The following is a 46843-nucleotide window of genomic DNA, read 5'->3' as shown; positions in this document are numbered from 1 at the left end:
CCTCATTCGGAGTCTGGATGTATCGAGCACACGAAGACCGTAGCTGAACGAGCATTTAGCAACACGCCCTAGCTCCAGGTCTAGTCCGCGCGGGCGTCCCCGCCGGGGCAGCCACGTCCAGTGCAGTTCGGTGCCGCCGCGCAGCGTCACGGTCAGGGTGTGCCCGTCGGACGACGTCGCCCGGGCGAGGGCGCGCGGGCCGGCCGCGGCCACGGCGTCGTCCTCGGAAGGAACCTCCACCGCGATCGTCACGCTGCGGGGCGGGGCGGAAGGGGCAGGCGCACCCACGTGCACCCCCCGCTCGATGCCGTCGATGATCGCGGCGAGCGCGGGCAGGGCAGTCTCGTCCCCAGCGAGCACGACGTCCTGGTCCGCCGCACGCCGTTCGTCCCACGCGGCCCACCAGGGGGACCCGCCCGAGGGCACGAGCAGCTGCACGTGCTCACCCTCGCGCACGGTGTCACCCCACGCGGCCCCGGGGCCCATCCCATGCTCGGGGTCGTCGTGGAGCACCACGTCGATGGCCAGCTCCGGGACCGTGTGCCCGGCCAGCTCCACCTCGGCCGCATCGCGCACCGTGTACGTGCGCAGCCAACCCCGGCGTTCGGGCGGGGCGGCCATGAACTCGCGTCGCCACCGGGTCATGTCGCTCACGTCCACCGCCACGGTGGCCCCGGGGGTGGGTGGGATCAGTACTTTGAGGTAGGCGTCCGTGCGGGGGCCCGGTCCCTGGTCACCCCACGGCATGATCCGCAGTTCCTGCCCCGCCACACGAACGCGCACGAGGTGTTCGCTGAGCTTCGTGCGTCCCGTGACGGTGGCCGTCACACATGCGAGTTCCGTCATGGCAGTACCTCCTCGGGTGATCTTGGAGTGCTCGGCGGGGTGTTCGCCGGTCCCGTCCACGGGATCACGAGCCGGGCGTCCGTGGGGGCGTCGTGGAGCACCCGCGCGGACATGTCGAAGACGTCGCTGACCACCTCATCGGTCATGACCTGCTCGGCCGAACCGGTCGCGGTGACCGCCCCGTCCTTGAGTGCCACGAGCACGTCCGCGTACCGCGCCGCGAGCGAGAGTTCATGCAGCACCATGACCAGGGTGATCCCTCGGGAGCGCTGCAGTGCGGTGAGGATGTCCAGGATCTCGGCCTGGCGCGCGATGTCCAGATACGTCGTGGGTTCGTCGAGCAACAGTACGTCCGTGTGCTGCGCGAGCGCGAGGGCGATCCACACGCGTTGGCGTTGACCGCCGGACAAGTCCCCCACGCGGCGTTCGAGCAGCTCCCCCAACCCGGTGAGTTCGACCGCTTCCGCCACGGCGTGGTCGTCCTGGGCACGCCACCGTCCGAAGGCGCCACGGTACGGGTGCCGTCCGCGCGCCACGAGCTCCTGCACGGTCACGCCCTCGGGTGCCACGGGGTCCTGTGGGAGGAAACCCACGGTGCGCGCGAACCGGGTGCGGTGCCACCGACTCACGTCCGCCCCGCCCACGAGGATCTCTCCGGCGGACGGGGTGAGCTGGCGCGCGCACGCCTTGAGCAGCGTGGACTTCCCGCAACCGTTGGCCCCCACGAGCGCGGTCACGGCCCCCGCGGGGAACGTCACGTTCACGTCCCGCAGCACCGGCGTCTCGCCGTAGCCCACGGTCAGCCCCCGCACCGCGAGCTCGGACGACGACGCCGCGTCCTCGCCTTGCTCGGTCCCCCCGGCCCGGTTCGGATCGGTCATGGACGTCATGCTTCCGCCTTTCCTCGCCCGATCAACAACCACAGCAGCACGGGCGCGCCGGCCGCCGCGGTGACCACGCCCACGGGCAGGGCCAGCCCGGGGATCGTCTCCGCGGCAACGTAGTCTGAGACCACCATGAGCACCGCGCCCACGAGCGCGGCGTGCCGGGCGTGACCCGCACCGCCGCCCAGCCCCCTCGCAATGGGTGCGGCCATGAACGACACGAACGCCACGGGCCCCACGGCGGAGGCCGCCACGGCCACGAGCACCACGGCGAGCCCGAGGGCCGCGAGCCGCGTGGCCCGCACGTGCACCCCGAGCCCGGCGGCCAGGGGATCCCCCGCGCCGAGCGTGTCCACCGCGGGCGCCAAAACCGCGCACACGGGCAGCAGGATCGCGAGGCAGATCCCCACCTGCGCGATGTCCACCCACCGGGCAGCGTTGAGTGAACCCGTGAGCCACTGCATCGCGTCCTGGGCGGCGTAGATGTCCGCGCGGGTCAGCACCGCGTTGATCGCCGCGGCGGTCAGTGCTCCCGCCGCGACGCCGGTCAGCACGAGTTTGCCGATGTTGGCCCGCGTACCCCCGGCGGCCAGGACCACCGCGAGCATCAGGCCGAAACCACCCGCGAGGGAACTGAGTGTCACCGCGGCACCGGAGAGCCCCCCCAGCGTGATGGCCGCGACCGCGCCGAGCCCGGCCCCGGAGGAGACACCCATGATGTCCGGGGAGGCCAGGGGATTGCGCAGCACGCGCTGGAACAGGTGACCGGCGATCCCGAAGGCGATCCCCGTGAGGATCCCGAGCACCGTGCGCGGCAGAGTGATGTCCCACACGATGTACGCGGCGGGGCCGGAGTAGTCGTGGGTGAGCACGGCGACCAGGTCGGGCACGGCCACGACGTACTTGCCCAGTGCGATCCGCGCGAAGGAGGCGAGGACCAGGACGAGCACGAGCAGCGCCGTGACCCGGCGGGTGCGGCGTCGGAAGCGGGAGCGTCCCGCGCGCACGGTGGCCACGGTCGCGGGGGCGGGCAGCGACGTCGTCCTGGGAAAAGGGGAAACGGCGGGACTCACGCGGCCACCACTCCCCTGCGTCGGATCACGACCACGAGCGCGGGGGCGCCGATCACCACGAGCGCGATCCCCACCTGGATCTCCCGGTCCGGGACGAGCACGCGCGCCACGACGTCCGCGAGCAGGACGATGAACGGGCCCGCGAGCAGGCACGCCGGGACGACCCTGCGGTAGGAGATGCCCACCAGCGAACGCACCGCGTGGGGTACGAGCAGCCCGCAGAACACTAGCGGGCCCACGAGTGCGGTGGAGGTACCCGAGAGCAGCACCACGGCCAGGCCCGCGAGGCCGCGCACGAGCGCCGGGTTCACCCCGAGTCCGCGACCCAGAGCTTCGCCCAGGGTCAGGGTGTCCAGGGAACGGGCCAGCGTCCACCCGAGCAGCAGGGCCACGAGAATCACGGGGCTCGCGAGCACCAGGAACGTGCCGTCCGGCCGGGTCAGTTCACCGACCTGCCAGCGCCGGAAAGTGTCGAACGTGGCCTGGTTGCTCAACAGCACCGCGCTCGTCAGCGCCGTGAGACCCGCGGAGACCGCCGCCCCCGTGAGGGCCAGGGTCACCGGACGCGCCCCGCCCCGGGCCGCGGAGGCCAGCGCGTACACGGCGGCCACGGCCACGGCGGAGCCCAGCGCCGCGAGCCACAACTGGCGCGTGACGCCGGTCAGACCCAGGAACGCGCCGCCTGCCACGACCGCGAACGCGGCCCCGGCCGTCAGCCCCAGGATGCCCGGATCGCCCAGGGGGTTGCGCGTGGCACCCTGTAGCAACGCCCCGGCCACGGCGAGCGCGGCCCCGGTGAGCAGGCCCGCCCCGGTGCGCCACACGCGGGATTCGACCACGGCGCCGTCGAGCGCGGGAACCCCGGGGACGGCCCCCGGGTCACCCGAGAACACGTGCGGGACCACGTGCCACGTGACACCCAGCCCGATGGGCCGGGACCCGTACGAGATCGAGAGGAACACGGCCACGAGCAGCAGTGCCGCCATGGCGAGCCAGGACATACCCCGACCCCGCGTGCGCCCGCGCGGGGCGGACGGCGCAGCGTCGGGACGGGCGAACGTGGAACTGCCGGGCACGAAGGGTCAGGCCCCCAGCGTGGTCTTGATCGCCGGGATGTGGGCGTCGAGCGCGTGGGGCATGGACAGCGGAGAGGACGAGTACCCGGAGAGCACGTCCTGCTTGTCCGTGAGGAACATCCCCCGCCCGTTCGCGATCGCGGGGATGGTCTTGAGGATCGGGTCCGTGCGGAACTTCTCGGCCTGGGCGTCGTCCTCCGCGGCCGCCACGAACAGGTCGCTCGTGAGCTCGTCGGCGCGTTCGCGGGGCCATTCGCGCCAGAACTGATCCTCCGTGATGTTGTCCTTGACCGCGTCCGCGAGATTCATGCCCAGCTCTATGAAGAAGCGGGGGCGTCCGTCCGCGGGGCCGTAGAACCCCAGGCTCTGGGAGACGTCACCGTAGATGAAGGTCTTGCCCTTGGCCGCGCCGAGTTCGTCGGAGCGCCGGGAGACGAGTTCTTCGGTGCGGCTCACGAGTTCGTCACCGGCCGCGGAACGGCCCAGGGCCCTGGCCGTGACACGCTGCATGTCCTGCCACGAGTTGACCCACGGGCCCGTGGGGTACGCGACCACCGGGGCGATCTTTGTGAGGCGGTCGTACTCCTCCCGGGTGACCCCGGAGTTCACCGCGACGATCAGGTCCGGGCTCAGCTCGGCGATGTCCGTGAAGTTCACACCGTCCGACTCGTCCATGGCCTTGGGCGTCTTCCCGCCCAGTTCTGAGACCTTGGCGTCGAACCAGTCGGTGGACCCGTTCGCGTTGCCGCCCCAGGCCACCTTGGTCATGCCCACCGGCACCACGCCGAGCGCGGCCACGAAGTCCTGCGTGTTGCTCGCGCCCACGCACACGACCCGCTGCGGCGCGGCCTCGACCTTCGTGGTGCCCAGGGCGTGTGTCACCTCCACGGGGAACGTGTCCGTGGGGCTCGACGACGCCGTGGCACCGGGGGTCTGCGCCTGCCCGTCTCCGTCCCGCGCGCCCGTGGAACACGCCGCGAGCCCCATGAGGGAGGCCACGGCCAGGCCGGAGCCCAGCAGGGTGCGACGGTTGAACTGCCGGGACGCGTTCCCGGACCGGTGAGGGGACATGGACACTCCTGGGTCATTGAATTTGATAAGGCAAGCCTAACCTAATTCATGCTCCCGTTCGGCCGCAACCGCTCCGTGCGCGCTCTCGCGGGTGCGGCCGGACCGAGCAGAGCCAGGGCGTTCCGCTGACCGGCCATGGGGCGCCGGGCGGATGGGCAGGACCGGCCCACCAAGGGCAACCGGCCGCCGGTGCTCCGAGGCACCGGCGGCCGGTCACCGCAACGCACGCTGTCAGTTGTTCGTGCGGATCATCTTGTGCGGCGCAGCCTGGGCCACGGGCTTGACCGTAATCGTGTCCAGGTCCACGTGATGCGGCAGCTCCACGGCGAAGGCGCAGACCTCGGCCACGTCCTGGCCCGAGAGCGGTTTCTCCACGCCCGCGTAGATCTTGTCCGCGGCCGCCTGGTCACCACCCAGGCGCATGAGCGAGAACTCGGGAGTGTGCACCAGACCGGGCGCCACCTCCACCACGCGCACGTTGTGCTCAGCCTCCTCGAGGCGCAGCGCCTCGGTCATGGCGCGTTCGGCGTACTTGGCGGCGTTGTAGCCCGCTCCGCCCTCGTAGGCGCGCTGGGCGGCGATCGAGGTCAGGTTCAGCACCGTGCCCTCACCGTTGGCCCGCAACGTGGGCAGGAACGCGCGGACCACCCGCAGGGTGCCCATGACGTTGACGTCGTACATCCACTGCCAGTCCTCGTCCTTGGCGTCGGCCACCGTGTCCGTGCCGCGTGCTCCGCCGGAGATGTTGAGGATCGCGTCCACGGTGCCCTGCTCGCCGAGCACCCGATCGCGCAGCGCATCCACCTGCGCCTGGTCGGTAATGTCGGTGGGCGCGGCACTCGCGCCGGTCTCCCGGGCCAATTCCTCGAGACGCTCCGCGCGACGGGCGACGGCGTACACCGTCCACCCGCTCTCGCGCAGGCGGCGCACCGTGGCCTCGCCGATGCCCGTGGAGGCACCGGTGACCACGGCCACCTTGCCGTTGCCGAGCGGCTTGGGATCCTTGTAGGTGGGAGGTGTGTTCTGAGTCATGTTTCCACCGTAGCGCGCGGAATTATGACTTAGAACAATCCGGATCGGCTCGATTAGGACATTTCAGAAACCACTGCGGTGATCGCGCAACCAGCCCAGGAGCACAACGGCGTTGTTGTGCTCCTCGTCCTTCGCGTCATAAAGCAGGGTCGCGGAGTCTACGTCCCGCAGCACGCTCCTGAGCTGCGCGACCTCCCCGGAGGCGTCCTCGTCGAGTTCCTCGCCGTAGCGCTGCGCGAAGCGGTCGAACTTCTCGGGGTCGTGACCGAACCACTTGCGCAACTCGTCGCTCGGGGCGACCCCCTTAAACCAGTGGTCCAGGGCTGCATGGTCCTTTCTGACCCCGCGCGGCCACAAGCGATCGACCAGGATCCGAGCGCCGTCGTCTCGCGCGGCGTCCTCGCGAATGCGGTGGATGTGCAAACGTGCCATGCCCCCACGCTACGACGGTCCGTGCCCGCGTGCATGAGAGACTGGAGCACATGGCACAGAACCTCGAGGGTACAGACACGCCCGAAATCATCGACAGCGCTGCGTCCCCCACCGCGGTGAACGTCCCCGACAAGCCGGCCATGGAGGGCCTGGAGGAGAAGTACTCCGCGCAGTGGCGCGAGAACGGCACGTACGCGTTCCGCGAGGACACCACGCGCGAGGACGTCTACTCGATCGACACTCCCCCGCCCACGGCCTCCGGCTCCCTGCACGTGGGACACATGTTCTCCTACACGCAGACGGACGTGATCGCCCGCTATCAGCGGATGTCCGGCAAGAACGTGTTCTACCCGCTGGGCTGGGACGACAACGGCCTGCCCACCGAGCGCCGCGTGCAGAACTACTACGGCGTGCGCTGCGAGCCCGGCAAGCCGTACATCGAGGGCTACCAGCCTCCGGAGAAGCCGGCCAAGAACCAGCGCGACTGGGACGTGGTGTCCCGCCAGAACTTCATCGAGCTGTGCGAGGAACTCGCGGTCGAGGACGAGAAGGTCTTCGAGCACCTGTTCTCCACCCTGGGTCTGTCCGTGGACTGGACCCGCACGTACCGCACGATCGACGCGCACTCGCGCAAGGTCTCCCAGCTCGCATTCCTCAAGGACTACGAGGCCGGTAACGCGTACATGGCCGAGGCCCCCACCATGTGGGACGTCACGTTTCGCACCGCCGTGGCCCAGGCCGAGCTCGAGGACCGCGAACGCGAAGGTGCCTACCACCGCGTGGCGTTCCACCGACCGGACGGCGAGAAGGTCTTCATCGAGACCACCCGCCCCGAGCTGCTGCCCGCGTGCGTGGCGCTGGTGGCCCACCCGGACGACGAGCGCTACCAGGCGCTGTTCGGCACCACCGTGCGTTCCCCGCTGTTCGACGTCGAGGTCGAGGTCAAGGCCCACCCGCTCGCCAAGCCGGACAAGGGCTCGGGTATCGCCATGATCTGTACGTTCGGTGACCTCACCGACGTCACGTGGTGGCGCGAGCTCGATCTGCCCACGCGCGCCCTGATCGGCCGCGACGGCCGCTTCGCCTCGGAGCAGCCCGCATGGATCGCCGACGGCGCCCCGGCCGAGAACTACGCGCAGCTCGCCGGCAAGACCGTGTTCTCCGCGCAGAAGACCGTGGTCGAACTGCTCGCCGCCTCCGGTGACATGGAAGGCGAGCCCAAGAAGATCACCCACCCCGTGAACTTCTACGAGAAGGGCGACAAGCCCCTCGAGGTGGTCACCTCCCGCCAGTGGTACATCCGCAACGGCGGTCGGGACGCCGAGCGCCGCGACGCCCTGATCGACCGGGGCCGTGAGATCTCGTGGCACCCCTCGTTCATGCGCGCGCGCTACGAGAACTGGATCGAGGGTCTCAACGGGGATTGGCTGATCTCCCGTCAGCGCTTCTTCGGCGTGCCGTTCCCGGTGTGGTACCCGCTGGACGAGTCCGGTGAACCGGATTACGACCACCCCGTGCTCCCCGCCCAAGACCAGTTGCCCGTGGATCCCACCACGGACGTGGCCCCCGGCTACACCGAGGACCAGCGCGATCAGCCCGGTGGGTTCATGGCGGACCCGGACGTCCTGGACACCTGGGCAACCTCTTCCCTGACCCCGCAGATCGCAACCGGCTGGGCCGTGGACGAGACCTTGCACGCCAACACGTTCCCCATGGACCTGCGCCCGCAGGGTCACGACATCATCCGCACGTGGCTGTTCTCGACCGTGGTGCGCGCCGAGACGCTGGCGCAGACCGTGCCGTGGAAGCACACGGCACTGTCCGGGTGGATCCTGGACCCGGACCGCAAGAAGATGTCCAAGTCCAAGGGCAACGTGGTAATCCCCACCGAGGTGCTCGAGAAGTACGGCTCGGACGCGGTGCGCTACTGGGCGGCGTCGGCCCGCCTGGGCGCGGACACCGCCTACGACGAGGGCCAAATGAAGATCGGCCGTCGCCTGGCGATCAAACTGCTCAACGCATCCAAGTTCGTGCTGGCCCAGGGCGTGACCGAGGCCTCCGTGCTGGGCTCCGGGACGGACGGTTCCGTGGTGACCAACGGTCTGGACCGCTCCCTGTTGGCCCAGCTCGCGGACGTCGTGGAGCGCGCGAGCACCGCGTTCCAGGAGTACGAGTACGCGCGCGCCCTGCAGTTGATCGAGTCCTTCTTCTGGACCTTCACGGACGACTACGTGGAGCTCGTGAAGGACCGCGCATACGGTTCCCGCGGGGAGGCCGCGCAGGCCTCGGTGCACGCGGCCCTCGCGACGACGCTCGACACCCTGCTGCGCTTGTTCGCCCCGTTCATCCCATTCGCCACGGAAGAGGTGTGGTCGTGGTGGCGCTCCGGTTCGGTGCACCGCGCGGCCTGGCCCGTGACCGACGGGTTCGCCGAGCCCGCTCACGCGGGTGATCCCGAGGTGCTCACCGTGGTGGGCGAGGCGCTGTCCGGGCTGCGCAAGGCGAAGTCCGAGGCCAAGGTCAAGCAGCGCACCGCGGTCACCTCCGCGGTGATCTCGGGCCCGGCCGCTCAGCTTGAGCAGTTGCGCGCCGGGCTGGAGGACCTCCAGGCCGCCGGTAACGCCGCAGACCTCACGCTCACCGGCGCCGAGGGTGAGCTGGCCGTGAGTGACGTCCAGCTCGAGGAAGCACCACAGGCCTGAGTCGACATGGAGGGGCCCGTCCTGCGTCGTGCGGGATCGGGCCCCTCGGCACATCACGAACGCCGTCGCCCCCGCGGAGCCGTCCTTGCCCGGTCCGATGGACGGCACCGGCACACCGGGCCCTCTGCGCTGCACCCAGCGCATGAACGAACCCCGCCACGTGCGTGACGGGGTTCGTTCATGCCTGCAGCGGTCGGGCGCACGGTCCGGCGCACGCGCCGCCGCGGGACGTCAGCTGAAGTCGGGGCCCTTCTCGCGCCCGCGCTTGAGCTCGTAAAAGCCGGGGTAGGACGCCAGCGCCAGGGCGCCGTCCCAGACCTTGCCGGCCTCCTCGCCCTTGGGCGCCGGGGTGAACACGGGACCGAAGAAGCCCACGCCGTTGACGGCGATGCACGGGGTGCCGATGTCCTGACCCGCCACGGCACGGGCCTCGTCCGTGGACGCTCGGATGGCGTCGTCGTACTCGGTGGAGTTCTTGGCCGCAGCGAGGTCTGCCGGCAGACCGACCTCTGTGAGGGACTCGGTGATGATCGCCTCGAGGTCCTGCATGCCACCGGGGTGACGACGGGAGCCCATGGCGTCGTAGAGCTTCTTGTAGTACTCGCCGCCGTGCTGCTCGGCCGCGGCCTGGATCACGCGCACGAGCCACATGGACTCGTCGTGGCCGTGGTGGTGGTTCTCGGGGTTGTCCTCGTTGAGGATGCCCAGCGAGATGATCTTCCAGTCCACGTCCACGTCCCGGATGCGCACGACCTCCTCCATCCAGCGGGAGGTCATCCAGGCCCACGGGCACAGGGGATCGAACCAGAAATCGACGTGTTGCTTCTCGGCCATGAGGTGTCCTTTCGCGCGTTCGGTTCTTTCGCTCACGCCGACTTGTGGCGACGCCGCTCGGCGTCGATCATCTCGTGCGTGAAAATCTCGGGGTCGGCCAGTTTGGCCACGGCGTCCTTGGTGACGAGCACCGCGGCGACGTCGTCGCGGCCCGGCAGTTCGAACATGACCGGCATGAGGATGTCCTCGAGGATCGCGCGCAGACCGCGCGCGCCGGTGCCGCGTTCGATGGCCAGTTCCGCGATGGCCTCGAGGGCCTGCGGGTCGAAGGTGAGTTCCACACCGTCGAGCTGGAAGAGTTTGCGGTACTGCTTGACCAGCGCGTTCTTGGGTTCGGTGAGGATGCGCACCATGTCCGCGACGGACAGTTTGGACAGCGTGGCCACCACGGGCAGCCGCCCGATGAACTCGGGGATCAGTCCGAACTTGAGCAGGTCCTCGGGCTGGACCTGACCCGTGAGATCCACGTCCGCGGTGTCCCGGATGGGCGCACCGAAACCGATGCCCTTCTTGCCCGTGCGCTGCTGCACGATCTCCTCGAGACCCGCGAACGCTCCCGCCACGATGAACAACACGTTGGTGGTGTCCAGGTGCAGGAACTCCTGCTGCGGGTGCTTGCGGCCACCCTGGGGCGGCACGGAGGCCACCGTGCCCTCGAGGATCTTCAGGAGCGCTTGCTGGACCCCTTCGCCCGATACGTCCCGCGTGATCGAGGGGTTCTCAGATTTACGAGAAATCTTGTCGATCTCGTCAATGTAAATAATCCCCTGCTCCGCTTTCTTGATATCGAAATCAGCGGCTTGGATGAGCTTGAGAAGAATGTTCTCAACGTCTTCCCCCACGTATCCGGCTTCGGTCAGGGAGGTGGCGTCCGCGACCGCGAACGGCACGTCCAGTTTCTTGGCGAGGGACTGCGCGAGGTAGGTCTTCCCGGACCCCGTGGGTCCCACCAACAGGATGTTGGACTTGGCCACCTCGATGGCCTCCTCGTCCCCCTCGGAGCCCGCAATGGTGAGCGTGTGCCCGGAGACGCCCGCGCGGATGCGCTTGTAGTGGTTGTACACGGCCACGGCCAGCGCACGCTTGGCGGGCTCCTGGCCGATCACGTACTCCCGCAGGTGATCGTAGATCTGCTGCGGGCGGGGCAGCTCCGTCTGGTCCGTCTCCGTGACCTCGGTGAGCTCCTCCTCGATGATCTCGTTGCACAGCTCGATGCACTCGTCACAAATGTAGACCCGCGGGCCCGCGATGAGCTTGCGCACCTGCTTCTGGCTTTTGCCGCAGAAGGAGCATTTGAGCAGGTCAACGCTCTCCCCGATGCGCGCCATGTATCAGCCTCACAGTTCGTCTTGACGGATGCTGGGTCCACTCTAAGCGAGCTTCTCACGGCCCGCCCAATCATGCCGAGGCGCGTGACGGCCACGCCGCATATCCGTGCACCGTGGCCGTCGGTCCCCTCGTCACCCCCGGAAGCTGCGCCTCCGGGTCGCCGCTCAGGCCTGCGTGACCGTGGAGGGCTTGTTGATCTTGCGGGAGTCCAGCACCTGGTCGATGATGCCGTACTCCTGGGCCTCCTTGGCCGTGAGGATCTTGTCGCGTTCGATGTCGCGGTTGATCTCCTCCGCAGCCCTGTTGGTGTGCAGCGCCATGGTCTCCTCCAACCACGTGCGCATGCGCATGATCTCGTTGGCCTGGATCTCGATGTCCGAGGCCTGACCGCCGCCCTGGCCCTCCATGGCGGGCTGGTGGATCAGCACGCGCGCGTTGGGCAGCGCGAGGCGCTTACCGGGAGTACCGCCCGCGAGCAGCACGGACGCCGCGGAGGCCGCCTGGCCCAGGCACACGGTCTGGATCTCGGGGCGGATGTACTGCATGGTGTCGTAGATGGCCGTCATGGCCGTGAACGAACCGCCCGGGGAGTTGATGTACATGGTGATGTCCCGGCCCGGGTCCTGGGACTCGAGCACGAGCAGCTGCGCCATGATGTCGTCCGCGGAGGTGTCATCCACCTGGACGCCCAGGAAGATGATCCGGTCCTCGAACAGCTTGGTGTACGGGTTCTGGCGGCGGTAGCCGTACGGGGTGCGTTCCTCGAAGTCCGGGATCACGTAGCGGCTGGTGGGCAACTGCGGTGCAGTGGCGTGAGGCAAGTTCATTGGTCCGTCCTGAAAGTCTATGGGTGGTTCTGGCAGCTCGCGCGCTGCTTACTGGGAGTCCTTCATGGTTCCGCCGCCACCGGTCACGTTGCCGGCAGACTGGGCGATCTGGTCGAAGAATCCGTACTCCAGGGCGCGCTGAGCGTCGAACCAGTTGTCACGGTCGTTGTCGCGCAGGATGGTCTCGAGCGTCTGACCGGTCTGCTCCGCGGTCAGTTCCGCGAGCCGCTGCTTCATGGACAGGATCAGCTCGGCCTGCACGCGGATGTCGGACGCGGTGCCGCCCATGCCGCCCGAGGGCTGGTGCATGAGGATGCGCGCGTTGGGGGTCGCATAGCGCTTGCCCTTGGTCCCGGAGGACAGCAGGAACTGGCCCATGGACGCGGCGAGGCCCGTGGCGACCGTGACGACGTCGTTGGGGATCAACTGCATGGTGTCGTAGATCGCCATGCCCGCCGTGACGGAACCGCCCGGGGAGTTGATGTAGAGGTAGATGTCCGCCTCGGGGTCCTCGGCGGAGAGCAACAGCATCTGCGAGCAGATGAGGTTGGCGTTGGTGTCCCGCACCTCGGAACCCAACCAAATGATGCGTTCCTTGAGCAGTCGGTTGTAGACGTAGTCGTCCTGACCACCCGGAGCCATGTCCTCCATACGCGGAGTGGCCGGTGCGGCACCGTACGGCTGAATGGGAGTGGAGGTCATGAATGCCCTCTTTCTGCTGGACGGGTCCGGGTCGAACGAGCGCCGCCGAACCGAACCCATGAACACGTTCTGTCTCAGCAGCGTAGTGCGCCGTCTCCCCGTGCACGCCCGGTGTTCCGCGGTGTTCGCTTCTGGCGCATGGTGGCACGCGGACAGCGAAACGCCACGACGTCCCCTCGGTGGGGGGCTCGTCGTGGCGTTGCGCGGAGGCCGTTGGCACCCGGTTCACCCGGGTGCCAACGGGTGACTCACTTGGTCTCGGCGGCCTCGTCGGTGGCAGCTTCGTCCGCGGCGGTCTCCTCGGAGACGGCCGGAGCGGAGTCGGCCTCGGCACCCTGCTCGGCGGCGGCGTCGTCCGCGGAGCCCACGAACTTGGACAGGTCCACGGCTTTGCCGTTGGAGTCGGTGACGGTGGCGTACTCGAGAACCTTGGCCAGGGCCTTGCGGCGGCGCACCTCACCGACCATCATCCCGGCCTGGCCGGAGCCGTCCAGCATCTGTGCGAACTGGTTGGGGTCCATGCCGTACTGCTGGGACATGTTAACGATGTAGTCGATCAGCTCGGACTGCTCCACGCCGACCTCTTCGGCCTCGGCCACGGCGTCCAGGATGATCTCGTTGCGGAACGCGGTCGCGGCGTTCTCACGGACCTCGGCACGGTGCTCCTCGGTGTCGTGACCGGGTTCGGCGGAGGCCTGGGCCTGCGGCGAGTCGAAGTGCTGGGTGACCTGCTCCTCGATGACGTTCTCGGGGACCGGGACCTCGATGAGCTCCACGAGCTTCTCGAGCACCTTGTCACGGGCCTCGATGCCCTGCTCGACGGCGACGGACTCGGCGGCCTGCTTCTTCAGGTCCTCCTTGAGCTCATCGACGGTGTCGAACTCGGAGGCCAGCTGGGCGAACTCGTCGTCCACCTCGGGCAGTTCGCGTTCCTTCACGGCCGTGACCTTGACCTTGACCGTGGCCTCGGCACCGGAGTGCTCGCCACCGGCGAGCGTGGTCTCGAACGTGGCGTCCTCACCGGCGGACAGGCCGGTCACGGCCTCGTCGATGCCCTCGAGCATGGTGCCGGAGCCCACCTCGTAGGACAGGTCGTTGGCGGCGTCCACTTCCTCGCCGTCCACGAGCGCCTGCAGGTCGAGGGTCACGTGGTCACCCTCGGCCGCGGGGCGATCCACGGTCTTGAGGGTGCCGAAGCGACCGCGCAGCTCGTCCAGGGCCTTCTGCTCGTCCTCGGCGGAGGCCTCACGGGCGTCCACCTCGATCTTCAGACCCTTGTAGTCGGGCAGCTCGATCTCGGGACGGATGGCCACGGAGATCTCCACCTGGCTGTCGGCCTCGCGGTCGTCACCCTCCGGCTTGGAGAGCACCTCGACCTGGGGCTGCGACAGCGGGGTCAGCTCGTGCTCGGCGAGGGCCTGCTGATAGAAGTCGTTGAGCCCCTCGTTCAGGGCGTTCTCCACCACGAAGTCAAAGCCCACGCGCTGGTCGATGAGCTTGGAGGGCACCTTGCCCTTGCGGAAGCCGGGGATCTGGATCTGCTCGGCCAGTTCCTTGTAGGTCTTCTGGACGAACGGCTTCAGATCCGCGTAAGCGATGTCAATGGTGATCTTCGCCTCGGTGGGGTTGAGTTTCTCGACGGCGCTCTTCACTTCCGCTGTCACTCCTGGGGTCGATGGGTACTTGCTACAACGGACCGGGGTCGGTCCGGTCGGTCAACGAGCGCCGCAACGCGACGCGCTGCAACGCTCAGACGTCGGGGTGACAGGACTCGAACCTGCGATCTCCTGCTCCCAAAGCAGGCGCGCTAGCCACTGCGCTACACCCCGTGATCACGTGCCCGACACGCGCTCCGTTTCGTCTCCGCCCGTGGGCGGAACGAGGTCGACGGCTCGCCCGCGGGCGAGCCGACATCACGACAGTCTATCGTGTCGCGGCCCCGCACCCGGCAACCGGGTGGTAGAACCCGGTGATTGGCACGGTTTCTGGGGCTCGTGTACTCTTTCAACGTCCCCGGGGATGTAGCTCAATGGTAGAGCCCCAGTCTTCCAAACTGGCTACGCGGGTTCGATTCCCGTCATCCCCTCAGCGATCCCCGAAACCCTGCCGTGCCCGTGTGCGCCGCGGGGTTTCGTCGTTTCCGCGACCCTTCTCCCAACCCCCCGGAAGACTCTCGCAGTACGACGCCGCGTCGAACCGGACCGGGCACACGGTGGGTGCGAGGCCGCATCACGCCTGGCAGCTCGGGCACCAGTAGAGCCCCCGCCCGTTGAGGTCGCGCTTGAGCACGGTGGTCCCGCACCGCAGGCACGGCTGCCCGTGGCGGTGGTAGACGTAGTTCGCGTGCTCGGGCCATGCCTCGGTGTCCGGGATGTCGGGGCGGTCCGCCGAATCCGTGGTGATGATCCGGCCCACGCGCACCCCCACGGCCATGAGCGTCACGTTCTCCTCCCACAGCCCGAGCAAGTCCTCGCGGGTCAGCGAAGCTCCGGGCGTCATGGGGTTCACACCCCGGCGGAACAGGGACTCCGCCCGGAAGATGTTGCCGATCCCCGACACCACGTTCTGCTCCATGAGCAGCACGCCGATCGCCCGCTTGCTCTTGGCCGCGGCACGCAGGAACGGTTCCGGATCGGCCTGCGGGTCCAGGGGGTCCGGTCCCAGCTTGGCCTCCGCGGCCCGCGCTTCCTCCGGTGTCTCCACCGTGCACAGGGCCGGCCCGCGCAGATCCGCCCACCCGTGCTCGCCGACCAACCGGGCCCGCACGGCACCGACCGGGGGCTCGGGAACGACCCGTCCGGCGTCGTCGTACGCCACTGCCGATTCCTCCGCGGAGCCGGACTCGCGCTCCCCCACGCGGCGCGGGGCGCCGATCGAGGACGCCGCCGCGAACTGCTCGTCCCCCGCGAAACTCCACGCGCCGTAGATGCCGAGGTGCGAACGCATGACCACGACGTCGTCCGGGTCACAGGGCGCCGCGAAGTCCAGGTAGAGGTGCTTGCCGTGGGCGCGGGCGCACGTCAGGACGCGCCCGTCCAGCACGGCGGCACCCGCGGCGAAGCGGCCCTGGGGACTCGTGACGCGCAACCGCTGGCCCACGAACAGGTCCCCGAGCTGACGCCCGAGGCGGTGAATCGAGTGGCCCTCGGGCACGCCCGACGCCCCCGCTCAGTCCTGCGTGTACGGGCGGACCGGGACCTCGTAGAGGTGGCCCACGATGTCCCCGGTGTGCTCGAACTCGGCGAGCTGCTCGATTCGGCGCACGTGCCGGGACTCCCCCGAGAACGGCTCGGCGAGGAAGATCCGCACGAGCTCCAGGGCCTCGTCGTTGCCGTGCTGGCGCCCGCCGATCGCGATCACCTGGGCGTCGTTGTGCTGCCGGGCCAACCGGGCGGTGTCCTCGTTCCACACGAGGGCCGCGCGGATCCCCCGGACCAGGTTGGCCGCCATCTGCTCGCCGTTACCGGAACCACCCAGCACGATGCCGAGCGAGTCGAGACCGTTCTCGCGGTCCTCGCGGACCCCCTGGGCAGCACTGATGCAGAACGCGGGGTAGTCGTCCGCGGCGTCGTAGACCGCGGGGCCGTGGTCGATCATCTCGTAACCGTCCTCGCTCAGCCGCTGCATGAGGAAGTGGGACAGCTCGAGGCCAGCGTGGTCGGTGGCAATGTGCACGCGCATGGGACGTCAGCAACTCCTGGACGGGGTGGCCGCGGGGCAACCGGCACGTCTGCTCCGCGACGGGAAAGGGTCGCCTCCACCTTAGCCGCCGATTCCACCGGCGCGGGCGCTCCCCCGGCTCGCGCCCGGGCAACGATCGGACCGGCGGAGGGGCCGTGCCGTCGCGGTATGCGTGCGAGGAAGAACGCGGGCCCGAGTCGGCGGCGTGGGGCCCGCGGCGGGACTTGCGACGGCTGCCATAATGGCAAGATGCCCCGCGCGGGCATCGAATTGTCGTCGAGGAGAGGAACGCCGCTGTGCCCGGAACGAACCTGACCCGAGCGGAGGCCGCCGAGCGCGCGCGGATCATCTCGGTCGAGTCCTACCACGTGGATCTGGACCTCACGGGGGACCCCGAGACCTTCCGGGCGCGCACCACGGTGACGTTCGATGCCGAAGCGGGAGCGCACACATTCATCGACGCGATCACCGCGTCCGTGGATTCCGTGACCCTCAACGGCACTTTCCTGGACCCCGCGAAGGTCAGCAACGGCGAGCGCATCGACCTGCCCGATCTCGCCGAGCACAACGAGCTCGTGGTGGACTCCCGGATGTACTACATGAACACGGGTGAGGGCCTGCACCGGTTCGTGGATCCCGTGGACGATCAGGTGTACCTCTACACCCAGTTCGAGGTCGCGGACACCCGCCGGATGTTCCCGGTCTTCGAACAGCCCGATCTCAAGGCCACGTTCCAGTTTGCGGTCACCGCACCCGCCGACTGGGACGTGGTGTCCAACCAGCCCACCCCGGAACCCTTCCCAGTGGCGGACGGCGTGGCCCGGTGGGAGTTCTCCCCCACCCCCGTGATCTCGTGCTACATCACCGCGTTGATCGCGGGCCCCTACGTCAAGACCACGGACAGCCTGGTCTCCTCGGACGGACGCACCATCGAGCTGGGCCTGTTCGCGCGCCGCTCCCTGTTCGAGTACGTGGACGCCGAGGAGATGTTCGAGGTCACCAAGCAGGGCTTCGAGTTCTTCGAGTCCCAGTTCGGGGTGCCCTACCCCTTCGAGAAGTACGACCAGCTCTTCGTGCCGCAGTTCAACGCCGGCGCCATGGAGAACGCGGGCGCGGTGACCTTCGTGGAGTCCTACGTCTTCCGCTCCAAGCCGGCGCAGGCCCGCGTGGAGCGCCGCGCGATCACCGTGCTGCACGAGCTCGCGCACATGTGGTTCGGGGACCTCGTGACCATGCGCTGGTGGAACGACCTGTGGCTGAATGAGTCCTTCGCCGAGTACATGTCCACGCTCGCGTGCGCGCAGAACACCCGGTACACCAACGCGTGGACCACGTTCGCGGCCGGGGAGAAGTCCTGGGGCTACGAACAGGACCAGCTGCCCACCACCCACCCCATCAAGGCCGAGATCCCGGACCTCGAGGCGGTGCTCGTGAACTTCGACGGCATCACCTACGCCAAGGGTGCCTCGGTGCTCAAGCAGCTCGTGGCCTGGGTGGGCCAGGAGGAGTTCATGGCGGGGCTCAACCGCTACTTCGGCAAGCACGCGTGGTCCAACACGGAGCTCTCGGACCTCATGGTCGAACTCGAGGCGGCCAGCGGTCGCGACCTGACCGACTGGTCCGCGCGCTGGCTCGAGACCGCGGGCGTGAACACCCTGGTGCCGCAGGTCGAGGCCGATGACGATGGCGTCATCACGTCCTTCCGGATCGAGCAGCTGGGCCAGGACGGCCATCCCACCCTGCGGCCCCACCGCGTGGCCGTGGGCTTCTACGACCACCGTGAGGACACCGGACTGCTGAGCCGCACGTTCCGCGTGGAGCTGGACGTGGACGGCGAGTTCACCGACGTCCCGCAGCTCGTGGGTCGCGAACTCCCGGACCTGGTGCTGCTCAACGACGACGACCTCGCCTACGCCAAGATCCGCCTGGACGAGTGCTCCCTGGCCACGGCCACCACCCACCTCGGAGACTTCGAGGAGTCGTTGCCCCGCTCGCTCGTGTGGGCCGCGGCGTGGGACTCCGTGCACGACGGCGTGAGCCCGGCGCGCGACTACGTGGACCTCGTGCTCTCCAACGTGGGCCACGAGACCGACTCCACGGCCGTGCAGGTGCAGCTGCGCCAGCTGGACGTGGCCCTGGACCGCTACCTCGCCCCCGAGCACGCGGACGAGGTCCGGGCCCGGGCCGCGGACACCCTGTGGGATCTCACGGCCGCCGCGGAGGCGGGCTCCGACCACCAGTGGCAGTTCTTCCGGGCCTTCCTGCGCCGGGCGTGCACCGAGGCGCATTTCGATCGCATCGAGGGTTTCTTCGACGGGGGCGTCCCCGAGGGGATCGAACTGGACACGGACACCCGCTGGGCCGTGCTGACCGCGCTCGTCGCGGCCGGCCGCAAGGGCGCCGAGGACGTCGACCGTGCGCTGGCCGAGGACAACACCGAGACCGGTGCGATCGCCGCGGCCACCGCGCGCGCCGCGATCCCCACCCCGGAGGCCAAGGCCGAGGCGTGGCGGCTCGTCGTGACCGAGGGCGCGCTGCCCAACTCTCAGCAGCAAGCGGCCATCGCCGGGTTCTTCCGCGTGCACGACGACGCCCTAGTCACCCCGTACTCCTCTCGCTACTTCGACGCCGTCACGGGTGTGTGGACCAAGCGTACGCACGAACTCGCGCAGCAGATCGCCGTGGGACTGTTCCCCCGCGCCGTCGGGCAGGACACGGTCGACGCCGCCCAGGCGTTCCTCGACCGGCTGGACCCGACCCTGTCCGGGTTGCGGCGGATCGTGTTGGAACGCCAGGACGCCGCGCGCCGCGCAGTGCGCGCCCAGGCCGTGGACGCCGCGGCGGTGCAGGACACCACGGCCCACACCCCGGAGGCCGACCGATGAGTGGGACGCAGGACTCTTCCCAGCCACTCGACCCGCAGGCCGCTGCTCCGGCGGGGCGGCGCACCTTCACGCTGGGTGCGGTGGGTTCCCGGTCGGCCGCCGGCTCGGTGACCCAGCCCCCGCAACAGGTGGGGGACGCGCGGGGCGTGGCCGAAGCGGCGTCGTCGGACTCGTTCTACGCCCAGGTGGGCGGGCACGAGACGTTCGCCAAGCTCACCCGGGAGTTCTACGCGCGCGTGGCGCAGGACCCCGATTTCAAGGCGCTGTACCCCGAGGAGGACCTGGGACCCGCGGAGGAGCGGCTGCGGATGTTCCTGGAGCAGTACTGGGGCGGACCCACCACGTACTCCGAGCAGCGCGGGCACCCCAGACTGCGGATGCGCCACGCCCCGTTCCCCGTGGACACGTGGGCGCGCGAGACGTGGCTGACGCACATGCGCGCGGCCATGGACACCCTGGAGCTGTCCCCGCTACACGACGGCATCATGTGGGACTACTTCGACCGCGCTGCCCACGCGATGGTCAACCGCCCCGGCTGAGGCGTTCTCCTCGCGTGCCGGGGCCCGGTCCCGGCACCGCCTTACCGGGCGGGGCCGGGTCTCAGCGGGAGACCTTGACGAGCACGTGACCCGCACCCGTGCTCAGGCGCACCCACTGGCCTGAGGCCTCGGCCGCGACGTGCACGTCCGATTCGGACGCCGGGATGAACCCCAGGACGTCCAGGGCGAACGCGGCGCCGTCGGGGATCTCCGGGCCCTCCAGGGGACCCCAACCGGACCCGGCACCCCACACCCGCGCGCGGACCTTCTGGACCACGGCGGCGCCGGAGTTGGTGGGCACGGAATCGGACACGGTCCGGATACCGCGGTGCGCCACGTCGCGAACGCGGTGGGCGGGCACGGACCCCAGGGAGCGCCACCCCGTACGGGGGGCCACGATCCCCGCCCAGGAGGCCGAGACCTCTTGCGGCGGGGCGCTGATCCACACCGGGGCGTCGTCGTCGGACCCGCGAGCGCCCGTCTCGCGCGCGAGCCGGTCCGTGATGGCGGCCGCGGCCACGGTGACGTCCAGGTCGCAGGACTGCGCGAGCCCCATGGTGCGCAGCCCCAGCACCACGGGGGCGGTATCCAGCAGGCCCGCGGGGTGGATCACGGAGACCCACGCGGCGAGCACGCGGTCCAGACCCTGCAGCCGCACCGCGGCCTGGGGGTCCACGGAACGGGCGCGGCTCACGTAGGTGGCCAGGTCAGCGGCGTCCTGGCGGTCGAGCAGGGTGAAGCCCGCGACGCCGGGCTCTCGGGGGGCGCTCACTGCGCGTGGGAATACTCGACGTCGTCCTCCAGGGAACCCAGCACGGCGCGGTGGTCCTCGGAGAGCTTCACGCTGCGGCCGGTCCCCGGGTCCATCACCACGATCACGGATTCGCCCTCCGCGTACACGTGGGAGCCGTCCTCCTCCTGCAGCCGGTAGGAGATGGTGAACGAAGACCCCCCGATGCGCGAGATCCACGTGCGCACGAACACCGGATCCATGCGGAAGAACAGCTGCTCTTTGTAGTCCACGCTCTGGTGGGCCACCACGGTGCGCAGCTCCCCCACGGACTCGCGGAACGTGGTGTCCTCCGGGATACCGTGGTCCGGGTCCTTTGTGACGGGCGATGCGGTGAGCCGCACACGGGCGTCCTCGAAGTAGCGCAGCATGGTCACGTTGTTGATGTGCCCGTACTGGTCCTGGTCGAAGAATCGCATCTGCACGGGGACGTTAAGAGAAGTCATGGTTCCATCACACCACATCCACCCGCCGGTTTAGAGTGGATCCATGACTATGGACCCGACGCAAGACCCTGTGGGCGCCCTCATCCGGATGCTCGATCTGGCCGACGGCGGCGGCGCACGCACCACGGAGGACATCTTCGTGGGCCGCACCATCACCACCCCCCGCGCCCGCGTCTACGGCGGGCAGGTGCTCGCGCAGGCCTCGATGGCCGCGATGCGCACCGTGGACCCGGACCGCGCGATCCACTCGCTGCACGCCTACTTCCTGCGCGGCGGGGACATCGAGCTGCCCATCACGTTCGGGGTGGAGCGCGTGCGCGACGGCCGGTCCTTCTCCGCGCGCCGGATCCACGCCTACCAGGAGGGCAAGACCATCCTGTCGATGATCGCGTCCTTCCAGGAGCCCGCCCAGGGGCTCGAGCACCAGGATGAGATGCCACAGGACGTGCCGGACCCCGAGTCCCTGCCCTCCCTGCGGGAGACCTTCGGCGCCCTGAACATCCCCGAGGCGCGTGCTCAGGCCTTCGAGCGCCCGTTCGACATGCGCTACATCACCGAGCCGCTGTTCCTGCCGTGGCAGGGCCCGCACGACTCCTACAACGCGGTGTGGGTCAAGGCGCTCGCACCGCTGCCGGACGACCCTGCGATCCACCGCGCGGCCCTCGCGTACGTCTCCGACTACACGATGATGGAGCCCATCCTGCGCCGTCACGGCCGGTCCTGGGGCGAGCGCGGCATGAACGTGGCCTCCCTGGACCACGCGATGTGGTGGCACCGCTACGCTCGCGCGGACGAGTGGATCCTCTACACCCAGACCTCCCCCAACGCATCCTCGGCCCGGGGTCTGGCCATCGGCAAGATGTTCACGCGGGACGGCACGTTGATCGCCACCACGGTGCAGGAGGGCATGATGCGCCTGCCCGAGTTCCACTGAGCGGGGCCCTCACGCGCGGCGTGCCAGTAGCGGGTGCGACCGGCACACGATCACGCCCGCCACGGACACCGCGAGTCCGAACACGAGTGACGCGCCGTAGCCGGCCATGCCGGCCAGGAACAGGGCCGCCCACGCACCGACGCTCCCGCCGAGCATGCCGATGGAGCTCAGGAGCGTGAAGTCGGCGCCGGCGCACCCGGGACGCGCAAGGTCCAGGTTCACCGCGTAGATGCCCGTGTTCATCACGGTGTAGCCCGCGAGCACGCCGCACGCTCCCACCACGCCCAGCGGCACCTGCAGCCACTGGTCCACGCCCGCACCGGGCCACACGACGGAGGCCAGACACGCCCCACCGAGCAATTGGATCCCGGCGCCGAGCAACAGCGTGACGCCGCGCCCGCGCCGTCGGCACAACCGGCCGCCCAGGAGTGCCGCGGCCAGGGCGGGCGCCGCCGCGATCATGGAGGTGACTGCGCCGATGAAGGCCAGTGACCACCCCGCGTCCACGAGTGCCGGGGTCACGAGGGACCACACGGCTGCGGAGCCGAACGTCACCAGGGGGACACCACCGAGCGCCCAGGCCTTGGCCCCCGGTACGGCCAGCATGCCGAACATCCCGGAGAGCCCGCGGGGTTGCGCGTTCGACGCCGCGCGCTCCGGTTCCCGATGCCGCAGCACGGGGACCATCGCGGCCGCGGTGCACAGTGCGAGCGCGATCACCGCGGTCCGCCATCCCCATGCGTCGTAGATCAGCAAGGCCAATCCGCCGCCGATCACGGTCCCGATGTAGCTCGCCCCCACCTGGACCCCCGCACCGAGATCGTGCTGGGAGCGATCGAGACCCCTTACGGACAGCGCGTCCGCCGCGATGTCCTGCGTCGCGGAGAAGAGCACGAACGCCGCGGCCAGGATCACGAGGACCCTCAGACCGTCCTGCGGGTCGGCGAACACCGCCATGGTCAGCAGGGCGAGCACCATGAGGGGTTGCAGCACGAGCAACCACGACCTGTAGTGCCCGCGCGCCCGGCCCGGCGCCCACCGATCGATCAGGGGTGCCCACAGGAACTTCACGGGCCACACGAGGGCGAGCAGCTGCAGGGCGCCCAGGGTCCCCAGGTCCGTGCCGCCGTCGCGCAGGATGCCCACCAGGCCGGTGGACAGGAACGCCGCCCCGATGAACTGCGTGGTGTATAGCGCCCACAGCAGCCCCCAGAACCCACGGTTCGTGCGGATCCCCGCGGGCGCGGACAGGGTCATGGTGCTCACACGTTCCTCCAGTAGGCGGTGGCGTCGATGTGTGTGCGGGGCACGCCGTAGCGGGTGCGCAGGGCCGAGGTCAGCAGGCGGTTCTGCTGCGCCTCCACAGCGATCCAGTACCGGTCCCCCGGTGCGGGCGGATGCGTCTCCCAGTGCGCGAGCACGGCCGCGGCCACGTCCTCCCCCGCGCCGATGTGGTGCACCGTGTGCACCTGGTGGCGCTTCGCTGCGGCCAGGGGCAGGTCGGCGTCGCGCGGGTCGCGGTACTCGAACCACACCTCGACGTCGCGGGTTCCCAACAGCGGGAGCATGGAGTTCAGGGCGGGCAAGCTCGCAGGGTCGCCCACGAGCACCGTGCGTCCCGGGAAATCGGCATCGAGCCCCGGAGCGGGTTCGGACCCGTGACCACGGCGCGGTGTCCTGCGCGGCGGCCAGGGCGGGGTGCTGCCGAGCAGCGACGCCCGGATGGTGTCGCCGGGTGCGCACGTGCGAGCCCAGTCGGAGGAAGCGCCGTCGTGCAGGGCGAACTCCATGTCGAAGACGCCCTCGTCCGGGCGTGGGTCGACCACCGTGAACGCCCGCTGGTGGTCCTTGCCGCGGGACGTGAACCACAACCGCAACCACATGGTCGGGAACGGCGTGTGGCGCGCGAGGAACCCCTCGTGCCGCACGGTGATGCGCGTGTAGGCGGGGCCGACGTCGCGGCGACTCACCACCGTGAGCACGGTCTCGGAAGCCCCGAGGGCTCGGACGGCCAGACGTTCCCAGTGGGGCACGGGCGTTCTCCTCGTTCGGCGGGCGGGTCACGGAGCACCAGCCCGGAAGGAACCGGCAGGTCGCGAGGCAGTTCTGCGTGTTCCGGGGTGGATCGGGCGGTGCACAATTGCTGAATGTTAGGTTAGCCTAACCTATCAGTAATTAGTTACCACCGTGTAGCTTATTGCATCCGAGTGCCCCCGAACGAAAGCCGAACCGTTCCATGAGTTCATCCCTGCTCCACGCGGACACCGTCACGGACCTCATGCGCGATGTCACCGCAGCCGCGGCCGCCGGTGCGGCGCGCCTGGCCGGCGCGCGACAACCCCACGAACCCGCGAGCCACGACGAGATCGACCGGGCACTGTCGCGGATCGACCTGGACACCCCGCTGCACGACTTCGGCGCTGCGGTGGACGAGCTCGACCGTACGTGGTTGCGCCACGCGGTGTGGTTCCATCACCCCCGGACGCTCGCGCACCTCAATTGCCCGGTGGCGGTGCCCGCGGTCGCCGCGGAGACCCTGGCCGCCACCGTCAACGTCTCGATGGACACGTGGGACCAGTCCAAGGCGGCGGCCGTGATGGAACGTTCGCTGCTGACGTGGACGGCGCGGCGCATCGGCTTCCCCGCCGCCGCGGACGGCATGTTCACCCCGGGCGGGACGACCTCCAACCTGCAGGCGCTCATGCTCGCCCGCGACGAATGCCTCGAACGCTCCGCGCGCACCCCGCACGCGGCCCCGCGGCCGGTGCGAGCGGCGTCGTTGCGCATCCTCGCGAGCGCGGAGAGTCACTTCTCGGTCAGCACGGCCGCCCGGATCCTGGGACTCGACGACGACTGCGTGGTCCCGGTCCCGGTCGACGCCGCGGGGGCACTGTCCGTGCCGACGCTGCGTCGAGTGCTGGCGGACCTCGCGACCCAGTCGCTGACCCCCATGGCCGTGGTGGCCACCGCGGGCACCACGGACCGCGGCGCGATCGACCCGCTCGAGGACGTCGCGCAGGTGTGTGCGCAGCACGGGGTCTGGTTCCACGTGGACGCGGCCTACGGCGGCGCGCTGCTGGTCTCCCCCACCCGCCGCGACCGGCTCGCCGGGATCGACCGCGCTGACTCCGTAACCGTGGACTTCCACAAGGCGTGGTTCCAGCCCATCGGGTGCTCCGCCGTGATCGTGCGGGACGGCCACACGCTGCGCCACTGCGCGCATCACGCCGCGTACCTCAACCCGGCGGACACCCCCGAACCCAATCAGGTGGACCGCTCCCTGCAGACCACGCGCCGCTTCGAGGCGCTCAAGCTGTGGGTCACGCTGCGCACGATGGGCCCGGACGCGATCGGCGCGATGTTCGACGCCGTCATCGACCTCGCGGCGCGTGTGGCCCACGAGCTGCGCTCGGACCCGCGCTTCGAGCTCGTGTGCGACCCGTCCCTGAGCACCGTGCTGTTCCGCTGGACACCTCCGGATGCGGGGAACGACGACGCCGCGGGGGCCCCGCTTGCCGCGCATGCCTCTTCCACGGGGCACGCCTCCTCCACCACGGGGAACGGCCCGGACGCGGTCGATGAGACCGCGGACCGCTGGGTGCGCCCGATCCGCCGCGCGGTATGGGACACCGGCCGCGCCACCGTGGCGGAGACCGAGGTGGCCGGGCGTCCCTGCCTGAAATTCACCCTGCTCAACCCGCAGACGACCCTCGACGACGTCCGGGAGGTCCTGGACCTCATCCACGAGACCGCCCTGTCCCTCACCGCCCACGATCGCACCGGAAAGGCCCGCGCATGACCCCCCGCACGACCGCATCCCACCCCGACCGTCGGCACGGAACCGAACCGGCACACGACGACTCCAGGCCCGCGGACCAGGGATCGACGCCGTCGGACGCCACGTCGACTCCCACTGACGCCCCGGGCACCGTTCAGCGTGGCACCCCGGACGACCCCCTGGACCTGCTGTGCGTGGGGGTGGGCCCGTTCGGACTCGGACTCGCATGCCTCACCGACCCTCTGCCGGACGTCCGCGCCGCCTTCCTGGACGCGGCCCCCGGTTTCAACTGGCATCCCGGGTTGATGTTCGACGACGCCACGCTGCAGGTCCCGTTCCTCGCGGACCTCGTGACCATGGCGGATCCCACCTCGCGGTTCTCGTTCCTGCAGTGGCTCAAGGAGACCGGCGAGCTGTACCCGTTCTACGTCCGTGAGTCCTTCTTCCCGCTGCGGCGGGACTACAACGCCTACTGCCGGTGGGCCGCGCAACGAGTCCGCGGGGTGTACTGGGGACACCGGGTCACCCAGGTCACCCGCCCGACGGGTGAGGGTCCGTGGCGCGTCACGGCCCGGGCCCGCGGCGTCGAGCACTCGTGGTGGGCGCGCCACCTGGTCGTGGGCACGGGGACGGTCCCCCGCACGCCGGGCGAACTGTCCGGCGTCCCGGACACCACGGTGCACGCAAGTGAGTACCTGTCCCGCCGGGAGACCCTGGTGAGTGAGGAGCACGTGACCGTGATCGGCTCGGGCCAGTCGGCCGCGGAGGTGTTCCTGGACCTGCTGCACACCCCGGGCGGGCCGGCCGTGGACTGGTTCACCCGTTCACCACGGTTCTACCCCATGGAGTACTCCAAGCTCAGCCTCGAACTGACGTCGCCCGACTACCTCGACCACTTCCGGTCCCTCCCGGAGGCCGAGCGGGACCGGCTCAACGCGTCCCAACCCCAGTTGCACCGCGGCATCTCGGACGCGACGATCGACGCGATCCACGAGGCCCTGTACGTGCGCCGCAACGACCCGGACGCGCCGCCCGTGCGCCTCGTCGCGGCCACCGAACTCGTGGACGCGTGGCACGAGGCCGGGCGCACCGTCCTGCGCTGGCGCAATTCGGAGAACCACCACGTGCGCGAGACCGTGACCGATGCCGTCGTCGCGGCCACGGGCTACCTGTCCGCGGCCCCGGACTGGCTCGCACCGGTCCGGGACCAGCTCTCGCTAGACACCTCAGGGCGGCTCAGCCCCGACCGGTACCACCGGGCCAGCCCGGACGGGACCGTGCACGTACTCAACCACGGCGAGCACACGCATGCGCTCACGGCACCCGACCTGGGGATGGGACCGCTGCGCAACGCGCACGTGCTCGCGCACGTCACGGGCCGCACACCGTACATCACCGAGGACCACACGACGTTCCAGAGTTTCGGTCACGTCCCCCAGCGTCATGTCGCCCCCGCCGTGGGGCCCGACGGCGCGTTCGAGACCCGCGCTCTCGGGCGCGCGTTCACGCTGCGGCCGGTGGATCCGGACGGGGACGCGGCGCTGTTGCACGCGTGGTTGAGTTCCCCGCGTGCGCACGCGTGGGGCTTCGTGGGCGCGGACGAGCAGACGATTTCCCGGGAGTACCACAGGATGACCGCGGCGGACGGAGAGGACGCCTGGATCGTCAGCGAACACGACCGCCCGCTCGCGCTGCTCGAGACGTACGACCCCGCCCGCAGCCCCCTGGCCACCGTGTGGCCGGTCCGCGACGGCGACGCCGGTCTGCACCTGTTCGTGGCCCCCACGTCCCGTCCGGTTCCGGGGACCACGCGAGCCGTGATGGCGGCGGCGCTGAACCTGCTGTGGTCGGACCCCGCGGTGCAGCGCGTTATCGTGGAACCCGACGTCCGCAACGAGCAGATCCGCGCGATCAACCGCTGGGCCGGCTTCCGTGAGGTGGGCGAGTGCCACCTGGCGGAGAAGACCGCGTCCGTGAGCGTCGTCGTCCGCGGGGACGGACCGCAGGACCACGTACGGACCGCGGACACGGAAGCCTCCGTGGCCGAGTGCGCGGGGGTGACCCGATGAGCGCCCTCGTCGAAACCCGCATCCCCGATGAACAGCGGGACGTCGCCCCGACGCCCGAGCCCCGGCTGGACCGCCGGGCCGCACGGCGACTGCAGCGGGACGTGCTCGCCAAGATGTTCTCCGAGTTCAGTCACGAACGGCTGCTGCATCCCGCCCCGCACGGCGACGGTTGGACCGTGGCCGACGCCGCCGGGCGCCCGAGTTGGTACTTCGAGGCCACCCGGCACCCGCTCGAGCACTGGGAGGTGGACCCCGCTTCGGTGCGGCGCATCATCCCCGGGGACGCCGGCGAGGAACCGGACGCCCAGCAGGCCGTGCTGGACCTCAAGGACGTCCTGGGACTCACCGACGAGATGCTCCCGCTGTACCTCGAGGACCTGTCCGCAACCATGTACTCGATGGCGCGTCGTCGTGCCGTACCCGCACCGACCGCCGCGGAACTGGCGACCGCGGACCTCGCCGAGGTGGAACGTTTCCTGGACCGGGGACATCCCGGATTCGTCGCGAGCTCGGGCCGGGTGGGCATGGGTGCGTCCGAACAGACGTCATGGGCTCCCGAGGCGGCATACCCCGCCCGGTTGACGTGGCTCGCCGCGCGCCGCAGTCTGTGCACCGTGTCCCTGGGGCAGCACGTGAACGAACGTGACCATGAGGACCGGCACCTCACCGCCGGTGAGCGCGACCGTTTCCGCGCGGCGGTGACCGAGACCGGCGAGGACCCGGACGAGTACACGTTCCTCCCGGTGCACCCGTGGCAGTGGGAGCACCGCATCCTACCCGGGATGCTCCCGGACGTGCTGCGGCGCCACCTGATCCTGGTGGGCCGCAGTGAGCACGAGTGGCGCGCACAACAGTCCGTGCGCACGTTCCTGGACGTGAGCGACCCGGCGCGGGATTACGCCAAGACCGCGCTCGGGGTGCACAGCATGGGGTTCCTGCGCGGGCTCTCACCCGCCTACATGCGCACGATGCCCGCCGTGAGCGACTGGCTGCACGGGATCACCCGGGAGGATCCGTTCCTGCGCTCATGCGGGATCCGGGTGCTGCGCGAGCACGCCGCGGTGGGTTACACAGGGGACGCCCACCACCGCAGCGGTGTGGCCTCCGACCACACCAAACAGTTGGCTGCGCTGTGGCGTGAGTCCCCGGTGCCGATGCTCGAGCCCGGGGAGCACGCCGCCAGCCTGGCCGGGGTATTGCACCGGGACTGCGCCGGGCGGCCCCTCGCGGAAGCGTGGATCGAGCGCTCGGGAGTCACCGCGAGGGACTGGGCGCGCGCCCTGCTCGACGTGTACCTGGTCCCGGTCGCGCACCTCTTGCTGTCCCAGGACATCGCGCTCATGCCCCACAGCGAAAACGTGATCCTGCGCCTGCGCGACGGGTTCCCGGTCGGTGCGTTCTGGAAGGACATCGGGGAGGAAGTCGCGGTGCTCAGCGACCGACCCCTGCCCGAGGGGATCGAACGCATCCGTTCCGTGGTGGAGCCGGAGCAGCGGGAGCTGTCCATCCACACGGACGTGGTCGACGGCGTCCTGCGGCACCTCGCGGTGCTCCTGCACACCTCCGGTGTGCTCCCCGAACAGGAGTTCTGGGCGCTCGGGGCCAAGGTCCTGGACGAGCACCGCGAGCGCTTCCCCGAACACTGGCGCGAGCTGGACCTGTTCCGGGAGACCTTCGCCCACTCGTGCCTGAACCGGCTGCAACTGCGCAACCCGCAGCGCATGGTGGATCTGGCCGACCAGTCGGCGTCCCTGACCTACGCCGGTCGGTTGAACAATCCGCTGGCCGCATTCCGCTCCCCTGATGCGGGCCCCGCGTCGTGAGCGCACGGTGTTCCGGCGGCGGATCCGCGGGAGCGCGCACCGACGGTGCTGAGCCGGGGCGTGCCTCTCGCGGGTCACGGAGTGTCATGCTCTCTGCCCCCGCGCGGACCGGTTCTGAGCAGTCTGATGCCGGGCGGCCCGGCCCTGAACGGTCCGGCCCCGGCTGGCGGTTGTGGCGCGATCCCTTCGGTGTGCCCCACGTGCAGGCGGACGATCTCACCGCGCTGGCACACGGCCACGGCTACGTGACCGGTGTGGACAGGGCCTGGCACGTGGAGGTGCTGCGTCACCGCGCCGAGGGGCGCTCGGCGGAGCTCGTGGGACCGGACGGGCTCGACGGCGATCACCTCACCCTGGCCGCGGATGTCCCCGGCACGGCCAGACGGTGGTGGGACGCGGCGTCGGCGCGGGACCGGGAGTTCTTCGCCGCGTACGCGCGCGGGATCAGCGAGGCACTGGCCGAGACCTGGTCAGGGACCCCCGAGGCGCGCGAGCTCGGTCTCGCCGAGCGGACCGTGCGGCCGTGGGACCCCTGGACCCCGATGGCCGTGCACCTCGATGCGCACCTGCTCACGGGGAGTCTCCCCGAGCAGCTGTGGCGACGCCGCGTGCGGCGCGAACTCGGCGACGCCTGGGTCCCCGTGCTCGATGCCGAATCCCCCGCGGCGGCCGGATCCAATGCGTGGCTCGTTCCGGGCGAGCTGTCCGCGAGCGGCGCACCGCTGCTCGCGGCGGACCCGCACCGCGTCGCGGAGGAATCGGGGCCCTATCAGCCCGTGTGCCTCTCCACGCCGGACGTCCGGGTGCGGGGTCTCGCGCTCGTGGGGTTGCCGGGGGTCCCGCACTTCGGGCGCACCGAAAGCGCCGCGTGGGCCATTACGGCCGCCATGACGACGACGGAACACATCGCGGACCTAGCTGTCGAGAACCGTGACGGCGCGTGGTACGTCGCGACCACGGGTGAACGGCTCGAGCACCGCTCGGTGGTGCTGCGGGCGCGCGGCAGCGTCGAACGGTCCTGTTTGCTCCGCTCGTGCGCGGCGGGGTTCGTGCTGCCGGGCACTCCCGCGGCGGAAGCAGTGCTCGACGCCGCCGTGCCCGGCACCGCGACCACCGTCACCGTGGTGTCCCCCGCGCCCACGGCGGACCCTGCGCGGGCGTTCTCGGCATGTCGTGAGCTGCTCTCGGCGCGCACAGCGGGCAACGTCATGGAGGCGGTGTCCGGGTGGGCCGTGCCGTGCAACGACGTGGTGGCCGCGGACCGCGACGGCTCTTGCCGGCACACGGTCACGGGGTCGTTCCTGGGGGCCGCCGAACCGTCCCGACCGCTGCACGGGATCACCGTGCGCGCCAATCAGCGCCCCTCGGACCCCTGCGCTTCGGCCGCGCGGCTCGCGTGCGCGCCCCCGCACCGGGCCCGGCGGGCAACGCACCGGCTCGACGCCGCCGTGGCCGAACACGGTGCCGTGTGTCATGAGGACCTGTTGGCGGCCCAGCTGGACACCGCCGCTCCGCACTGGCCCCCGCTGTTGAGGGAGCTGTTCGCGGACGCGTCTCCGACTGCCGTGTCGGACCCGGTCGCCACCGTGGCGCGGGTGGGTTCCACGGGGCCGGTGCGGACGGCGCCTGAGCCGGACGTGGCGTCGGGACCCATGGGGGCGCCGTCGAGACCTGCGAATGAGCCGTCGGCGACCGGTGCGGCATCGCAACCGAAGGGGGAGTCCCGAACGACGAATGCATCGGCGGAGGCGGCCGACTCCGTCCGTGCGGCGCTGCTCGACTGGGACGGGTCGATGGCGGTGGGGTCCTGGACAGCGTCGTTGTTCGCCGTGTGGCGGGACGCGTTCGTTCACGAGCTCATGCGGACCACCCCGCTATCGGTGCTCTCGGGACCCACAGGCATGCCGACCGTGTGGGACCCGTTCCTGCACGGGCCCGGACGAGTGGGACTCGCGGTGGAGAACATCGTGCGTCACGGCCCTGACCTGGGAGTGGACGTCCGCTGGTGCGCCAGGACGGCCCTCGAACGGGTCGCCCACGAGCACCCGGGTACGGCGCTCCCGCCGTGGGGCGCACTGCATGTGTACACCCCGTGGCGCAGTGACCCGGCCCTGACCGCGGCGGACCCCGTTCCCGTGGGCGGGGACGCGGACTGCCTGCTCGCGGCGGGGACACTACCGGGCACGGGACCCGCGTGCGTGCGTGTCCCCGCTGCGCGGGTGCTGTGGGATCTGGCCGACCCCGCGGCGTCGTGGTGGATCACACCCGACCCCGTGACCCGGGGCGAGTGCACGGAACCGCCGCTGCACCGGTGGTCGCGCGGGGAGATGGATCACGCTCTGCCATGGGTTCCGGCTGGTTCCGTGGGGAGGTCCGGCGCGATGGGTCCGGCCGGTCCGGCCGGCTCGACCAGCTCGTCCGGTGGATCCATCGACCTGGGCGCACTGCCACCGCTACCGGATCAGTCCGCGCCGGGCCCGCGCGTGACGCTGAGGCCAGTGGATGCGGGGCGGGACGCGGCCGTGATCCACGAATGGGTCCGTGCGCCGCGAGCCCGCTTCTGGGGCATGACGGGGTGGACCCGCGAGCGGGTGCGCGAGGTGTACGAGTACCTGGATGCCTCGCCCACGCATCATGCGTGGCTCCTGGAACTCGACGGCACCCCCATGGGTATCTTCCAGAGCTACGAACCCCACGCCGATCCGGTGGGCGCGACGTATCGGGTGGAACCCGGGGACCTGGGGGTGCATGTCCTGCTGGCGCCCCTGCGCACCCGCCGCCCGGGACTCACCGCGGCACTCGGGCGCCTCATCATCGCGCAGCTCGCACGCTGCGGCACCCGACGAATCGTGGCGGAACCGGACGTGTCCAACGACCGGGCCGTGGCCCGACTCATCGCCACGGGTTTCGAGCTCGGCCCGACCATCCGGTTACCGGGGAAGACCGGGCAGTTGGCGTTCCTTCGCGTTGACGGGCTCACCGAGTCCCGCTGAGCACGACCGGCGGTCGATTCGGGGCTGGCGTTGCGAGCCGCCGCATCCTTGTGGGCTGACCGGGCGGTCGCACGAGCCTGGCTTCTTGGGTTTCACCCGGGGCAGAGCGGTCCACGGACACCGCGGTCCGGCCCGCTCCCGAACCGACGCCGCCCCCGGTCACCGCGCGTGCGGTGGCCGGGGGCGCCGGGCCGATGCGGGCACAGGACCCGCGGTGGCGCGAATGTCAGTCGCGCGTGAGACGACGGTGCGTGAGGCGCTTGGGGCGGGCAGCGTCGGCGCCGAGGCGCTCCACCTTGTTCTCCTCGTACGCGTCGAAGTTGCCCTCGAACCAGTACCAGCGGTCGGGGTTCTCCTCGGTGCCCTCCCACGCGAGGATGTGGGTGGCCACCCGGTCCAGGAACCACCGGTCGTGGGAGACGACCACGGCGCAGCCCGGGAACTCGAGAAGTGCGTTCTCCAAGGAGCCCAGCGTCTCCACGTCGAGGTCGTTGGTGGGCTCGTCCAGCAGCAGCAGGTTGCCGCCCTGCTTCAGCGTCAGCGCCAGGTTCAGGCGGTTGCGCTCACCACCGGAGAGCACGCCGGCCTTCTTCTGCTGGTCCGGGCCCTTGAAGCCGAACGCGGACACGTACGCGCGCGAGGGCATCTCGACCTTGCCCACGTTGATGTAGTCCAGCCCGTCCGAGACGACCTCCCACAGGGTCTTCTCCGGGTCCAGGTTCTCGCGGTTCTGGTCCACGTAGGAGATCTGCACGGAATCGCCGATCTTCAGCTCGCCGCCGTCGAGCGGTTCGAGACCCACGATGGTCTTGAACAGGGTGGACTTGCCCACGCCGTTGGGACCGATCACACCCACGATGCCGTTGCGCGGCAGCGAGAACGAGAGCCCGTCGATCAGGGAACGGTCCCCGAAGCCCTTCTTGAGGTTGCTGGCCTCGATGACCTGGTTGCCCAGGCGGGGCCCCGGCGGGATCTGGATCTCCTCGAAGTCCAGCTTCCGGGTCTTTTCGGCTTCGGCCGCCATCTCCTCGTAACGCGCCAGACGGGACTTGGACTTGGTCTGGCGGCCCTTGGCGTTGGAACGGACCCATTCGAGTTCGTCCTTGAGACGCTTGGCCTGCTTGGCGTCCTTCTTGCCCTGGATCTCCATGCGCTTGGCCTTGGTGTCCAGGTAGGTGGAGTAGTTGCCCTCGTAGGGGTAGAGGCGGCCGCGGTCCACCTCGCAAATCCATTCGGCCACGTGGTCCAGGAAGTACCGGTCGTGGGTCACGGCCAGCACCGCACCGGGGTAGGAGGCCAGGTGCTGCTCGAGCCACAGCACGGACTCGGCATCCAGGTGGTTGGTGGGTTCGTCCAGCAGCAGCAGGTCCGGCTTCTCGAGCAGCAGCTTGCACAGCGCCACACGACGGCGCTCACCACCGGAGAGCACCTTCACATCCGCGTCCGGCGGCGGGCACCGCAGCGCGTCCATGGCCTGCTCGAGCTGGGAGTCGAGATCCCACGCGTTGGCGGCGTCGATCTCTTCCTGCAGCTTGCCCATCTCTTCCATCAGGGCGTCGAAGTCGGCGTCCGGCTCGGCCATCTCGGCGGAGATCTCGTTGAAGCGGTCGAGCTTGGCCTTGATCTCGCCGACGCCCTCCTCCACGTTGCCCAGGACGGTCTTGTCCTCGTTCAACGGGGGTTCCTGCAAAAGGATGCCCACGGAGTAGCCGGGGCTCAGGCGCGCCTCGCCGTTGGAGGGCTGGTCCAGCCCCGCCATGATCTTCAGAATCGTCGACTTACCTGCGCCGTTCGGACCCACCACGCCGATCTTGGCGCCGGGGAAGAACGACATGGTGACGTCATCGAGGATGACCTTGTCGCCCACTTTCTTGCGGGCTTTGTTCATGGTGTAGATAAATTCCGCCATACCCTCCAGGCTACCGCGCCGCCGCACTCGCGCGAGCCACGGAGCGAGGTCGTTCCCTCACCTCCCGGCGTCGCCGCGCCGCGGTCCCCCGGCCGTGCGGTCCCGGTTCCGGAATCGCTCCCTGGTACGACGACACCGCCTGCCCCCTACTAGTCAGCCACCCGTGGTTGCCCCCTCCAGGTCGGAGGTTTCACGCGTCCGGTCGGCGCCGTCACGGGACTCGTCTTCGGCGTCCTCGTCCATCCCCTCCGTGACACCCAGGGCGTCCCCGACCGCGGCACTGGCGTCGGGAGCGGCCGGGGTCAGGCCGTCGAACGTGTGGTCTTGCTCCCCCACCGCGATCACCGCCCCGGAAGTGAGATCCACGAACCCCTCGTCGGACAGTCCCATCGACCGAGCGGAGCGGTACCGATCGTGCCCGGCGATCCCTGCGTTCTCGTTCGAGTCCTCCCCGGCGCCGTCGATGCCGGTATCGTCAGACCCCTGTCCGGCACCCGGCGCGGCACTTGCCGTACCGGCGCCCGGATTCCGCCCGCCCGAGCGGGCAAAGCTGGCCGTGCCGAAGCTCAGGTCATGACCCACGGCCGCCGCATCCACCTGCACGATCGTGCGCGGGCCGGAATCCGACTGCCACTCGTTGATGCTGAGCTTGCCGGTGACCACCACGGGTTGACCGCAGTGCACGCTCGCCATGACGTGCATGGCCAGGGCGCGGAAGCACCGGATCGAGTACCAGTTGGTGCCGGAGTCGTGCCACGTCTGGGTGGTGGCGTCGAAACGGCGGGACGTGGTGGCCAGGCGGAAGCGCGCGGCCATCGTGCCGTCGTCGAAGAGGTGCGACTGCGGGTCCTTGCCCACGAATCCGCGCAGTGTCACGTGTTCGCTCATGGGGTGCTCCTTCATTCGGTCACCCGCGGCCCGAAGGCCGGCGGGTAGGGGTGAACCCCGCATCGGGGTGAACCCAGCGTGACGCGCGGGACGCGGCGTCGGCGGTCCGTTCAAGGAGGTGTGGAGAGCCCGATGCCCGGCCGGGCGACGTCGGCCATCTGTGCAGCCCGGACCGCACGGGGTGGTGGAGCAACCCACGTGCGCGAGCGGCTCGGAGGCGTTGCTAAACTGAGTCGTCGCTTCAGCGACCCGCCTCAGTAGCTCAGTGGATAGAGCAGGAGCCTTCTAATCTCTTGGTCGGGGGTTCGACTCCCTCCTGGGGCACCACTCACCAGGCCCGTTCCACCGAAAATCCCGTGGAGCAAAAGTAGCCCAGGGGCACCCCGGGCTACTTTTGCTCAGTTGAAGCGGGCGGGTTTACCACAACAGGCAGCGCCGGGCTGACTGGCCCACTCCACGCAGGACCGGGACACCCCGAGGGGCGGGTGCATTCCCCGCCGCGGGGTGCGAGGATGGCGGGACATCCCACATCTGAAAGGACCGACCATGAACGAGTCCACCCAATCCCCCGCCTCGAATGCCGAGAGCCCCCTGACTCCCCTGATGAAAACGGTCGAGGGCAGCAGTGCCCTGGACCCCTTGGTGGGCTCGGCCGATTCCGTGGCCACCGCCGTGGCCGGGAATCCGACCGTTCGCGACCTCCTGCAGGGCAAGCAGGTGGGCCACGCGCTGCACCCGCTGCTCATCGAGGTGCCCATGGGCACGTGGATGAGCGCGCTCGTGCTCGACCTCATGGGTGGCCGTGACTCCGCCCGTGCCGCGCGGGTGCTCACGGGCGTGGGTGTCCTCTCGGCGGTGCCATCGGCTCTGACCGGATGGGCCGAGTACCACGGGCTGCAGAACCGGGACAAACGTGTGGCCGTGATCCACGCCGGGTCCAACGGCCTGGCCACGGGTCTGCAACTCGCCTCGTGGGTGGCCCGCCGCACCGGACGCCACGGGCTGGGGCGCGTCCTCGCCCTGGGCGGCATGTCCGCCGCCGGCCTGGGCGGTTACCTGGGCGGGCACCTGTCGGTCGCGCGTCAGGTGGGCTCGCGGGACGCGGCCTACGAGGACGGCACGAACGGTCGGGCGCAGAACTAGCGGCCGTAGAACAACCGCTCGAACACCGAGCGGGACTGCCGGGTGATCCGCAGGTAGTCCTCCTCGAGCTGCGCGGCGGAACCGGGTTCGTAGCCGATCCACCGGGCCACGGCCTCGAGGTCCACCCGGCGTGACGGCACGGAATCGGAGGCCCGCCCGGAGCGCAGGACGTTGCCGTTGCGGATGTCCGTGGCAAGTTTCCACGCGTGCTCCAGTACGGCGGCGTCCTCCGGGCCCACGAGGTCGGCGGCCACCGCGGCGTTCAGCGCGGGCAGCGTGGAGGTGGTGCGCAGCTCGGGGACCTCGTGCGCGTGCTGCAGCTGCAGCAACTGCACGAGCCATTCCACGTCCGAGAGCCCGCCCCTGCCCAGCTTCACCTGCCGGGTGGGATCTGCCCCGCGGGGCATCCGCTCGCTCTCCACGCGCGCCTTCATGCGCCGGATGTCCACGAGCTGACGGTCAGTGAATTCGGCCGGGTACCGGAAACGGTCCACCACACGGAAGAACGCCTGGGCCACGTCCTCGGAACCGGCCATGTACCGGGCGCGGGTCAGGGCCTGGAACTCCCAGGTCTGACCCCAGCGCTCGTAGTACTCGGCGTACGAGGCCACCGACCGCACCATGGTGCCCGAGCGCCCTTCCGGACGCAGGTCGTTGTCGATCTCCAGGACCCGTTCGGCAACCACGGGCGGCGTGCACGGTTGCTTCAGGAGCTTGACCATGCGGTTGAGCACGGTTTCCGCGGCACTGCGCGCTTCCCCGGGGTCTGCGTCCGGGGCGGGTGCGTACGCGTACATCACGTCCGCGTCCGAGCCGAAACCGATCTCGCGCCCGCCCTGGCGCCCCATGGCGATCACGAGCACCTCGGCGGGGACAGCGCCGTCGTGCTCGGCCGCGTACTCGGTGCGGGCAAGGTAGAGCGCGGCCATCACGGTGGCCTGGTCCACGTCCGAAAGACCCGTCACGGTGGTCTCCACGCTGGCGACGCCGCTCGTGTCCGCGAGCGCGATGCGCAACTGTTCGCGGCGCCGGATCTGGCGCACGGCCCGGATGGCCTCGCCCGGGTCGTGGTGCCGAGCGACCTGCGCGCGCATCTGTGACACGAGCTCGTCCAGGGACCGGGTGGCCAGCTGGGAGTCGTCACCCAACCACGCCGTCGCCTCGGGAGAGGTTTCGAGCAGGTCCGAGACGTACCGAGAACTCGAGAGGATGTGACACAATCGCTCGGCCGCGGCGTTGGAATCCCGCAGTAATCGCAGGAACCAGGGTGTGTTGCCCAGGGCCTCGCACACCCTGCGCAGGTTGAGCAGACCGGCGTCCGGGTCCACGCCCTCAGCGAGCCAGTCGAGCAGCACCGGCAGCAGCGTGCGCAGGATCTCGGCTCGCCGGCTCACGCCGCGCGAGAGGGCCTCGATGTGTCGCATCGCGGCCTTGGTGTCCTGGTACCCGAGTGCCGCGAGGCGGTCCCGAGCGGCGTCGGTCGTGAGGGTGGTGTCCGCGGGCGCGTTGGCGAGCGCCGCGAGCATGGGACGGTAGAAGATCCGCTCGTGCATGCTGCGCACGGAGCGCTTGGCCGCGTTCCAGTCGCTCACGAGTTTCTGGGCCGTGGGGTGCGTGCGCTCGGCGGCGCCGTCCACGGACCGGGCGACGACGGCCAGTTCCCGTTCGTCGCGCGGCATCAGGTGCGTCCGCCGCATGCGGAACAACTGGATCCGGTGCTCGAGCAACCGCAGCCATCGGTAGTTGAGTCCGAACTCCTCGGCGTCCGCGCGGCCAATGTAGCCACCCGCGCTCAGCGCCGCGAGGGATTCGGTGGTGGCACGCGTGCGGACGGTCTCATCCGAGCGTCCGTGTACGAGTTGTAGCAACTGCACCGTGAACTCGACATCCCGCAGTCCCCCGGGCCCGAGCTTGATCTGCCGGTCCCGGTCCGCCTCAGGGATGTTCTCCGTGACCCTGCGGCGCATGGCCTGGACGGATTCCACGAAGCCCTCGCGCTCGGCGGATGACCAGATGAACGGCGCGATGGCCGCCTCGTAGCGCCGCCCGAGGTCCTGATCGCCCGCGACGCACCGGGCCTTGAGCAGCGCCTGGAACTCCCAGGACTTGGCCCAGCGCTTGTAATAGCGCACGTGGGAGTCCAGTGTCCGCACGAGCGGCCCGTCCTTGCCCTCGGGCCGTAGGTTCGCGTCCACTTCCCACAACGCCGGCTCGGGACCGGCGGCCATCATGGCCTGCGCGAGGGTGTGGGCCATCTCGGTGGCGATCTCCGTGCTCGTGCTCTCGTCCGGGGTGTGCCCGGTGTCGGAGGCCCGGGTCTCTCCGACGTAGACCACGTCCACGTCCGAGATGTAGTTCAGCTCTCGGGCGCCGCACTTGCCCATGCCGATCACCGCGAGCCGTACCTGCTCCACGAGGGCGGGCTCCCAGCGCTCGGCGGCGTGAGCGCGCGCCACCGCCAGGCCGGCCTCGAGGGCGGCCCCGGCGAGGTCCGCGAGTTGCCGGCCGACGGCGGGCATGTAGGCCACCGGGTCCACGGCCCCGACGTCCCGGACGGCCACGCGCGCGAGCCCGCGGCGATAGGCCACGCGCAACGCCTTGTGCGCGTCCTGCCCCGTGAGCGATGCCACCGGGGTGTCCGCCTGCGGATCGGCGCCCACCGATTCGAGCAGCGCCGCACGGAAGACCTCCGCGCGGTCCGCCCTCGGCTCGTCCACGGGCGGGATGTCCAGCAGGTCCAGGTTCTCGGGGGCGCGCAGCAGGAACTCCCCCAGCGCCTCGGACGCACCCAGCAAGCGGAACATGGTCTCGGACTCTCGGGGGTCCCCGTTGATTCGCCGCGCGACCTCCGGGTGGTTCTCGATGAGCCGCACGATGAGCTGCAGCGCCACGTCCGGCGACGCCGCGTGGGCCAGTCCCGCGAGCAGCGCGGACAGGTCCACGCCGTCCAGTTCCCGGAACCCCAGCCAGCGCCGGGCATTCGTGACGTCCGCGAAACCGATCGAGATCAGTTGCTTGGCCGAGATCTTCTCCGCGCGCTCCTTGGCGGTGCCCGGGGTGTCAGTCATGGTCTGCCCCTACAGGATGCCCAGGTTGGTCCGCAGTTCGTAGGGCGAGACCTCCTGGCGGTACTGGTCCCAGTCGCGGCGCTTGTTGCGTAGGAAGTACTCGAAGACCTGCTCGCCCAAAAGCTCCGCCATGAACTCCGATTCCTCGGTCAGCCGGATCGCGTCGTGGAGGCTGCCCGGCAGGGGTTGGTGGCCCACGGCGCGGCGCTCGGCGCTGCTCATGGCGAACACGTCGTCCATCTCCACGGGCGGCAGCTCGTACTCGTTCTCGATCCCCTTGAGCCCCGCCCCCAGCAGCGCGGCGTAGGACAGGTACGGGTTCGTCGCGGAGTCGATCCCCCGGTACTCGATCCGGGAGGACTGCACCTTGTCCGGCTTGTAGAGCGGCACACGCACCAGCGCCGAGCGGTTGTTGTGGCCCCATGACATGTACGACGGCGCTTCGTCACCGGCCCACAGTCGCTTGTAGGAGTTCACGAACTGATTGGTCACGGACGTGAACTCGGGGGCGTGGCGCAGCAGCCCGGCGATGAAGTGCCGCCCGGTCTCGGAGAGCCGGAACTCGGCCCCGGCCTCGTAGAACGCGTTGGTGTCCCCTTCGAACAGGGAGAAGTGCGTGTGCATCCCCGAGCCGGGGTGACGGGAGAACGGCTTGGGCATGAAGGTCGCGTAGATCCCCTGGGACAGGGCCACCTCGCGCACCACGGTGCGGAACGTCATGATGTTGTCCGCGGTCTGCAGCGCGTCCGCGTAGCGCAGGTCGATCTCGTTCTGACCCGGTCCGGCCTCGTGGTGCGAGAACTCCACGGAGATGCCCACCGATTCGAGCATGTTCACCGCGGTGCGGCGGAAGTCTTGGACCACTCCCCCCGGGACGTGATCGAAGTACCCCTCGTAGTCCACCGGTACGGGTTCGCCGGTGCTCGGGTCCAGCTCGGGCGAGCGCAACAGGTAGAACTCGATCTCGGGAGCGGTGTAGCACGTGAAGCCCATGTCCGAGGCCTTGGCGAGCACGCGGCGCAGAACCCCGCGGGGATCCGCCGCGGAAGGCTCACCGTCCGGGGTCTTCAGGTCGCAGAACATCCGGGAGGTCGGCTCGTCCTCCCCGCGCCACGGCAGCAACTGAAACGTGGCGGGATCCGGTTGCAGGAGCATGTCGGACTCGAAGATCCGCGACAGCCCCTCGATCGAGGAGCCGTCGAACCCGAGGCCCTCCTCGAACGCGGCCTCCACCTCAGCGGGTGCCAGCGCAATGGACTTGAGGGTCCCCACGACGTCCGTGAACCACAACCGGACGAACCGGACGTCCCGGTCCTCGATGGTGCGCAGAACGAATTCTTGCTGACGGTCCATGGGTCCACCTCGGATTCCTGGGGCGTGTGACACAGCGGCTGCGGGCTCACGCACCGGGGCCATGCCCGGGACGAGCCACGTCACAACTGTATCGGTCGCAGCAGCGTTCCCCGCGCCCGTCTCCCCCATCTGTCCGCCTGCGTGTTCCCGCCCCGGTCCGCACGGCGATCGGGTCGCCAGCCAGTGCCGCTCCCCACCCGGAACCCCTGGGCCCGACCGGCCGGTACCCTGACACCATGAGCGAAACGCAGCCTTCGTCCGGTTCCCCCGCCGAGAAATCCCTCGCCCAGATCGCCCGCGTGCGGACCCTGCACCTGCAGCGTGCCAAGGACGCCGGGGAGAAGTTCTCCATGCTCACGAGCTACGACACGCTCACCGCGGGGATCTTCGACCGAGCCGGCGTGGACGTCCTGCTCGTGGGTGATTCGCTCGGCAACACGGTGCTCGGACACGAGTCCACCCTGCCGGTCACGCTCGAGCACATGATCACGTTCTCCGCGGCGGTCGTCCGCGGCGTACAGCGCAGCCTCGTGGTCGTGGACCTGCCCTTCGGCTCGTACGAGGAGTCCCCGGATCAGGCCGTGCGCAGCGCGGTGCGGATCATGAAGGAGTCCGGCGCGCACGCCGTGAAGATCGAGGCGGGGGAAGCGCTCGCGGAGCACGTGGCCGCCGTGGTGCGCGCTGGGATCCCTGTCATGGGTCACGTCGGATTCACCCCGCAGTCCGAGCACGCGCTGGGCGGGTTCCGGATCCAGGGCCGCGGCGAGGCGGGGGAGCAGCTACTGCGCGACGCCCGTGCCGTGCAGGACGCCGGGTGCTTCGCCGTCGTCCTGGAAATGGTGTCCGCGGACGCCGCGGCACGAGTGGAGGACGAGCTGCGGATCCCCACGGTGGGGATCGGCGCCGGGAATGTGACCACCGGCCAGGTGCTCGTGTGGCAGGACATGCTGGGGTTGCGCACCGGGAAGATGCCGCGCTTCGTCAAGCAGTACGCGCAGCTCGCTCAGGTCGCCGACGACGCCGTGCGCGGCTACGTGGCCGACGTCCGCTCCGGTGCATTCCCGGCCGAGGAGCACTCCTACCGGGGGTGACGCCCGGGTCGCCCCGAACGAGAATGGGACCGGGCGACGTCGCCGCCCGGCCCTACAGAGTCAGTCACCCTTGAACGCGGCGTCCTCGTCGTCCCAGCGCTTGGTGTTCTCCGCGGCGCGCTCGAGGGCGCGCGAGGCCTCCTCGCGGGTCGCGTAGGGGCCCATGAGCTTGCGGTAGTCGTCCTTGGGGCCTTCCTCGACCTGCTTGGTGTAGAGGTTGTACCAGTACTCGGCCATGATCTTCCTCCCTGTGCGGCACCGTGCCGTACACCCGCCCCGCGGCGGGGTCGCGAACCTTCCCGGCCGAACGGGCCCGGGACTCAAGGATTAGGCTAGTTGCTGAACCAGGTGTTCGGGGCGCCTTGACGCCTCACAGCACGAACACGCCCGCGATCGCCGCAGGAGGCAATGACCCATCGTGACCACGCACAATCTCGCACCAGCACCCGGATCCACCGCACCGCGCGGCGCGCTGCGCCCCGGGAACCTCACCCCGCGGCGCCACGTCCCGGGCGGGATCGAGCGGCCGGAGTACGTGGGACGCCGGGACGCGAACGAGGGTCACGCCTCCAACGTGTACACCCCCGAAGAGATCGAGCTGGTGCGCGAGGCCGGCCGGATCGCCGCCCGTGCACTGCAGGCCGCGGGCGCGGAGGCCAAGCCCGGCGTGACCACGGATGAACTGGACCGGATCGCGCACGAGTACATGTGTGATCACGGGGCATACCCCTCGTGCCTCGAGTATCGCGGGTTCCCCAAGTCCATCTGCACGTCACTCAACGAGGTGATCTGTCACGGCATCCCCGATTCCACCGTGCTCGAGGACGGGGACATCATCAACCTGGACGTCACCGCATACAAGAACGGCATGCACGGGGACACCAATGCCATGTTCCTGGTGGGTGACGTGGACGAGGACTCCCGCCTGCTCGTGGAACGCACGCACGAGGCGATGAACCGCGGGATCAAGGCCGTGCGTCCCGGGCGTGAGATCAACGTGATCGGGCGCGTCATCGAGAAGTACGCCAAGCGTTTCGACTACGGGGTCGTGCGCGACTTCACCGGGCACGGCGTGGGGCGCGAGTTCCACACGGGTCTGATCGTCCCGCACTACGACGCCGCCCCGTCCTACGCCACCGAGATGGTCCCGGGAATGATCTTCACGATCGAACCCATGCTGACCCTCGGCTCCATCACGTGGGACCAGTGGTCCGACGACTGGACCATCACGACCCATGACAAGATGCGCACTGCACAGTTCGAACACACCATGGTCGTGACTGATGACGGCGTGGAGATCCTCACCCTCCCGTAAGATCGAGCGACGGGGCGGGCTGCGTCGCGTCCACCTCCGCATAGTTTCCACCGTGAACCGAAGGGACCGTTCATGAGCTCAGGTACTCCGCAGGGTGTCGTATCGCAGTGTGGCATCGGAATCGACATTGGTGGTACCGGCACCAAGGGTGGGATCGTGGATCTCGCCACCGGCCAACTCGTGGGTGAACGGTTCCGCATCCCCACGCCGCAGCCCGCCACGCCGGAAGCCGTGGCCGGCGTCGTCAAGCAGATCGTGGACGAACTGCAGTCCCGCCCCGAGGCCCCGGCCCCGGACAGCCACGTGGGCATCGTTTTCCCCGCCATCATCAAGAACGGGGTGGCGCTGTCCGCGGCGAACGTGGACAAGTCGTGGATCAACACGAACGTGGATGCCCTCATGACCGAAACGCTGGGCCGTGAGGTCGAGGCCCTCAACGACGCCGACGGCGCCGGGCTCGCCGAAGCGCACTACGGCGCAGGCAAGGGCAAGGAAGGCCTGGTCATGGTGATCACCCTGGGCACAGGGATCGGTTCCGCGATGATCCTCAACGGCCAACTGGTCCCCAACGCCGAACTCGGTCACCTGGAGATCGACGGCTTCGATGCCGAGACCAAGGCCTCGGCCGCCGCCCGGGAACGCGAGCAGCTGCCCTGGAAGAAGTGGGCCAAGAAGCGGCTGCAGCGGTACTTCTCCCACGTGGAGTTCCTGTTCTCCCCGTCCCTGTTCGTGATCGGGGGCGGTGTGTCCAAGAACTCGGAGAAGTTCCTGCCCTACCTCGAACTGCGGACACCGGTAGAGATCGCCGCGCTGCGCAACAACGCCGGCATCGTGGGTGCTGCGCTGTGGGCTCAGCAGTGCCGGGACGCCCAGGCCGCCAAGCCGGTCATCGACCCCGTGAAGTGACGGATGCCCGTCCCGGGCCGTGGAGATCCTCCGCGCTCGGGACGGTACCGACCCACCCCGGAAATGGGTGAGACCCCGAAGGTGACCGCGGCTTCCCCTCCGCGCACCCTCGGGGTCTCGTATTGAGAGTCTAAGTACTCAACGCATTCGGATCAAGCCGTCAGGTGGTCGCCCAGGTCGGTGAGGAATTCCCCCACGGGAGCGTCCACCTTCACGGTGGCCATCGAGTCCCCTCCGGTGACGCCGTGGTTGACGATCACCACGGGGATCCCCTCTCGGTCTGCTTGCCGCACGAACCGGCGTCCGGAGTTCACGGTCAACGACGATCCCGCCACGAGTAGCGCCTCGGACCGCGCGACCATACGCCGCGCCAGGGCCACGCGGTGCGACGGCGCGTTCTCCCCGAAGAACACGACATCCGGTTTCAGCACACCCTGGCACACGGGGCAGTCCCACACACGGAAACCGCCGGTGTGCTCCACGGTGGCGTCCGCGTCCGGGGCGTATTCGATGTCGTCCGCCGAGGCCATGCCGTCGTAGAACCCGGGGTTCAACTCGTCCAGGTAGCGCGAGACCTGTTCCCGGGGGAACCGGGACGAGCACGAGGTGCACAACACCCACGCGTAGGTGCCGTGCAGGTCCACCACGGCCACGGAGCCGGCTTTCTGGTGCAGCCGGTCGATGTTCTGGGTGATGATCCCGTCCACCAGACCGGCGGCCTCGAGCCGGGCCAGCGCCTCCTGGGCGGCGGACGGTTGTGCCCGGGCCACGAAGTGCCAGCCGTACTGGTTACGGGCCCAGTAATGCCGGCGACTCGCCACACTGCCCATGAACTCCTGGTACGTCATGGGGGAACGAGGTTTGGCGCCCGGGCCGCGGTAGTCGGGGATCCCGGACGGGGTGCTCACCCCCGCGCCCGTGAGCACCGCGATCTGCTTGCCCCGCAGCACCTCGAGAACGCGCGGCAGACCGTCCCGGGCGTTCAGTGCATGGGGATCGGGGAAGAGGCTTTCGTCCACCGGTGCGCCGTAACCGGCGCGCAGTACTCGCAGGGGCATCAGGACCGGGGCAGGTTCTCGAGGACGCCCCGCAGTCGATCCCATTCCCGGGCCTGGGTGATGTCGGCGGAGCTGACGTCACGAATGATCCCGCGGGCGTCGATGGTGATGGTGTGGCGCTGGGCGCACCCTGTGTCCTCGTCCAGGACACCGTAGCGGCGGGCCACGTCCCCGTGGGGCCAGTGATCGGAGAGCATCTGGAAGTCGTAGGACTCCTGCCGCGCGAACGCGTCCAATGCGAAGTGGCTGTCCGTGGAAATGCACACCACGACGGCGTCGAACTCATCGAACATGTCCGCGTGATCTTGCAGATGGCACAGCTCGTCCGTGCAGATCGGCGAGAACGCGTAGGGGAAGAACACGAGCACGACCGGCGCACCCCGGTAGTCGCCCAGGGAGCGGGACTCGCCGTGACGGTCCTGGAGGGTGAAGTCCGGCGCGGTGGATCCGATGGCACTCATGAGAGCCCTTCCTGCCGCGCGGGAGCGCCGCGGCGCGCGTTCAGAAGTTTCGTTTGGGGGTCAGGCGGGAGACGGACCAGTCCGGGGAGACCCGTGCCGCGCTCGTGACGTGCAGACCGGCGGTCGAGGCCGCTTCCTGGATGTCAGCGGGAGAGACGTGGTCCTGGCGGCCGGCCTTGGGCGTCAGCAACCACACGACACCGCCGTCGTCGAGGGTGGTTTGGACGTCCACGAGCTCGTCAACCAGATCGCCGTCCCCGTCACGCCACCACAGCACGACGGCGTCCACGACCTCTTGCGCGTCCTCGTCGAAGAGCTCCGAGCCGATCGCGTCCTCGATCCGCTCGCGCAGATCCGCGTCGACATCGTCGTCGTAACCGAATTCCTGGACGTAGTCGCCGTCCTTCAGATTCAGTTGCGCCGCAATGCTCTCCTCGGGGGCTTTCGCCTCGCTCACCGTAACTCTCCTTCACTGCTGTCTCGCGCGGGGCCGGACCGTCGGCTCAACGACGCTGCCGGACCTCACCCTCACCGCGACGGGGATGTCAACGGTGCGTAATAAAGACAACACTGGATTGTCCCCGCGTTCAAGCCACACCACGAACCGCGGGGCGAATCGGGTGACTTGTGACACATTCCACACTCGTGGCGGCCCGGCGCAGGCGGTGTGACGCGTGAAACGGTGTGGTCACTGCCGGTGACGCCATCGCGTGTGACACGATGAAAGGACGACGGCATCGGCCTGTCCGAGCACCCGCCGCCTGACACACCGCTCCGACACCGGGGATCCCGTGACATGGAGCTGACGATAGAGAGGTTCTCGTGTCTTCCGACAGCAATCACCACATTTTGAGTGGGTTGACGAATAATCTTCAGGACGCTGATGTTCAGGAGACGCAGGAGTG

The 46843-nt window shown here is 69.6% G+C and carries 38 protein-coding genes and 3 tRNA genes; 14 read left to right on the top strand and 27 right to left on the bottom strand.

Translation table 11 applies throughout. The features are described 5' to 3' along the window. The 7 genes from RF650_RS12400 to RF650_RS12370 form a co-directional block, all read right to left on the bottom strand. Positions 1 to 846 (bottom strand): siderophore-interacting protein (locus RF650_RS12400; protein ID WP_368815060.1); only part of this gene is annotated, 846 nt, incomplete at its 3' end. Then, positions 843 to 1727 carry an ABC transporter ATP-binding protein gene (locus tag RF650_RS12395; RefSeq protein WP_368815059.1) on the bottom strand — a complete coding sequence of 295 codons (885 nt, stop codon included), beginning with the start codon at positions 1725 to 1727 and terminating at the stop codon, positions 843 to 845. The genes RF650_RS12400 and RF650_RS12395, both read right to left, overlap by 4 nt. A gap of 5 nt (positions 1728 to 1732) precedes the next feature. Next, on the bottom strand, positions 1733 to 2803 hold the full coding sequence (locus tag RF650_RS12390; protein ID WP_368815058.1) for a FecCD family ABC transporter permease: 1071 nt from the start codon (positions 2801 to 2803) through the stop codon (positions 1733 to 1735). After that, positions 2800 to 3804, bottom strand: a complete 1005-nt coding sequence (locus tag RF650_RS12385) for a FecCD family ABC transporter permease (RefSeq protein ID WP_368815057.1) — start codon at positions 3802 to 3804, stop codon at positions 2800 to 2802. Before RF650_RS12385 ends, RF650_RS12390 begins: the two co-directional genes overlap by 4 nt. 81 nt (positions 3805 to 3885) lie before the next feature. Then, on the bottom strand, positions 3886 to 4950 hold the full coding sequence (locus RF650_RS12380) for an ABC transporter substrate-binding protein (protein WP_368815056.1): 1065 nt from the start codon (positions 4948 to 4950) through the stop codon (positions 3886 to 3888). A gap of 231 nt (positions 4951 to 5181) precedes the next feature. After that, positions 5182 to 5982 (bottom strand): SDR family oxidoreductase, encoded by an 801-nt coding sequence (locus RF650_RS12375; protein ID WP_368815055.1) that lies wholly within the window; start codon positions 5980 to 5982, stop codon positions 5182 to 5184. 63 nt (positions 5983 to 6045) lie between these two features. Further along, a complete protein-coding gene (locus RF650_RS12370; RefSeq protein ID WP_368815054.1) occupies positions 6046 to 6414 on the bottom strand; it encodes a DUF488 domain-containing protein in 369 nt (122 codons plus the stop codon). Between the two features lie 50 nt (positions 6415 to 6464). Here RF650_RS12370 and valS point away from each other — a divergent pair, with 50 nt between their 5' ends. Then, complete coding sequence (gene valS, locus RF650_RS12365; RefSeq protein ID WP_368815053.1) at positions 6465 to 9116, top strand: valine--tRNA ligase; 2652 nt, start codon at positions 6465 to 6467, stop codon at positions 9114 to 9116. A gap of 231 nt (positions 9117 to 9347) precedes the next feature. Here the strand turns inward: valS and RF650_RS12360 are convergent, their stop codons facing one another. The 6 genes from RF650_RS12360 to RF650_RS12335 form a co-directional block, all read right to left on the bottom strand. Then, positions 9348 to 9950, bottom strand: coding sequence for a DsbA family protein (locus RF650_RS12360; RefSeq protein ID WP_368815052.1), 603 nt, complete (start codon positions 9948 to 9950; stop codon positions 9348 to 9350). A gap of 32 nt (positions 9951 to 9982) precedes the next feature. Then, positions 9983 to 11278 (bottom strand): ATP-dependent Clp protease ATP-binding subunit ClpX, encoded by a 1296-nt coding sequence (gene clpX / locus RF650_RS12355; RefSeq protein ID WP_131332780.1) that lies wholly within the window; start codon positions 11276 to 11278, stop codon positions 9983 to 9985. 165 nt (positions 11279 to 11443) lie between these two features. Further along, complete coding sequence (locus RF650_RS12350; protein ID WP_368815051.1) at positions 11444 to 12106, bottom strand: ATP-dependent Clp protease proteolytic subunit; 663 nt, start codon at positions 12104 to 12106, stop codon at positions 11444 to 11446. 48 nt (positions 12107 to 12154) lie between these two features. Beyond that, positions 12155 to 12757 (bottom strand): ATP-dependent Clp protease proteolytic subunit, encoded by a 603-nt coding sequence (locus RF650_RS12345; protein ID WP_035962642.1) that lies wholly within the window; start codon positions 12755 to 12757, stop codon positions 12155 to 12157. A 299-nt stretch (positions 12758 to 13056) separates the two neighbouring features. Next, positions 13057 to 14460: a trigger factor gene (gene tig / locus RF650_RS12340; protein ID WP_368815050.1), complete on the bottom strand. Its 1404-nt coding sequence runs from the start codon at positions 14458 to 14460 to the stop codon at positions 13057 to 13059. Positions 14461 to 14564: 104 nt separating this feature from the next. Next, positions 14565 to 14637: transfer RNA gene (locus RF650_RS12335), tRNA-Pro, on the bottom strand. 186 nt (positions 14638 to 14823) lie between these two features. Between RF650_RS12335 and RF650_RS12330 the strand changes: the two genes are divergently transcribed. Then, a tRNA-Gly gene (locus tag RF650_RS12330) sits at positions 14824 to 14894 on the top strand. A 143-nt stretch (positions 14895 to 15037) separates the two neighbouring features. Here the strand turns inward: RF650_RS12330 and RF650_RS12325 are convergent. After that, complete coding sequence (locus tag RF650_RS12325) at positions 15038 to 15961, bottom strand: Fpg/Nei family DNA glycosylase (protein ID WP_368815049.1); 924 nt, start codon at positions 15959 to 15961, stop codon at positions 15038 to 15040. Positions 15962 to 15976: 15 nt separating this feature from the next. Beyond that, a complete protein-coding gene (locus RF650_RS12320; protein WP_368815048.1) occupies positions 15977 to 16489 on the bottom strand; it encodes a ribose-5-phosphate isomerase in 513 nt (170 codons plus the stop codon). Positions 16490 to 16785: 296 nt separating this feature from the next. Here RF650_RS12320 and pepN point away from each other — a divergent pair, with 296 nt between their 5' ends. Beyond that, positions 16786 to 19374, top strand: coding sequence for an aminopeptidase N (gene pepN / locus RF650_RS12315; protein ID WP_368815047.1), 2589 nt, complete (start codon positions 16786 to 16788; stop codon positions 19372 to 19374). A 146-nt stretch (positions 19375 to 19520) separates the two neighbouring features. Next, on the top strand, positions 19521 to 19913 hold the full coding sequence (locus tag RF650_RS12310; RefSeq protein ID WP_035962646.1) for a globin: 393 nt from the start codon (positions 19521 to 19523) through the stop codon (positions 19911 to 19913). Positions 19914 to 19974: 61 nt separating this feature from the next. Here the strand turns inward: RF650_RS12310 and RF650_RS12305 are convergent, their stop codons facing one another. Beyond that, positions 19975 to 20685, bottom strand: coding sequence for a hypothetical protein (locus tag RF650_RS12305; RefSeq protein WP_131332772.1), 711 nt, complete (start codon positions 20683 to 20685; stop codon positions 19975 to 19977). Next, complete coding sequence (locus RF650_RS12300) at positions 20682 to 21149, bottom strand: thioesterase family protein (protein ID WP_131332770.1); 468 nt, start codon at positions 21147 to 21149, stop codon at positions 20682 to 20684. Before RF650_RS12300 ends, RF650_RS12305 begins: the two co-directional genes overlap by 4 nt. Before the next feature lie 43 nt (positions 21150 to 21192). On the opposite strand from RF650_RS12300, the gene RF650_RS12295 reads away from it, so the two are divergent. Beyond that, positions 21193 to 22083 (top strand): acyl-CoA thioesterase, encoded by an 891-nt coding sequence (locus tag RF650_RS12295; protein ID WP_368815046.1) that lies wholly within the window; start codon positions 21193 to 21195, stop codon positions 22081 to 22083. Between the two features lie 9 nt (positions 22084 to 22092). Here the strand turns inward: RF650_RS12295 and RF650_RS12290 are convergent, their stop codons facing one another. After that, the gene (locus RF650_RS12290) at positions 22093 to 23340 is read right to left on the bottom strand and encodes an MFS transporter (RefSeq protein ID WP_368815061.1); all 1248 of its coding nucleotides are present in this window, start codon (positions 23338 to 23340) and stop codon (positions 22093 to 22095) included. A gap of 5 nt (positions 23341 to 23345) precedes the next feature. Continuing rightward, entirely contained in the window at positions 23346 to 24116 is a 771-nt protein-coding gene (locus RF650_RS12285) for a siderophore-interacting protein (RefSeq protein ID WP_368815045.1), read from the bottom strand. A gap of 203 nt (positions 24117 to 24319) precedes the next feature. Between RF650_RS12285 and RF650_RS12280 the strand changes: the two genes are divergently transcribed. The 4 genes from RF650_RS12280 (at position 24320) to RF650_RS12265 (ending at position 32746) form a co-directional block, all read left to right on the top strand. Beyond that, complete coding sequence (locus tag RF650_RS12280; RefSeq protein WP_368815044.1) at positions 24320 to 25882, top strand: aspartate aminotransferase family protein; 1563 nt, start codon at positions 24320 to 24322, stop codon at positions 25880 to 25882. Continuing rightward, positions 25879 to 27930 (top strand): GNAT family N-acetyltransferase, encoded by a 2052-nt coding sequence (locus tag RF650_RS12275; RefSeq protein ID WP_368815043.1) that lies wholly within the window; start codon positions 25879 to 25881, stop codon positions 27928 to 27930. Before RF650_RS12280 ends, RF650_RS12275 begins: the two co-directional genes overlap by 4 nt. Then, positions 27927 to 29753, top strand: a complete 1827-nt coding sequence (locus tag RF650_RS12270) for an IucA/IucC family siderophore biosynthesis protein (RefSeq protein WP_368815042.1) — start codon at positions 27927 to 27929, stop codon at positions 29751 to 29753. Before RF650_RS12275 ends, RF650_RS12270 begins: the two co-directional genes overlap by 4 nt. An 86-nt stretch (positions 29754 to 29839) precedes the next feature. Next, positions 29840 to 32746 (top strand): GNAT family N-acetyltransferase, encoded by a 2907-nt coding sequence (locus RF650_RS12265; protein WP_368815041.1) that lies wholly within the window; start codon positions 29840 to 29842, stop codon positions 32744 to 32746. 226 nt (positions 32747 to 32972) lie between these two features. Here RF650_RS12265 and ettA read toward each other — a convergent pair whose 3' ends face one another. Both ettA and RF650_RS12255 read right to left on the bottom strand, forming a co-directional pair. Further along, positions 32973 to 34655: an energy-dependent translational throttle protein EttA gene (gene ettA, locus RF650_RS12260; RefSeq protein ID WP_035962235.1), complete on the bottom strand. Its 1683-nt coding sequence runs from the start codon at positions 34653 to 34655 to the stop codon at positions 32973 to 32975. Between the two features lie 153 nt (positions 34656 to 34808). After that, on the bottom strand, positions 34809 to 35543 hold the full coding sequence (locus tag RF650_RS12255) for a single-stranded DNA-binding protein (RefSeq protein ID WP_368815040.1): 735 nt from the start codon (positions 35541 to 35543) through the stop codon (positions 34809 to 34811). A 251-nt stretch (positions 35544 to 35794) separates the two neighbouring features. On the opposite strand from RF650_RS12255, the gene RF650_RS12250 reads away from it, so the two are divergent. After that, positions 35795 to 35870, top strand: a tRNA-Arg gene (locus tag RF650_RS12250). A 219-nt stretch (positions 35871 to 36089) separates the two neighbouring features. Continuing rightward, entirely contained in the window at positions 36090 to 36686 is a 597-nt protein-coding gene (locus tag RF650_RS12245) for a DUF2231 domain-containing protein (protein ID WP_193519622.1), read from the top strand. Here RF650_RS12245 and RF650_RS12240 read toward each other — a convergent pair. After that, positions 36683 to 39754, bottom strand: a complete 3072-nt coding sequence (locus tag RF650_RS12240; RefSeq protein WP_368815039.1) for a bifunctional [glutamine synthetase] adenylyltransferase/[glutamine synthetase]-adenylyl-L-tyrosine phosphorylase — start codon at positions 39752 to 39754, stop codon at positions 36683 to 36685. The genes RF650_RS12245 and RF650_RS12240 overlap by 4 nt on opposite strands. 9 nt (positions 39755 to 39763) lie before the next feature. Beyond that, positions 39764 to 41107, bottom strand: coding sequence for a glutamine synthetase family protein (locus RF650_RS12235; protein ID WP_131332740.1), 1344 nt, complete (start codon positions 41105 to 41107; stop codon positions 39764 to 39766). Between the two features lie 236 nt (positions 41108 to 41343). Between RF650_RS12235 and panB the strand changes: the two genes are divergently transcribed. Beyond that, a complete protein-coding gene (gene panB / locus RF650_RS12230) occupies positions 41344 to 42198 on the top strand; it encodes a 3-methyl-2-oxobutanoate hydroxymethyltransferase (protein ID WP_085108670.1) in 855 nt (284 codons plus the stop codon). Between the two features lie 60 nt (positions 42199 to 42258). Here the strand turns inward: panB and RF650_RS12225 are convergent, their stop codons facing one another. Then, positions 42259 to 42435, bottom strand: coding sequence for an SPOR domain-containing protein (locus RF650_RS12225; RefSeq protein ID WP_121544375.1), 177 nt, complete (start codon positions 42433 to 42435; stop codon positions 42259 to 42261). A gap of 181 nt (positions 42436 to 42616) precedes the next feature. On the opposite strand from RF650_RS12225, the gene map reads away from it, so the two are divergent. Together map and ppgK are read left to right on the top strand one after the other, a co-directional pair. Next, positions 42617 to 43513, top strand: coding sequence for a type I methionyl aminopeptidase (map, locus tag RF650_RS12220; RefSeq protein WP_085108672.1), 897 nt, complete (start codon positions 42617 to 42619; stop codon positions 43511 to 43513). A gap of 72 nt (positions 43514 to 43585) precedes the next feature. Next, complete coding sequence (gene ppgK, locus RF650_RS12215) at positions 43586 to 44419, top strand: polyphosphate--glucose phosphotransferase (RefSeq protein WP_064847240.1); 834 nt, start codon at positions 43586 to 43588, stop codon at positions 44417 to 44419. A 152-nt stretch (positions 44420 to 44571) separates the two neighbouring features. Here the strand turns inward: ppgK and RF650_RS12210 are convergent, their stop codons facing one another. Genes RF650_RS12210 through RF650_RS12200 form a run of 3 tightly spaced genes read right to left on the bottom strand, consistent with a single transcriptional unit; the run spans position 44572 to position 46395 of the window. Then, positions 44572 to 45477: a Sir2 family NAD-dependent protein deacetylase gene (locus RF650_RS12210; protein ID WP_368815038.1), complete on the bottom strand. Its 906-nt coding sequence runs from the start codon at positions 45475 to 45477 to the stop codon at positions 44572 to 44574. After that, positions 45477 to 45938 (bottom strand): redoxin domain-containing protein, encoded by a 462-nt coding sequence (locus RF650_RS12205; RefSeq protein ID WP_368815037.1) that lies wholly within the window; start codon positions 45936 to 45938, stop codon positions 45477 to 45479. Before RF650_RS12205 ends, RF650_RS12210 begins: the two co-directional genes overlap by 1 nt. A 40-nt stretch (positions 45939 to 45978) precedes the next feature. Further along, positions 45979 to 46395: a DUF3052 domain-containing protein gene (locus RF650_RS12200; RefSeq protein ID WP_035962250.1), complete on the bottom strand. Its 417-nt coding sequence runs from the start codon at positions 46393 to 46395 to the stop codon at positions 45979 to 45981. Between the last annotated feature and the right edge of the window lie 448 nt (positions 46396 to 46843).

The organism is Kocuria sp. CPCC 205297, from assembly GCF_040981035.1.
In the GTDB taxonomy this organism is placed as follows: domain Bacteria; phylum Actinomycetota; class Actinomycetes; order Actinomycetales; family Micrococcaceae; genus Kocuria; species Kocuria marina.
Note: the sequence above shows the minus strand (reverse complement) of the source record. Positions and strands in the feature narration are given on the sequence as shown.

Bases quoted from the DNA above. Each gene is read 5' to 3' on its own strand.
- RF650_RS12385 (WP_368815057.1), bottom strand. From the start codon at position 3,804: ATGTCCTGGCTCGCCATGGCGGCACTGCTGCTCGTGGCCGTGTTCCTC.
- RF650_RS12300 (WP_131332770.1), bottom strand. From the start codon at position 21,149: ATGACTTCTCTTAACGTCCCCGTGCAGATGCGATTCTTCGACCAGGAC.
- RF650_RS12265 (WP_368815041.1), top strand. From the start codon at position 29,840: ATGCTCTCTGCCCCCGCGCGGACCGGTTCTGAGCAGTCTGATGCCGGG.
- RF650_RS12275 (WP_368815043.1), top strand. From the start codon at position 25,879: ATGACCCCCCGCACGACCGCATCCCACCCCGACCGTCGGCACGGAACC.
- ettA (WP_035962235.1), bottom strand. From the start codon at position 34,655: ATGGCGGAATTTATCTACACCATGAACAAAGCCCGCAAGAAAGTGGGC.
- RF650_RS12320 (WP_368815048.1), bottom strand. From the start codon at position 16,489: ATGCGCGTGCACATTGCCACCGACCACGCTGGCCTCGAGCTGTCCCAC.
- RF650_RS12345 (WP_035962642.1), bottom strand. From the start codon at position 12,757: ATGGAGGACATGGCTCCGGGTGGTCAGGACGACTACGTCTACAACCGA.
- RF650_RS12360 (WP_368815052.1), bottom strand. From the start codon at position 9,950: ATGGCCGAGAAGCAACACGTCGATTTCTGGTTCGATCCCCTGTGCCCG.
- RF650_RS12395 (WP_368815059.1), bottom strand. From the start codon at position 1,727: ATGACCGATCCGAACCGGGCCGGGGGGACCGAGCAAGGCGAGGACGCG.
- RF650_RS12290 (WP_368815061.1), bottom strand. From the start codon at position 23,340: ATGACCCTGTCCGCGCCCGCGGGGATCCGCACGAACCGTGGGTTCTGG.
- RF650_RS12380 (WP_368815056.1), bottom strand. From the start codon at position 4,950: ATGTCCCCTCACCGGTCCGGGAACGCGTCCCGGCAGTTCAACCGTCGC.
- RF650_RS12375 (WP_368815055.1), bottom strand. From the start codon at position 5,982: ATGACTCAGAACACACCTCCCACCTACAAGGATCCCAAGCCGCTCGGC.
- panB (WP_085108670.1), top strand. From the start codon at position 41,344: ATGAGCGAAACGCAGCCTTCGTCCGGTTCCCCCGCCGAGAAATCCCTC.
- RF650_RS12205 (WP_368815037.1), bottom strand. From the start codon at position 45,938: ATGAGTGCCATCGGATCCACCGCGCCGGACTTCACCCTCCAGGACCGT.
- RF650_RS12280 (WP_368815044.1), top strand. From the start codon at position 24,320: ATGAGTTCATCCCTGCTCCACGCGGACACCGTCACGGACCTCATGCGC.
- clpX (WP_131332780.1), bottom strand. From the start codon at position 11,278: ATGGCGCGCATCGGGGAGAGCGTTGACCTGCTCAAATGCTCCTTCTGC.
- valS (WP_368815053.1), top strand. From the start codon at position 6,465: ATGGCACAGAACCTCGAGGGTACAGACACGCCCGAAATCATCGACAGC.
- RF650_RS12255 (WP_368815040.1), bottom strand. From the start codon at position 35,543: ATGAGCGAACACGTGACACTGCGCGGATTCGTGGGCAAGGACCCGCAG.
- RF650_RS12350 (WP_368815051.1), bottom strand. From the start codon at position 12,106: ATGAACTTGCCTCACGCCACTGCACCGCAGTTGCCCACCAGCCGCTAC.
- RF650_RS12370 (WP_368815054.1), bottom strand. From the start codon at position 6,414: ATGGCACGTTTGCACATCCACCGCATTCGCGAGGACGCCGCGCGAGAC.
- RF650_RS12245 (WP_193519622.1), top strand. From the start codon at position 36,090: ATGAACGAGTCCACCCAATCCCCCGCCTCGAATGCCGAGAGCCCCCTG.
- RF650_RS12240 (WP_368815039.1), bottom strand. From the start codon at position 39,754: ATGACTGACACCCCGGGCACCGCCAAGGAGCGCGCGGAGAAGATCTCG.
- ppgK (WP_064847240.1), top strand. From the start codon at position 43,586: ATGAGCTCAGGTACTCCGCAGGGTGTCGTATCGCAGTGTGGCATCGGA.
- RF650_RS12210 (WP_368815038.1), bottom strand. From the start codon at position 45,477: ATGCCCCTGCGAGTACTGCGCGCCGGTTACGGCGCACCGGTGGACGAA.
- RF650_RS12235 (WP_131332740.1), bottom strand. From the start codon at position 41,107: ATGGACCGTCAGCAAGAATTCGTTCTGCGCACCATCGAGGACCGGGAC.
- RF650_RS12225 (WP_121544375.1), bottom strand. From the start codon at position 42,435: ATGGCCGAGTACTGGTACAACCTCTACACCAAGCAGGTCGAGGAAGGC.
- RF650_RS12295 (WP_368815046.1), top strand. From the start codon at position 21,193: ATGACTATGGACCCGACGCAAGACCCTGTGGGCGCCCTCATCCGGATG.
- RF650_RS12270 (WP_368815042.1), top strand. From the start codon at position 27,927: ATGAGCGCCCTCGTCGAAACCCGCATCCCCGATGAACAGCGGGACGTC.